Consider the following 57,671-nt stretch of genomic DNA (forward strand, 5'->3'; position numbering starts at 1 on the left):
GAGATTTCCCATCAGCAATGAATAAGAGCCCTGAGAGATGATCAGGTAGATAGGTTAGGAGTGGAAGTTGTGTGAGCAATGTAGCGGACTAATACTAATAGCTCGAAGACTTATCCGAAGTCAAACTAAGTAACGGAAACGTTAAGAATGACGAACTCAGATGCGAGTTGAGGAATATTTCGATTACTCTTTGAATAGCTATTCAATTTTGAGTGTTCTTAACACTCACTCTACACGAACTGTAGAGAAGAAAATTTTAATATTTTTTTGGAAGATGGCAAGGAGTCAAGATGAGATAAATCTAAGGATTATCGAATCGCAGACGACACAGCCAGGGCCAAAAAAATGAAAAATTTAGTTAAGTGACGATAGCCTAGGAGATACACCTGTTCCCATGCCGAACACAGCAGTTAAGCCCTAGAACGCCGGAAGTAGTTGGGGGTTGCCCCCTGTGAGATATGGTAGTCGCTTAGCAAAAGGGAGTTTAGCTCAGTTGAAAAGGAGAGGCAATCGACTTTTCAAGTTGCGGATAAGGAAAGTGAAACTTTCCACCGTTGGCTGAGCAGACTCCGCCTTATGGGAGTTTAGCTCAGCTGGGAGAGCATCTGCCTTACAAGCAGAGGGTCAGCGGTTCGATCCCGTTAACTCCCATTCAAGCGGGTGTAGTTTAGTGGTAAAACTACAGCCTTCCAAGCTGTTGTCGCGAGTTCGATTCTCGTCACCCGCTTTGAACAATAGTTCAATACCATACCAAGTTTTTAACTTGGGCGCGTAGCTCAGGTGGTTAGAGCGCACGCCTGATAAGCGTGAGGTCGGTGGTTCGAGTCCACTCGTGCCCATTTATAATATGGTCCGTTGGTCAAGGGGTTAAGACACCGCCTTTTCACGGCGGTAACACGGGTTCGAATCCCGTACGGACTATTTATAATTTTTGGAGGATTACCCAAGTCCGGCTGAAGGGAACGGTCTTGAAAACCGTCAGGCGTGTAAAAGCGTGCGTGGGTTCGAATCCCACATCCTCCTTGTTTAAGAATAGCGCGGGATGGAGCAGCTAGGTAGCTCGTCGGGCTCATAACCCGAAGGTCGTAGGTTCAAATCCTGCTCCCGCAATTTGGCTCGGTAGCTCAGTTGGTAGAGCAATGGATTGAAGCTCCATGTGTCGGCGGTTCGATTCCGTCTCGCGCCATTACAATTGAATATTGTATGGAAGGGTAGCGAAGAGGCTAAACGCGGCGGACTGTAAATCCGCTCCTTCGGGTTCGGGGGTTCGAATCCCTCCCCTTCCATCTTACGGGCATAGTTTAAAGGTAGAACTAAGGTCTCCAAAACCTTCAGTGTGGGTTCAATTCCTACTGCCCGTGTATTAATAGAATGGCGGGTGTGGTGAAGTGGTTAACACATCAGATTGTGGCTCTGACATTCGGGGGTTCGATTCCCCTCACTCGCCTATTTATTAATAATGGGGTATCGCCAAGCGGTAAGGCAAGGGACTTTGACTCCCTCATGCGTTGGTTCGAATCCAGCTACCCCAGTTACTAATTGAATAATTAGTGAAAGCCGGCGTGGCGGAATTGGCAGACGCGCTGGACTCAAAATCCAGTGTCCTCACGGACGTGCCGGTTCGACCCCGGCCGCCGGTATCTGAAAGTCTTCTCTAGAAGGCTTTTTATTTTTGTTCTTTTTCAACTAGAGCAGTTCTTCCCACTTTCCTCCTTTCGGATCTTTTGATAAAATGGCATGTATGAAAGAAATTGTTGAAAAGGCACCGGCTAAGATCAATTTAGGCCTGGATGTTCGTGGAAAGCGGGAGGATGGTTTTCACGAGTTAGGCATGGTTATGGCAAGTGTGGACTTAAATGATTATATTACAGTACGGGAGCGAGAGGATCAGCAGATTACGCTTGAGTCTTCTTCGAGTAAACTGCCGCTAAATTTTAAAAATCATGCGTATAAAGCGGCCTTTTATTTACGGCAAGCAGCTGGTTTGGAAGATAGAGGGGTTCATATTTCGATTGATAAACGAATTCCGATTACATCTGGTTTAGCGGGTGGTTCTAGTGATGCTGCTGCGACGTTACGGGCCTTGAATCGATTGTGGGACTTAGATTATAGTCTAGAACAGTTAGCTGAAATCGGAGCTAAGGTTGGTTCGGATGTGCCTTATTGTGTTTACGGGGGATGTGCTTATGTGACAGGTCGTGGGGAGCAAGTTCACCCCTTGGCACGTGCTCCCAAGGTTTGGGTTGTTTTGATAAAACCCCCCTTTAGTTTGTCAACGACTGCTATTTTTTCTCAAGTTGAGATGCATAGCATTAAGCCTGTGGATATTCCAACTCTTTGTCAGGCCATTAATGAAGAGAATTATGAGCAGCTCTTGGCTAATCTTGGGAACTCCTTGGAAGACATTAGTATTGCACGCAAGCCCATGATTCAAAAAATCAAAAATTGTGCGGCAGCTTCTGGGGCAGATGCAACTCTTATGAGTGGCAGTGGGCCAACTGTCTTTGCCCTTTGTTCTAGCGATAAGGCTGCCTGTCGTGTCGTGAATTCAGTCAAAGGATTTTGTAAGGAAGTTTATCGTGTCAGAATGTTATAGAGTCAGACTTGACTCTATCTTTTTTTTGCGATATACTTAACCAGTAAATAATTTACCAGTTAAGGAGATTCTATGTTAGGAAGTGAGATTAGTCGTGTTTTGGATTTGGTTTTGAAAAAAGCAGAGCACCAGCATGAGCTTTTGCTTGGGGATTGTCAGAGCCCCATTCACCTCACCAATACCCAGGAACATATTTTAATGGTCTTAGCACAAAAGCCCTTAACCAATTCCAGCTTGGCAAAAGAGCTAGGCCTTTCCCAGGCGGCCATGACCAAGGCGACCAAGCTTCTGTGCAAGGAAGGTTTGCTTGAAACCAAAAGGGATGAACAAGATGGACGCCTGGTTTATTTTCAATTAACCAAGGAAGGCAAGGCGGTTGCGGAGGAGCACGCGCAACACCATGAACGAACCAGCCAAGCCTTGCAGAAAATGGTCCAAGGTTTTTCCAAGGATGAGCAAAAAGTGATTGCCAAGTTTCTGAAAGAATTAGCGAAGGAGATGGAATAGAGATGCGCTATTTGACGGTCAAGGATTTGACCTTTTACTATGACAAGGAGCCCGTTTTAGAGGGAGTATCCTACCACATTGATGCTGGGGAATTTGTGACCCTGACAGGTGAAAATGGGGCGGCCAAGTCTACCCTACTCAAGGCTAGTTTAGGGCTGCTTAAACCCAGCCAAGGAAGGGTCGAACGGGCAGCCCTAAACCGAGAAGGTCAAGCCTTACGAATTGCCTATTTGCCCCAGACGGTGGCCAGCTTTAACTCAGGCTTTCCTTCGACTGTGGAGGAGTTTGTGGCTTCGGGTCGGTACCCTCGCAAATCCTGGTGGAAGAGGCTGACAGAGCATGATCAGGAACATGTTCAGGTCAGTTTGGAGGCCGTTGGTTTGTGGGACCAGCGGAAAAGCTTTATTGGAGCTCTTTCGGGTGGTCAGAAGCAGCGGGTGGCCTTGGCTCGGATGTTTGCCTCGGATCCGGATTTCTTTGTCTTGGATGAGCCCACAACTGGGATGGATGCGGTGTCTAAAGAGGACTTTTATGAACTCATGCACCATTCTGCTCATAAGCATGGGAAGGCGGTCTTGATGGTGACTCACGATCCCGAGGAAGTGGCAGAATATGCGGACCGAAATATTCATTTGTTGCGGAAGCAGGACTCGCCTTGGCGTTGCTTCCAGTTGCATCAAGGAGAGGAGGAAGGCGCATGAGTTTATTGGATTATGCCTTTTTCCAACGGGCACTCTTGGCCATTGTAGCCATGAGTCTGTTCTCGCCAGCGATTGGTGTGTTTCTGATTTTGCGCCGGCAGAGTTTGATGAGTGATACCTTGAGTCATATTTCCCTAGCAGGGGTAGCTCTGGGACTGCTCTTAGGTCTGTCGCCGACCTGGATGACCTTGGTGGTAGTGGTAATTGCCGCAGTCTTCTTGGAGTACTTGCGAACGGTTTACGCTTCGTATTTGGAAGTCGGGACTGTGATCCTGATGGCCGCAGGTCTGGCTATTGCCATGGTGGTGATGAGCAAGTCTGGGGGCGGTCAGACCATGAGCCTAGAGCAGTACCTCTATGGTTCTATCGTGACCATTTCTTGGGAGCAGGTGTTGGGACTTTTCGCTATCGCGGCGGTGGTCTTACTCTTTCTGATCTTGGCTTATCGGCCGCTCTATTTACTCACCTTCGATGAGGACACAGCGCAAGTGGATGGGATTCCTACCCGTGCCCTGTCGATTGCCTTTAACGTCATGAGTGGGGTTGCGATCGCCCTCATGATTCCAGCTGCTGGAGCTCTTTTGGTTTCTACCATTATGATTTTGCCAGCCAGCATCGCCTTGCGTCTGGGGCGCCATTTCCGATCGGTTCTTTGGCTGTCTTGCCTCATTGGCCTCATTGGTATGGTTGCGGGACTTTTCCTTTCCTATTATTGGGAAAGCCCAGCTAGCGCAAGTATTACATTAATTTTCATCGCCATTTTCATGGTGGTGGCTCTGCTTAAGAGAAAGTAGGTTCTTATGAAAAAACGTAAAAAGGGACTTGCCGTCCTCCTCTTAGGACTCTTCCTTTTCCTAACCGCATGCCAGTCCCAGGGGGCCAAAAAGGATATTCAACTGGTGGCCAGCTTCTATCCCATCTATGAATTTAGCAAAAAAATTGTTGGAGACGAGGCGGATGTGCAACTCTTGGTTCAAGCAGGAACGGAGGTGCACGGCTATGAACCATCAGCCAAAGATGTTAGTCGCATTCAAGAAGCTTCCTCCTTCCTTTATATGGATCCCAATATGGAAATGTGGGTGCCAGATTTGGAAAAGAGCGGAGTTCTATCTGCTGATCGGACGATTCAGGCGAGCAAGAATCTGATTCTTCTACCGGGGCAGGAGGAAGACCACGATCACGACCATGGGGCTGAGGAACATAGCCACGACTTGGATCCTCACCTCTGGCTCTCTCCTTACCGAGCTAAGCTCTTGGTGGCTTCTTTGCGGGATCAATTAAAGGAGCGCTATCCAGACCAGGCAGCGACTTTTGAAAAAAATGCGGCAGCTTATCTCGAGGAATTGGACCAACTGGATAAATCGTATCAAGAAAAATTGGCAGCCTACAAGGGTTACACTTTCTTGACTCAGCACACGGCTTTCAACTACCTAGCCTTTGACTATCAGCTTCAACAAGAGTCTATTGTGGGTCTTTCCACAGAAGAAGAACCTTCCTTGAAGCGAATCCAGGAGCTGGCAGACCAGGTCAAGGAAACAGGACTCAAACGCATTTACGTAGAATCCTCTTCTTCCAACAAACTTGCGCAAACCCTAGCCTCTGAGGCCGGTGTTGAACTAGGCCAGCTTCACACCTTGGAAGGTGTTCCGCAGAAGGATATGGACCAAGGAGCCACCTATATCAGCTTGATGGAGGAAAATCTGGAACAACTGCTAGCTGGATTTAAAGATGCAGCGAAGCCCAAGGCCTCTGAGACCGTAACTGAAAAAACAGTTGCCAATGGCTATTTTGAAGACAAGGACATCAAAGACCGAACCCTGAGTGATTGGGAAGGAGACTGGCAGTCTGTCTACCCATATCTGGAATCTGGACAGTTAGACCAAGTCTTTGACTACAAGGCCAAGAAAAAGGGAGACAAAACCGCTCAGGAGTACAAGGACTACTACAAAATTGGTTACCAAACCGATGTCAACCAGATTAAAATCAAGGGGAATAAGGTAACCTTTGTAACGGATAAGGGTGAGGAGACTTATACCTACAAGGCTGCAGGCTATAAAATCCTGACCTATGAAAAGGGCAACCGAGGTGTCCGCTTCCAATTTGAAGCTGAAGAAGCGAATGCAGGACGCTTCAAGTACCTACAATTTAGCGACCACCAAATTGCCCCAACTCAATCGGCTCATTTCCATCTGTATTTTGGTGGAGAAAGTCAAGAAGCCCTTTGGGAGGAGTTAACCAATTGGCCTACTTACTATCCGGCTAGTTTAACTGGGCAGGAAATAGCTCAGGAAATGGTGGCGCATTAAGCTCCATTATTTTCTATGCTATGAGCCAACTAAACAAGTTAAAGTCGAGTTTCACTATGTGGAAGCTCGACTTTTTTTGTTTCAGAATCCGGGCTAGTCAGTTGAGAAGTGTATTGTTTTAGAGGAGATAGAACCGGCTTCTATTTAAAAATGTTTTTTGAAGACCACATAATTATTTGATTTTATAAACCGGTTTACTTATAATGGTGATGTAAGCGCTTGTTGTGTCATGAATGGAGGTTCGTCATGAAAAATTTACTACTATCCTTGCCAAAATATGGTATTCGTAAATATCCGGTTGGAATTTGCTCTGTTGTCATTGGTCTGAGTTTCTTAGGGGCGCAGCCTGTTCTTGCGCAAGAAGGTGGTGAAACTGGGCTAATTGAAGTTTCTGTAAAAGCACCTGTTCCGAAGGCCGATGAAAGAAGTCAGGGCAGTCCTATCCTAGAAACGGTTGTCGATTCAAGTCTAACAGAGTTTGCTATCGATGGGACTTTGGTTGAGGAGCCAGCTCTAATCGAGTCTGCTAATTTTATAGAAGAAACAGTAACAGAAAGTCATTCTGGGACTCTAGTGGTCACTCCTTTAGAGGCTCGGGCTTTTCCACTAGCAGAAAATGAGCCAGTAGGGACGGCTGCTGCTCAAACACAACCAAATGGATCTGCTCAAGAAATTCCAGAAAATCTTATTAAAAATGGTGATTTTGAAGAAACAGGGCCAAGTAAAGGAAATTGGTACTATAGTTCTGCTACATCCTGGGACAATCCTTATATTCCCAAAGGTATTAAAAAAAGTAATGGAAGTGTCTATGCTTATGCTGGTAAATTAACCTTTGACGCTCCTAAAACTTACCGTGCTATTGTAGCCCAAACCTTGGCTGTTGATCCGAAACAAAGCTACCTTCTTACGGGTAACCTAGAGACCTTTGACGTGACCGGAGCAGGGGTTAAGATACGGGTTACTTATAAGGATCAGAACCAGAAGGATTTGCGGCCTCAAATGTATGTTGCAACTTCTCCGGTCACTGGGAATTCCAATGTAAAAATTGAAAAAGTCATTCCTCTAACCCCGGAAACTCATTTTCTAAAGGTTGAGTTAATGTTTGACAAGGGGACAGGAGTGGCCTCTTTTGATGACCTTTCCCTGACGGTTTATCATAAAGAAGAATCGACATTTAATAAAGAGCAAAAAGAAATCGAGCGTCAACCCATCACCATTCCCACCAATAAAATCTATATCACGAACCGCCCGGAATTGCGATATGTATTAGAGGATACGGAGATAGCAAGTGTTGAAAATCATCTAATCATTCCTAAACAAGCTGGACAGACGAAATTATTCATCTATAACCAGGATCAGTTGGTTTCAACAGTTGATTTTATCGTGAATCCTTTTGAGGAGACTGTTTTTGATTCTATTTTGAAAAAATGGGAGCAAATATCATTAGATAATGGACATTATAAAGAGTCAGACGCCTACATGAAACGGTTGAAGGAAAATCAAGAAAAATTGGTTGAAGAAGCTCTTGCAGACTGGCACGATCCAGTTCGGTTAGAGCCATCTCTATTTCACAAATATCCCTTAAATCGTTCTGCAGATATCACTAGTATTTATCGCGAACTGGAAACGATGGCTAAAGTTTTGACAAATCCCTCTTCGAAATACTATCAAAATCGTGATTTACTGGATCGTGTAAAGGAAGGATTTAAGTGGCTCCATCAACATGTGTACAATGAATCTCAAGAAATAAATGGGAATTGGTGGGATTATGAAATCGGAACACCTTTATCCATGCTTAATACCTTAGCTTACCTCAATGCCTACTTTTCACAGGATGAAATTAATACATATACAAAGGCAATCAGTAAGTTTGTACCAGATACAACAATGATTCGGATGACAACTCCAAGACCCGTTCCAGCTGTTGGGGGAAATCAGACTGATATTAGCAAAGTAGCAATTCTAGAGGGAGCTTTAACCAAGAATCCACTGCGTATTCAAGCGGGTGTATATGGTCTAACTACCATTATGGACCATGTATCTAGTGGGGAAGGTTTTTATCGAGATGGTTCTTTTATCGACCATACAAACGTTGCCTATACAGGGGCTTACGGAAATGTCTTGATTGATGGCTTCTCACGGATTCTACCTGTGATTCAAGCAACGGAATTTGCACTTCCTCGGGATAAGACGGCTATTATTCAAGATTGGATTGAAAAAGCCTTTATGCCTATTTTAGTGAAGGGCGAGTTGCTGGATATGACTCGAGGTCGGTCAGTGAGCCGTGCTCAAGTTCAGAGTCATGTCTATGCCGTTGATATTATTGTTGCTTTAGCACGAATTGCTCAATCATCATCTGATGAAGAGAAAGCAGCTATCAACTCATTTGTAAAGGAACAAGTCTTAAGTGACTCTTTTAGTGATATTTTCCATCATTTAAATTCTTATCAGGATCATGCCTTAATCCAGAATATTCTTAAGGACTCGACCATACAAGCACGCACTCCTAAAACAAGTATTGCTGCTTTTAACAATATGGATAAGTTTGTTTTCCATCAAGCTGAAAAAGATTTTAGTTTTGCCATCAGTATGCATTCTCATAAAACGCAAAACTATGAAGACATGAATAATGAGAATCGTCATGGTTGGTACACAGCAGATGGGATGGTGTATCTATATAACGGAGACCTGAGTCACTACAGCAATCATTATTGGCCAACAGTCAATCCCTATCGCTTACCAGGCGTTACAAATACGATCCAACAACGGGAAGATGGTAGTGGAGAAACAGTATTACCAAGTCAGTTTGTAGGGGCAAATCAGTTAGGGAACCATTATGCGACTGTAGCTATGGATTTTACGAATTGGGACAAAACGCTAACGGAGAAAAAAGCTTGGTTTGTTTTGAAAGATAAGGTTGTTTTTCTAGGAACCAATCTTCAAAATCAATCTGCCCATCCAGTGGTCACGACCATTGAAAATCGAAAATTGTTGGCTGATAAAGATTATCGGTATTTTCTTAATGGTCAAGAGGTCCATTTATCCAAGCAAGAATTGGAAATGGATTTTCCTAAGTCCTTCTATGTAAGTAATGGGGATGAAAATCAATCGATAGGATATGTTTTTCTCCAACCGATGCGCATAACTTCTAAACTAGTTGAAGGACAGGGAAGTTGGAGTGAAATTAACTATGATCAACCTAAAGAACTGCATACGAATAGCTTCTTAACTATCGAAGCAGCCAATAGGCAATCGGGTTCTAATTACGCTTATGTATTAGCTCCAAACTCTAGTCAAGAGGACTTGGCCTCTATCTTGCAGAACGTCGAGGTACTTGTGCAAACGGATGATTTACAGGTCGTCTATGATCATGGAGAAAAGGTGTGGGGTATCGTTAATTACCAAGATAATGCCTATAAAGTGGATAATCATTTGACAGTTACAAAAAAAGGATTATACACAGTTTCTAAAAAAGGGAATGGATACCTAGTTTCTTACTACAATCCTCTTTTTGACATACAAGAAGATTCTGAGGTTTTTGTTACAGACGGAGTATCAAGATTGGCGAAGGCTTCAAGTCCAGAACTTCCGTCTCGCATTTGGAATATCCGACTCCCTCAGCTTAATCAACGTCAGCACGGCCTTGGCACCCATTTTGATAAGCTACCGGATTTTGATTTAGATCCACTTAAGCAAAGTCAACATGGTTCAGGTACCCAGACGGAAAAAGCGCCGAAGTTTGATTTGAATGACCTCAAGCAAAATCAGTATGGAGAAGGAATCCAAGCTGAAAAATTGCCTAGTTTACGATTAGTTTCACGTGAGAACGAGAAACGTAGAGTTATGAGGTCTAAACTTGAAATGCGAGAAGACTCTAACAAACAAGGGATTTTGCCAGATACTTCTGGCCAAGATTCAATTGTATTAACAAGCACAGGGATTATCTTATTGGCAACTCTTGGAAGTGTTAAATCTAAACGTCGCAAAGGCTAACTCCATTTTCATTTGTCTATAAAACCACTGATTGCTCGTACGGTATTGGATAGGAGTAGTCGGTGGTTCTTTATATTGTTTAAATTTCAAAATCTGACGTTGTCAATCCTCTTTGCTGAACTTTATTTTTTTGAAATTCTGCAAGTATTCTGATTTTGAAAGTAGTTAAGTATTATTTCAGTATTGTCGGAGGAAAGTTACGTTAACAAAAATGTTCGTTTTTGGAAAAAAAAGATTTTGTGATTTTTTTATCAAACCTCTTGCGTCCCTCCTTCCCTTTCGTTATAATGGTAGGTGCTTGTAAAAAACCTCACAAAGGAGATATTCATGGAAAATATGTTCCAAATTATTACGTCCAACGCCTTTCTCAGTGCGATTTTCTCAACGATTTCGATTATTTTGTTGGGATACCTTGCACGGAAACGCAATATCGTTGGGCCTGAAGCAGGAAAGGTTTTGTCGGATGTGGTTTTAGCTTTTGCGTTGCCAGCCTTGGCATTCTCAGCCTTTATGCAAAACATTAATCCAGAGACCTTTACCACTGGTTTAACGGTGTTTGTCTTTGGTTTTGTGGCCTATGTTATTTTGATTGTCTTGGGGGAAAGTCTTTATTTCCGTTTTAAAGGAGATCAAAAGACAACTCTTTCTGTTTTGACCACGTTTGGTTCTACAACCTTCTTCGGAATTCCGATCATTAATGGTTTCTTGGGTCCTCTCGGAGCTCTTTATGCCAATATCTTTAATATTGCTTACCGGGTATTCCTTTATTCCTATGGTTTGGTTCGGATGAGTGGGGTTCAGTTTGAGAAGAAGAACTTCAAACAAATTTTCTTGAACCCAATCGTTGTGGCGACTTTCCTGGGTCTCTTGATTTGGATTTTCCAAAATGATATGCCGCAAATGACCGTAACGGTTCCTCTTTACGAAGGCAGCAAGGAAATGCAAGATATTACGGTTGGAATCTTGCGGATTGACAAGACTCTTCCTTGGGTCTATAAACCAGTTGATTACTTATCTAAACTAGCTTCTCCACTGGCTTGGTTGGCGATCGGGATGACTCTTGGAAATATCAGTATTGGTGAAGCCCTCAAGGACCGTGTGGTTTGGCTTTATAGCGGTGTCAAACTCATTGTCGTTCCTGCTATCTTTATGGTCTTGATGTTGGTCATGAAATCTGTCTTTAGCTTGGATTACGAAGCTTTCATGTCGATCATCATTCTGTTGGCAACTCCACCAGCTACCGTTGCAGTAGCTTATGCCATCAAGTATGATAAGGAAGCACAACTAGCCAGTAACGCTTCCCTTTTGGCAACCGTTCTATCCATTGTAGCGATTGTTTTCTGGATTATTGTTGGAGCAGGTCTTCAGGCCTTCTTCTAAGAGGTAGTATCTATGAAAGTATTGTGTTATGGTGTTAGGGATGTTGAAATTCCTATTTTTGAACAGGTCAATCAAAGCTTTGGCTTTGAGTTGACCTTGGTAGCGGACTATCTCAATTCTCCGGAGACAGCCGCCTTGGCAAAAGGACATGATGCAGTCATCCTGCGGGGGAATTGTTTTGCGACAGCGGAAGTTTTAGACCGCTACAAGGAGTGGGGGATTGGGTATGTTTTGACACGGACTGTGGGGGTCAACCACATAGATGTGGACTACGCGAAAGAGCTTGGACTCAAAACAGCCTACGTTCCCTTTTACTCTCCCAATGCGATTGCTGAATTGGCGGTGACCTTAGCCATGATGTTGCTTCGCCACACGGCCTATACGGTGCAAAAAACAGCGCAGAAGGATTTCCGTGTGGATGCAGCGATGTTCTCCAAGGAAATTCGCAATTGCAGGGTCGGACTTGTGGGGATTGGTCGTATCGGTTTGACTACAGCCAAGCTCTTTAAAGGACTGGGTGCAGAGGTCTTGGCTTACGATGCCTTCCCTAAAGAGGGAGTGGAGGACATTGTCCGCCAAGTGTCTCTGGAAGAGCTCTTGCGTGAAAGTGACATTGTTAGCGTCCATGCTCCCTACATTCCGGCCAACGGCCGTTTGATCACGCGCGACTTTATCGCAAACATGAAGGATGGCGCTATCTTGATTAATACGGCACGGGGAGAGTTGCAGGATGCTCAGGCCTTGCTGGAAGCGGTGCAGTCCGGTAAATTGGCCGGTCTTGGCTTGGATACCCTGGAAGGGGAAGGGAATTTCTTCTTCAAGGATCTACGCGGGCAGACCTTGCCAGATCCAGTTGTGGAAGAATTGGTTCAGCTCTATCCACGTGTCTTGATCACTCCCCATGTCGGTTCCTACACAGACGAAGCAGCTCTTAATATGATTGAAACCAGTTTCAAGAACCTACAAGAATTTCTTGAGACAGGTCTTAGTCAAAATGAAATTGAATAGAGAAAAGAGAGTGAGACAGAACGATTTCATTTGTAAAAATCGTTCGTTACAAGTCTTTATTTCAAGTTGTAAGCTGAAACGGTTTCTCCCCAAACCGTTTCACTCTCACCTCCGCACAGTTGATTAGGTTGTTTTCGGAGGTCAAAGAGTCAGGAATTGACTCTTTGAGTTTCTGGATAGGAGAACATGAAATGTTCTCTCAATAAATCGAACGAAAATACCAATCAACCACTGCGTCAAAGTGATTTCACTAACAAAAATAGGAAGGTTGAGACTTTTGTCTCAGCTTTTTTTGCTGCTATTTCGAATAAAGAAGTGAGGAGGCCAGAGAAGGATGATTGAAAGCAAAGCTCAGGCTATTTTAAGTGAGGCTCGTAAGCGTCGGGGCCAGGATATCTATGTGATGCCCCGCGTTGAGGGCTATGCTATTTACTTGCGACTGGGAGAGGAGCGGGTTTTCTTGGATGAATTAGACTCTGTTCAAGGGCAGGCCTTGCTGAGTCACTTTAAGTTTGCGGCAAGGATGAACGTTGGCGAACGGAGGCGAAGTCAGTTAGGTTCCTGTGATTATAATTTGGAGCAAGGATCTCTTTCTTTACGGCTATCCACGGTTGGGGACTACCGTGGTTTGGAGAGTCTGGTGATTCGTCTCCTTTATGATGGCCAGCAAGATTTGGCCTTTTGGGATTGGGAACCTCAAAAATTGGGACAGTTGATCCAGGGGCGAGGTCTCTACCTCTTTTCGGGGCCGGTAGGCAGTGGTAAAACCAGCCTCATGTATCAACTGGCCAAGGAGCGATTTGGAGGCCGGCAGATTTTGACCATCGAGGATCCTGTTGAGATTAAGGACTCAACTTTTTTGCAGTTGCAGCTGAACAAAGAGATTGGTATGACATATGACCATCTCATCAAGCTCTCTCTTCGGCATAGGCCGGATCTCTTGATTATTGGAGAAATTCGGGATTCCGAAACCGCTCGAGCGGTTGTCCGAGCAGCCTTAACGGGAATTAGTGTCTTCTCGACGGTCCATGCCCGGTCTATTTCCGGAGTTTACCGCCGTCTACTGGAATTGGGTGTGGAACCCGGAGAGTTGGAAGAGTGCTTGCAGTTGGTCTGTTACCAGCGCCTGATAGAGGGAAAGGGGTTAGTAGATGTTGCCCAGAAAGACTTTGAGAACCACAGGGCTACTTCATGGAATGCCAAGGTGGCAAACCTACTTAAATCCGGACATATCAGCCAAGATCAGGCTCGGGAAGAATACCTTGGGACTGCGGCAGGAGTTGAAGATTATTCAACTCTTTCATAACCTTTTTGCGACAGGTTTTCACCTGGCTGAGGCATTGGATTTCTTAGACCACAGTGGTCTCTTAGCCAAGGAACTGGTGGACCGTATGCGAAAGGGGATGCGGTCGGGTCAGCCTTTTTCGAATATCTTGGGGCAACTGGGTTTTTCTGGAACGGTCGTAAGCCAACTGGCTTTAGCCGAGTTACATGGCAATATGCTGGACAGTCTGGATCAGTTGGAGGGGCACTTGCAAAGTCTCATTCAGGTTCGGAGGAAGCTTGTGGCGGTTGGAACCTACCCTCTTTTATTGCTAGGTTTTCTGATGCTGATGATTCTTGGGTTGCGCTCCTATGTTTTACCGGAAATAGACCAGAGCAATCAGTGGACCCGCCTGGTAGAGGTTCTTCCTCTTGGTTTTGTGGTCTTGATGGCCTGTCTAGGTTTGGGGTTAGGTGGTCTCGTGCTGCTGTATCGACAGCTGAAGCGGTTGGAATTTTTCCGCATGCTGGTGACTTGCCCCGGCCTTCGTGGATTTGTTCAGGCTTATTTATCAGCCAGTCTGGCGCGTGAGTGGGCTTGCCTTTTTGGACAGGGCTTGACCTTGGCGGAGATTGTTGAGCTGATGCGGCGACAAGAGTCGATTTTCTTGGCTGAGTTGGGAGCGGATCTGGACCAAGCCTTGAGTGGTGGGATGTCCCTGGCCCAGCAGATTCGGACCTACCCTTTTTTGAGGAAGGAGTTGGCCTTGATGATTGAATATGGTGAGTTTAAGTCACGCTTGGGGCAGGAATTAGCCCTTTATTCGAGAAAAACCTGGGAGGACTTTTTTCACCGGCTTTTCCGACTAATGGATTTGATACAGCCGTGTGTCTTTATTCTCGTAGCTTTATTGATTCTCTTACTCTATGCAGCTATGTTACTGCCGATCTATCAAAATTTGGAGGTGTCCCTATGAGGGAAAAGATAAAAAATACAAAACTAAAAGCTTTCACTCTAATAGAAATGCTAATTGTGATTCTAATCATCTCTGTTCTGCTTTTATTGTTTGTTCCCAATTTGGTCAAACAAAAGGAGGTTGTAAGGGAAAAGGGGAATGCAGCCATTGTCAAAGTTGTGGAGAGTCAGGCAGAGATTTACCAGCTTAACCATAGTGGCGATCCTAACCTAGGACAGCTGGTAGCGGAGAAGCACATTACCAAGGAGCAGGCAGATGCTTATCGGGACTACTATAAGAAACACAGTGGTGAAAGTCGGGTTGTCCCCGATTAGGGCTTTTACCTTGCTGGAAAGTTTGTTAACACTAGGAATCACTCTTTTTCTTCTAACTCTCTTGTCGGTGGGAATCGGAGAGGTCTATCGTACCTTTGAGAAGAATCTCTTCTATATCCGCTTTGAGCATTTTTATACCGAGTCTCAGACTCTGGCTTGGGCTCGCCAGGAGTCAGCGCAGTTGTATGTTCAAGAGGGGCGGATTATAGGACCAGAAGGGGAGTTAGAGCTTCCGGAGGGATTGGAATTAGTATCGAATTTCCAGCTAGACTTGGATTCCAAAGGCAATCATACGGGCCTGTCTCGGATTGTCTTTCGGGATCAAGCGAGTGGGAAGACCATTCATTATCAAGCGAGGATTGGCAATGGGATTTTACAGAGGACAGAAGAGTAAGTTGGCAGCCTATCTCCTGCTGGAGTCATTAGTGGCGTTATGGATCTTTAGTTTGGTGACAGCCTTGCTTTTAGGGGCTGTAAACCAGTCGCGAAAAAGGGAAGCAGCTATCCTACACCAGGAGCAAGTCCTACAGAAAGGTCACATGGCTCTGCAAGCGGGTTTGGGCGAATATGATGGAATCCAAGTGGAGCGAGAGAATCGTGTCTGGACTGTCAGAGAGGGGGAGGAGATTCTTGTTCAAGTACATGTTCTGTCGCCCTAGGTTAAGGGCATTTACCCTTCTGGAGGCCTTGGTAGCTCTTTTGGTTATCAGTGGGTCTTGTCTACTTTTTCAGGCTTTAACGCTTCTTTTATTTCAAGAAATTCGTTACCAAGAGCGGGCTTCAACACAAGATTGGTTGCTGTTTACAGCCCATATGGAGCAGGAGCTGTTGGAAGCCCGTTTTGATACAGTCAGCGACCATGAGATTTATTTGGATCAAAAGGGCAAGGGGCAGAAGATTGCCTATTGGCCTAAGAAAAAGGAAATTCGAAAGACGGGTGGACGAAACCAGAATCAGGGAAGTCAAACCTTGCTGTTTGGGGTTGAGTCTATGGAGGTGGAGGAGCAGGAGGGGCTGATTCAGCTCAAGGTAGTTTTAGCGGATGGGAAGGAAAGGGAGTGGGTCTATCGTGTGGACTAAGCGCGTGCGGGCAGGTGTTTTGCTTTATGCCTTGCTTCTGCTGGCAGTCTTTAGCCTGGTTTTAAATTTGTACTTGGAACGGCATCTTTTTCAAGAGCGTCTATTCCAAGCCTATCGAGACAGAGAACAGGCTTACGCCCTGGCCGTCTATTGTCGAGATAAAGGGAAGGGAAAGGAGGGAGAATTGCATTTCCAAGAGGGGCAAGCAAGGTATACTCTTGAGGGAAAACGGTGGGAAGTTGAGGTCACTTTATCGAGTGGGAAGGATTACCATTTTTCCTTGGGGGCCTCTCCTTTGAACTAGCTCCTAGGTCTGTTTTTGTGTTATCATAGAGGCATGATGGTCTGCCGCCGTCATGTGAAGTTGCTGATAGTATGTTGAAACCGTGTAAGGCCGATTGAGTTCGGAGCCCTATAAGTTATGCGTGCATAACTAAGGGAATTCAGAAAACAGGGGCAGCTAGTTTTTAGCTGGCTCTATTTTTTCCTACAAAAAGCCTTGTGCTTTAAAAAGGGAAAAGACTTAGAAAGAACAGATATATGAATTTTGAAAAAATTGAACAGGCCTTTGGCCTCTTGTTGGAAAATGTCCAAACCATCCAGAACCAGTTAAAGACGGGCTTTTACGAGGCAGTGATTGAGCAGAATGCCAATTATCTGCAGCCGCATGGTGAGTTGAAGTCACTTGCGGAAAATAACCAAAAGGTGGCGCAGTTGGGCTTGACACCTGAAGAGTGGCGACGCACCTTTCAGTATTTGATGATGAAGGGGCAGCAGACAGAGCCTTTGCAGCCCAACCACCAGGCGACACCGGATAGTCTTGGATTTTTAATGACCTTGGTGATTGACCATTTGTTCCCTCAGGATTCCCTCCGTGTTTTGGAATTGGGAAGCGGTATGGGAAATTTGGCAGAGACGATTCTACTAAATAGTCAAAAGGAAATGGACTATTTGGGAGTAGAGTTGGATGATATCTTGGTAGAATTGTCAGCTAGTATTGCAGAAGTTCTGGGGACGGAGGGTTTGACCTTTTCACAAGGGGATGCCGTTCGGAGTCAGGTTCTTCAGAAGAATTTGGTTGTGAGTGATTTACCGATTGGTTATTATCCAGATGATGCCATTGCCAGTCGCTTTCAGGTGGCCAGTTCGGAGGGGCATACCTATGCGCATCATTTATTGATGGAGCAGGGGGTTAAGTATCTGGATTCGGATGGGTATGCGATATTCTTGGCTCCGACTCAGTTGTTGACGAGTCCTCAAAGTGGTCTTTTGAAGGGCTGGATCCAGTCCTCAACGGAGTTGGTGGCTTTGGTGAATCTGCCAGAGAAGATGTTTGCTAATCCTCACTATGCGAAAAGTCTTTTTATTTTTAGGAAACCATCTGGTAAGGTGGTAGCTCCTTTTATTTATGCCTTTAGCGACTTAAGTAATCCAGAGGAAATTCGGGATTTTCAAGAAAAAATGGAAATGGAGTTAAAATAAGGGCTTTTTGCTTCTCTTTTTGATATACTGATAGTGAAAACGCTTTAAAAGGGGTAGCTTATGTCTAAAACAATTGCGATTAATGCAGGTAGTTCAAGTTTGAAATGGCAGCTCTATGCAATGCCAGAGGAAGAAGTACTTGCGAAGGGAATTATTGAGCGGATTGGACTCAAGGATTCTATTTCTACTGTTAAATTTGATGGTCGGGCGGAAAGCCAAACGTTGGATATCGTAGACCATGTGCAAGCGGTGAAACTGCTGTTGGCAGATTTGTTGAAGTTCGGGATTATCGGGGATTACTCAGAAATTACTGGTGTGGGCCACCGTGTTGTTGCGGGGGGTGAGTTCTTTACGGATTCTGTTCTGATTGATGATGCTGTTCTTGCTAAGATTGAGGATTTGGCTAGTTTGGCCCCTCTCCACAATCCAGCCAATGCAGCTGGTATTCGGGCCTTCAAGGAAATCTTACCGGACATTACGAGTGTGGCGGTCTTCGATACGGCCTTCCATACAACCTTGCCGGAAGTGGCTTATCGCTACCCAATTGCCGAGAAATACTATACGGATTATCAGGTTCGGAAATATGGGGCACACGGAACGTCTCATTATTATGTGTCTCACCAAGCCGCTGAGATGTTGGGACGTCCTTTAGAAGAGTTGAAACTAGTGACCGCTCATATTGGTAACGGAATTTCTATTTCAGCCATTGATGGTGGCAAATCAGTGGATACATCTATGGGATTCACCCCTCTTGCCGGACCGATGATGGGGACTCGTTCTGGAGATATTGATCCAGCTATCATTCCCTACCTTATTGAGCAAGTGCCAGGCCTTGAGAATGCGGCAGATGTCATCGATGTCCTCAATAAGGAATCTGGTGTGCTAGGTGTAGCGGAAACTTCTAGTGATATGCGGGATGTTGAAGCAGGTCGGGAAGCTGGCGATGCGAAGATGACCTTGGCCTTTGATATGTTGGTAGACCGTCTCCGTAAATTTATTGGACAGTACTTCGCAGTTTTGAATGGAGCAGATGCTCTTGTCTTTACAGCTGGTATTGGAGAAAATTCCAATCAAGTCCGTCAAGCAGTTGTCGATGGCCTGTCTTGGTTTGGTATGGAACTAGAGCCTGGTAAAAATGTTTTTGGTGCAGTTGGTGATATCTCAACAGCTGATTCCAAGGTTAAAGTTCTAGTGGTTCCAACCGATGAAGAGTTGGTTATCGCACGTGATGTTGAGCGTTTGAAAGCTTAAGAAGAAATAAGAAAAATCCAGTTGGTTTTGCCAACTGGATTTTTCAATACTTAGGAGAAAGAGTTTTCAAGTCTACCAACTGGTTTTTACTCTTCTTTTTGTGGTATACTGAGAAAGCCGAAAGGCACAGAGTAAGTGGTCTGCGTTAAGTGTGTGTGGATGGGATGTTGCCACACAACGAAACCTTTGGTGCGGTAGACCATTGCATCCGCTGTCGCTAGACAGCTCCAGAAAGAAAAGGAGCTTTCCAATGAAATTTTCATTTCCCAAATTGAGTCCGCAATTGATGGCGACTCTTGCTATGTTGATGGCCTTGACTTACGTCTTGGATTTATTTACCATCTCCGTTATTCCCAACCAACTGCAGGTTGGCGTTACCTTCATTGCCAAGGTTTTAATTGGATCTATTGCGGGTCCCTGGTTGTCTGCCTTGGTAGCCATTGTTTATGATATCTTGGCTTTTTTCTTAAATAATACAGGTTATTCCTTTATTTGGGGTTTTACCTTGGTTGAAGCTCTACAGGGCTTTCTCTATGGGCTATTCTTCTTTGGCAAAAAGTTGTCCTTTAATAATTGGAAGGACTGGCTCTATGTTATTTTTGCCACAGTGATTACTATGGGGATTGGAACCTTTATCTTGACTCCAATTTTGCTCCATGTTTACTACCAGACTCCTTTTGCCGTGATTTATGCAACACGGGTTTACAAAGTGTTGGAGATACCAATTCGGGTATTGTTGATTATGCTTGTTCTCCCCTTCCTACAACGGATTCCGGAGTTTGCGAAATTGAATAAGATAAAAAATTAAGAGAGGTCTAGCCTCTCTTAATTTTTTTATCTATCTAAAGGAGTGCATGCACGCAATCAGGTTGGACAAGGTCAGATTTGAAATGGAATGAGTCTTAGTAGTTGGTGATTGTGGCAATGGTAGTCTGATCTAGATTTTTCAAAAGAGCTTGTAAGAAAGCTTGGGCTTCTAGGAAGTCATCAAGACTGTAGAGGGTCTGGTGAGAATGGATATAGCGGGCACAGACACCGATGGTGGTGGATGGGACCCCACCGTTTTTGAGGTGGGCAGCTCCGGCATCGGTGCCGCCGGCTCCGGCATAATATTGGTACTTGATGCCAGCGCTTTCGGCGGTGTCAAGGAGGAAGTCTTTCATGGCTGGCAAGAGGAGGTGGCCTGGGTCATAGAAGCGGATGAGGGTTCCATCCCCAATTTTACCTTGACCACCAAAGACATCGGCAGCCGGGGAGCAGTCAATGGCAAAGAAGAGGGATGGGTCGAAGAGGGTGGTGGAGGTGTGGGCACCCCGTAAGCCGACTTCTTCTTGGACATTGGCTCCGAGGTAGAGGTCGTAGTCAAACTTTTCTTGGGCTAGGGCCTGGGCTGCTTCTTTGACCATGAGAACCCCGTAACGGTTGTCCCAGGCTTTGGAGATGACATTTTTGCCGTTGGCTGTGAGGATGGTCTGGCTATCGGGAACAATCGTGTCGCCAGGGCGGATGCCGAAGGACTCCGCCTCGGCTTTGTCGGTGAAGCCACCGTCAAAGATGATGTCGCTGATAGCTGGGAGGTTAGGTTGATTGCCTTGGCCCCGCATGAGGTGGGGCGGAGTGGCAGCGGTGATGACGGGGATTTCCCGGCCGTCTCGTGTGAACAGTGTGAAGCGTTGGCCACTGACTACAAGTGGATTCCAGCCACCGATTTCGACGGCTCGGAAGGTGCCGTCGTCTTTGATGGAGCTGACCATAAAGCCGACTTCATCCATATGGGCTGCAACGAGAACCCGTGGTGCGACTGGGGCTTGGCTTTTCTTAAGTCCGAAAATCCCCCCTAATCCGTCTGTCAGGATTTGATCGACGGAATCTTGCAGTTCCCGGCCTAGGTAGGCGCGGATAGCGCCTTCGTGACCAGAAATCCCCTTGAGTTGGGTGACTTCTTGGATAGCTTGGAATAATGGATTCATGCTGTTATTCTCCTTTTTCAGTTTTCTCTAAAATTGTAACACAAGTAGACTTGTGATAAAATAAGGTTTATGAGTATGAAAAGAAAAAGTCGGCCAGTCTTAGGGTTGTTAAGCCTTCTTGGTCTAGCAGGTCTGGCCTATGCGGGCTATAAGTTGCAGGAAGACCGGGCGCGTGTTCGGAGTCAAGAGGAGATGACGGCTTCGGTTCGGGCCTTCTTCTCTGAGATGGATCGAGTGGAGACCCTCTATGTAGAGCTCTACCATTCGGATCGGGATTGCCTGGAAGGTGGTGTCTTTTTGGCGGATGGCCGTCATTATCGCTTCTGGTTGGTTGGAGACCAGCTGGATATTGAGGAGGTAGCACTATGATTGTCCCATCATCGTTTGAGGAAGTGGCTTCTTATCTGGAGCGAGAGGGTCGGTATGTCTTTTATTTTACCGCCGATTGGTGTGGGGACTGCCGTTTTATCCAGCCTCAGATGCCGACTATTGAAGCTTCCAACCCTTCTTTTACCTTTATTCAAATTGACCGCGACGCCTATATGGAGCTGGCAAAATTATGGGATATTTATGGAATTCCGAGTTTTGTTGCGGTTGAAAATGGGAAGGAGCTTGGGCGCTTCGTCAGCCGGGATCGGAAGACAAAAGCGGAAATTGATGCTTTCCTGGCAGGGTTAGTGTGAGTTAGAAAGGGAGTTTATGTTATTTACCTATAATCCACAGGGTGTGGGAGATGTGCTGATGGTCGTTGTGGCCGATGATCAAGGCCAGGCTGTTGAAGTTGAGAAAAAAGGAGCCATTGCGCGTGTTCTCCGGGCTGATAATGAAGAGACGGTTGCTTGGAACTTCTTCCAAGTCAGTGATCGTTTGATCTTGGAGGGAAGTGGCCAGCAGAACTTGTCTGATGCAGACCTTGTGATCTTGAATGATTGGTTGGCTGCAGAAGGCTTTGAGGAGCGCGTGGCTAATTTTGATAGTCCTCGCTTTGTGGTTGGTCAAATCGTGGAGATGGAAGCCCATCCAGATAGTGACCACCTCAATATCTGTCAGGTTGCAGTTGGCCAAGATAAGACGGTTCAAATCGTGGCCGGTGCACCCAATGCGCGCGTGGGCTTGAAGACCATTGTGGCCCTTCCAGGTGCCATGATGCCAAAAGGGAATTTGATTTTCCCAGGACAATTACGCGGCGTGGCCAGTTTTGGGATGATGTGTAGCCCACGAGAATTGGCCCTTCCCAATGCCCCACAAAAACGCGGCATTATCGAACTAGCGGAAGAAACGCCCGTCGGCCAAGCCTTTGACCCAGCTAAACACTGGAGTGCATAACAAGTTAGGGATTGACTCCTTATGTTCTTGAATACTAGAACGTAAGACATTCTTAGAAAATACGAACCACCGTTGTTGACTCGCAAACTCTGGTTCATACACTCGAGAGTGGGACAGAACTCATCTTATTCGAAATTAGTTCGTTACAAGTCTTTAGTTCATGTTGTAAGCTGAAACGGTTTATACCTAAACCGACCTCGCTCTTTTATTGTTAGGCTCGGGTTCAAACAGTCTCTTCCCAGACTGTTAGTACCCACCCCCGGTCTAAAGGCATGTTGAATGCCTTTAGGGCACCTCTAAAAACTAAACTCTTAAAAATTCGAACATTGATTTATCAAAATTTCTACGACATGATTTGATGCAAAACCGGAGTTTTTCGAGGTGCCCTTTAGAGTGTATAGATGAAATGAACACAGTTCATATCAATGTTGATTAGGTAGTTTTCGGAGGTCAAAGAGTCAGGAATTGACTCTTTGAGTTTCTAGATAAGAGAACATGAAATGTTCTCTCAATATAGTCTTTTAGTTTACTTTTAGTACAAGGCAGCGAGTCGTAGACAGTACTGAAGTACGGCAAGACGAGCTAACACAGTAATAAAAGATAAACTAAAAGAGTATAAAATAGGAAGGTTGAGGCTTTTGTCCAACCTTTTTTCATCTTCTTTCCCGAATAAACAGGTAGGAGGGTAAAAAAGATGAATCGTATTTTTCTAATTGGTCGTTTAACAGGGACTCCTGAACTTCAGAAGACCCCCTCAAATAAAAGTGTCACCCGTTCAAAACTAGCTGTTAAAAGACGTTTCCGGGACCAAACCGGGGAACGGGAATCGGACTTTATCTCCATTGTCGCCTGGGGACGTCTAGCCGAATATATCACCAGTTATGCTTGCAAAGGTAGCTTGATTGGCGTGGAAGGAGAACTCCGCACCCGTCGTTATGAAAAGGATGGTCAAATGCACTATCTATCTGAAGTCCTTTGCAGCGATTTCCAACTCCTTGAAACCAAGGAACAACGCCTCTTACGGGAACAACGCCGTAAGCTAGAACAGTTTGAGATGGTCAGCGAGGAAGGCGAAGAATTGCCGTTTTAAAGGAAAGGGTGCTTTGTCCGTCTTTCTTGTAAAAACTTTGTCCTCTGGATGAAGTTTTTTTCTTGACTATTGTTGACTAAATGATAAAATAGAAACAGAAATTAGCAGTCGATACAGTAGAGTGCTAACGCTCGCTAAGGTTTCGTCAGCCCTCCTGTGAGAGAAAGTTGTGAGACCGCTATAGGGAGCAGAAATCAAATGGAGGATTTTCTATGTTACAACCCTTAGCAGATAAAGTAATTGTCAAAGTGATCGAGAAGGAGCAGTCTGTGTCTGGTTTTGTCTTGGCGTCTAATGCCCAGTCAGCCACTAAGACAGCCGAGGTCGTAGCTGTTGGAGAAGGACTTCGTTCTTTGAACGGTGATGTGATTGCACCTGCAGTTGAAGCAGGTCAAACAATTCTTTTTGAAGCGCATACCGGTATTTCTGTTAAAGATGGGGATGAGGATTTCCTTCTCATTCGTGAATCTGATATTCTAGCAATTGTTCAGTAAGGAGTAAAAAATGGCAAAAGATATTCAATTTTCATCTGACGCACGTAGCGCAATGGTGCGTGGTGTGGATATGTTGGCGGATACGGTCAAAGTAACCTTGGGACCTAAAGGGCGTAATGTGGTTTTGGAAAAAGCTTTTGGCTCACCACTGATCACCAATGATGGGGTGACCATTGCGAAAGAAATCGAATTGGAAGATCCTTTTGAGAATATGGGTGCCAAGTTGGTATCCGAGGTGGCTTCAAAAACCAATGATATCGCTGGTGACGGAACAACGACCGCAACCCTTTTGACACAAGCCATTGTCCGTGAAGGGATCAAGAACGTGACTGCCGGTGCCAACCCAATTGGTATTCGTCGCGGAATCGAAGCTGCTACAGCGGCAGCGGTTGCCGCTTTGAAGGAAAACTCTGTGCCTGTTTCTAATAAAGAAGCGATTGCGCAGGTAGCGGCTGTTTCTTCTCGTAGCGAAAAGGTTGGGGAGTATATCTCTGAAGCGATGGAGCGTGTTGGAAAAGACGGTGTTATTACCATTGAAGAGTCCCGTGGAATGGAAACGGAATTGGAAGTGGTGGAAGGAATGCAATTCGACCGTGGTTATCTGTCCCAATATATGGTGACCGACAATGAGAAGATGGTTGCGGAATTAGACAATCCATTTATCTTGGTAACAGATAAAAAGATTTCGAATATCCAAGAAATCTTACCACTTTTGGAAAGCATTCTGCAAACCAACCGTCCTCTTCTAATCATTGCCGATGATGTAGATGGGGAAGCACTACCAACCCTTGTTTTAAACAAGATCCGTGGAACTTTCAATGTTGTAGCGGTTAAGGCACCTGGATTTGGGGATCGCAGAAAAGCTATGTTGGAGGACATTGCTATTTTGACAGGTGCTACGGTCATTACGGATGATTTGGGTCTGGAGTTGAAAGATGCAACGGTTGAAGCGCTTGGTCAAGCAGCTAAAGTTGTTGTAGATAAAGACTCTACAACCATCGTTGAAGGAGCAGGGGATCCTGCTGCTATCAGTAACCGTGTTGGTATCATCAAGTCTCAAATTGAAACCACGAACTCAGACTTCGACCGGGAAAAATTACAAGAACGCTTGGCTAAGTTGGCAGGTGGTGTTGCGGTCATCAAGGTTGGTGCTGCGACAGAGACTGAGTTGAAAGAAATGAAACTTCGCATTGAAGATGCCTTGAATGCGACTCGTGCTGCGGTTGAAGAGGGAATCGTTGCCGGTGGTGGAACGGCCTTGGTGAACGTGATTCCGGCAGTTGCAGCCTTGGATCTATCCGCAGATGAAGAGACTGGTCGTAACATCGTCCTTCGTGCTCTTGAAGAGCCTGTTCGTCAAATTGCTTTGAATGCTGGCTACGAAGGTTCCATCATTATTGACCGCCTCAAAAATGCAGATGCTGGTCAAGGCTTCAACGCAGCTAGTGGTGAATGGGTGGATATGATTGAAACAGGAATCATTGACCCAGTTAAGGTAACCCGTTCAGCCCTTCAAAATGCAGCTAGTGTTGCCAGCCTCATCTTGACAACCGAAGCAGTTGTCGCTAACAAACCAGAACCTCAAGCCTCAGCTGGTCCAGCTATGGATCCAGGTATGATGGGTGGAATGATGTAAGACCGAGAATTACTGACTTACAGGAATTTTCGTAAGAAAACAAGGAAGAAGGTTGAGAATGATTCTCAACCTTCTTTTGTAACCTCTGGTTTCAAGATTGAACTTTTGCCTGTGGGAAAATATGCTATAATATTCCTTGATAGGGGGCTTTTGCTCTTTTTTAAAAAATAGTGAGGGGTGAAGAGTCAGCTCTTCCAACTTCCTCAAAGGAGAAAATCGCATGAAAAAGAAACACCTTTTAGGGACAACTCTGCTACTCGGGTCGTTTGTGACGCCAGCTGTGTTGCAAACGGCTGCAGTCGTTCGGGCAGACGAGTTCTACCAATACCAATCAACCGCTCAAGCAGCAGATATTACCAACTGGATTGCCAGCACACCTGAGCAAATCAAGCAAAACATGCAGAATCAAAATATTAGGGTTGATGAGTCTGGATCTGTGGTCGATGCTGGTCAGGATGGTCAGATTTATGTGATTCAGTGGGGGGACACCCTCTGGGGGATTTCCCAGGCAACAGGTATTTCTATTGCCAAACTGGCTTATGACAACAACATTCAAAATGTGGACTTGATCTATGCTGGGGACACGCTGATTCTTAAACGGGATGGACAAGTGCCAGTCGACTACAAATACAATGGGTACGGTCAGCACTGTGCCATGACCAAGGTTGTGATTAATAACTATATTCACAATGGAAATAACTATATTTACAACGATAATTCCACAAATGTGAATGTGGATGTTACGTTGTTACAACAGAGTGTCATTAATATTTTCCCAGAAGTTGACCAGTCCCAAATTGTAAAAGTTGAGTATAAACCAGACATTAAGGTAGAAGACGCTCCAGAGTGGAAGCAGTCTCCTATTCAAGAACCTAGTGAGGAAGAAAAACCGGATATCGTTAGTCCATTTGATGAACCGACAAATTCTGATTCTGGTTCTACTAGTTCACCTTCAGGAGATGGTACACCTGGTACAAGCGGGACAGTTCCAACTGAGAGTAGTTCAGCAGAGCCATCTGAGTCGAGCACAAGTCCATCTAGCACGAGCTCAAGTAAACTTCCAGGCAGTGATGAGTCGACTCCATCATCTACCAAACCATCTAGTTCTGAAAAGGTTCTAGAAATGGATGAGTATTTAGATAAGATTCAAGCGGAAATCAGCAATCTTAAGTCTAAAGACTTGAACAGCTCAAGTAACCTAACCTTGAATTTCTTGGATAACAAGGATGAGTTCAACCAAAATGCAAATCGTATCGCAGGTTTGGACATGGAACAACTATATACTCCACGTGCCGAAGTTCTGGCTACAGATGTCAGCCAGAAAACTGAAACTTCAGCCAAGAAGGTTGCAGAAGAAATTTATGCAAAACTAAAGGCAAGATCTTCAGATTTAGAAGATGCTCAATACTTGCAAATTACCTTGACCAAAGAAGGCGGTCGCGATGCCTTTAATGTTAAAGTTTACAAAGAATTGGAAGAATCTAGCTCAAGTTCAAGCTCAAGTAGCAGTTCAACTCCAGTGACACGCTCTTCATCCTCTTCTGATGACTATGAAGACTTTGACACTAGCTCTTCTGAGTCTACCTTCAGCCGCACTGAAACTAGCACCAGCTCAGATTCATACGAGGAGTAAGACCAATGCTGAAAGAATTATTCAACCATAAATATGTTCGGATCGGATTGGCCGCACTAGTTGTACTTGGACTCGGTGTTGGCGGCTTCTTCTACTGGGCTAGTCACCGTTTGGACAAGGTTGTCCAAGGAAAGACCTACCAGTATTCCAGTGTTTTAGACGGGACTCAAAATGACAAAATGATGTATGTAACCTTCCAAAATGGAGGAAATCAAGTTGTCGTAACCCAAAGCCGTGAAGTGGCTCTGAAAGCAGCCAGCTCTCCAGATGAGTTCAAAAAAGGCTATGAAGAGCAAGCGGCAGAGTGGCGCTACGCAGTAACTCCAACTAGTCTTACTCTAGCGAAAAAAGAAAATGATGAACTGTCCCAATGGCAATACAATTCTGTTTTTGCCCTTGGGGACCAGTTCACATCCGATAGTTTCACCTATCAAATTGCCAAAGGTGGCCAAGGGGAAGTGAAGCAAAAAATGATCTTCAAAGAAGTCCAGTAGGATAAATGACGAGCCACCCGTAAGGGTGGTTTTTGCTTGCAAAGGAGGAATTGATGATGGCGAATTTCTTATTTCTAAGCCCTTTGGGCTGGACTCATCATGTTTGGGATTTAGTGGTTGACCTTCCAAGTATCAAAGATATAGTCTTTTAGTTTACTTTTAGTACAAGGCAGCGAGTCGTAGACAGTACTGAAGTACGGCAAGACGAGCTAACACAGTAATAAAAGATAAACTAAAAGACTATAATTGGACAAGTTTAGAGTTTTTGGAGACTAGTTTTCCGACGATTTCTAAAGACGCTATCCGACAAAAAAAGCAACCCAACTAGATACTCTAGAATCTCCCAAAATTGTGATTGCTGTTTCTTTTGGAGTTCCAGTTTTGTTAGACTATCTCCAAAAACATCCCACTCAGCTGAATGCTCTCATTTTGATTGATGGGTTTGATGAAATTCCTGATTTACAACAATTGCCCGTATTGTTTGAAAATCAAAAAGAGACTTTTTCAACCCAAGAAGCTTATCTGGATGAAATGGTTAGCTCAGATTCTCCAGTAGGGGAGGAAGTTGCCTCGATTTTATTCAAAAATCTACAAAAGGAAGAATCTGCTTATCGTGTTCGTTTGGGGAACCGAGCTGCCATCAATTACTTGGGTCTGTACTCCGGCTTTGATAGTCAAGAAGCCCTGTTACCAGCTGTCAATCAAACTGAAAAGGTGATTCTTTTTTCCCATATTCCGTTAGCTTTACCTCATCATCTGATTCATCCTCAAGACCATTTGTTGATGCTAACTCAACCTGAACAGTTAAAAAATACTTTGGTAAAGCTACCTGAATAGTCGTGTGAAAAATTTCATGCTCTTTTTTTCAATCCTCATTTTTGTTACAATATTTTGTAAAAAATAAGAAGGGATGTCCTGTATGATCCGTATAGTAGGATTGAAAAAGAGTTTTGGTCAGAAAGTGGCTTTGGATAAGGTTGACTTGGAACTGGCCAGTGGAGAAATTTTGGGATTTTTAGGGCCATCTGGTTCGGGGAAGTCAACAACCATTGGGATCTTGACGGGACAGGTGGATCCGGATGCGGGTCTGGTTCAGGTTTTCGACAAGGATGTGAAAGACCTAGGGGCGGAGGATTTTGCCCAAATGGGTTTGATGAGTGATGCTCTTGGTTTTTATGAAACCTTAACGGTTTATCAAAATCTGACTTTTTTTGCTCGCTTTTTTCAAATTCCAATGAAAGAGGTGGATGCCTTGTTGAAGCGCTTAGAGTTATGGGAGGAACGGGATGTTCGGGCGTCTAAGCTATCGATGGGGATGAAGCAGCGAATGATGCTGATTCGGGCGGTGCTTTATCGTCCTCAATTGTTATTCTTGGACGAACCAACATCCGGTTTGGATCCAAGTTTGACTAGAAAGATTCAAGACTTGCTGCTGGAATTGAAAGAAGCAGGTGTTGGTATTTTTCTGACGACCCATAATATGGAAGAGGCGACTCGCCTTTGTGACCGCTTGGTTTTGCTTCATAAGGGGCGAATTGTGGAGTCTGGAACACTGGAGGAGATCCGGGAACGTCAGGTACCCAATGAGGATTTGGTGACTATTCGCTATCGGGATGGCCAATCAAGGGTCGTTCCACGAGCTGAGGTCAGCCAATATTTTTCGGATCAAGTGATTGGAATGGATTCAACGGAAATGGATTTAGAAGCGATTTTTATCAAACTGACAGGAGCATCCCTACATGAATCATAGAGTAAAGAGCCTACTTTGGTTACGTTGGCAATTATTACAAAGTAATAAATTTTTGCTATTTGTCTATCTAATATCTCCCTATGTGGATGCGTATTTGTTTCGGATTTTCGTTGAAATGGCAGGTGGGAGAGGAGAAGAAGCCGGTCTTGCTATTCTCGTATCTGGACTCTTATTAGGAGGTCTTACCTATGGTAACGCAGCAGTCTTTGCTTGTGCTATAGCTGCCGAGGAGAAACAGAAGCGGAATCTTCGGACCCTGTCACTTGCGGGAGTGACAGTAGGGGAGTATCTGCTATCGACTGTACTTATTCCTTTTGGAGCGGCGATTATTCTAGGGGGAGTGACTCCATTCCTATTTGGGTTACCTGTTACGAACTGGTTGCTGTACTTTGCCTTGTTGTTTTTAACTGTGGTCACCTACTTGCTAGTTGGCTTGGTCATTGGTTTAGTCCTTAAGAATATTGCCCAAGCAACCATTGTTTCCTTAGTTTTGCTGTTGCTTTCTTGTCTCTCACCTATGTTCTATGTAGACTGGACTTGGATCCAAGGATTCATCGATCTTAGTTTAATGGGAGCTAGCCACACATTCTTGGTGACGGGGAGTGTGAAACCCGTGTCCCTTTTGGCTTTGTTGATTTGGTTTGGCCTGGCGGCTGTTCTAGCGGTTTGGGCCTATCAGAGGAACCGGAAGGAGGAGCGCTAGTTTTTAGGAGGAATTGTGAAAAATTCAGATTTTAGGCGCTTGTTTATGGGCCGATTGTTTTTGAATTTAGGGGATAGCTTGGTCTACATGATTTGTATGTGGTACCTGTATCAAGTAACCCAAGATTCATTTTATACGGGAGTTGCCAGTTTCCTGTTTTCTCTGCCAGTTTTGCTTGGAATGTTCTGGGGCCCTATCGTGGATCGTCGGGATCAGAGGCGATTATTGGGGGCTCTATCGGGTCTCCTTGTTCTGGCGCTCCTAATCCTCAGCCTTGTAACTCATTGGCTAGGTTTTAAGCTCTGGTTTCTATTGCTAGCCATTCCGGTATTGGCAACGGCTTCGGAGTTTCTTTATCCGGTAGGTGAGGCTCTCCTGCCTCGAATGGTAGCTCAAGAAGAGTTGACCAGAGCGAATTCCTGGCTGATGATGTCCAGCACAGGTGCAGATTTATTTTTTAATGCCATTTCTGCTCTTATCCTGTCCCTGCTTAGTCTCAATCAGCTCTTTGGTCTGACGAGCCTTATTTTCTTTCTAGCTTTCTTTTGTTTTAAACGAATAAAGACTTCTAACTTTCCAAATAAAATAGAGCAGGAAAAAAGGGACTTCTGGGGAAGCTATGTGAGGGAACTCAAGGAAGGATTGGCTTTCGTGCGGCAACCACTGGTGTTAAGGCTTCTTTTCCCGCTTTTGCTGATGAATTGTATCTATACAATCTTTTATGAGAGCTTGCCGGAGTTTACCAGCCTAAACTTTCAGACACCAACAGTTTATGGCCTCTTGTTGATGTTGCTGGGAATAGGTGCTATGCTGGGGTCTGGCTTGAGTGAATTTGTGTCAACCCGCATTCGGACCGGTTATTTGGTCGCTTTTTCTTACGCAATTACTGGGCTTGCATGGGTGCTAGCGGTAGTCAGTCTCCGGATTCATGTACTCCCGCTCACGATGCTCCTTACCCTCCTTTCAGGTCTTTCCAATGGCGTGGTAAATGTAGCTTACTCTGTACTCTTCCAAAAATTGCCTCCACAAGAAATGATCGGACGGGTACATACGATAAATATGACAATGCTGCAAAGCAGTGTGCCCCTAGCTTCTTTACTAGGAGGCCTATTGGTGAGAAACCTCGGTGCCTCCACTATGATGGTGATTTGTGGAGCTAGCTTACTCTTGCTTTCCCTATCGCTCTTGCTGAGTTCCTCCTTCCGAAGTCTACCTAAGATTGAGGAGATTGGGGAGATGGGAGATAGTTCAAGTGAAGGATAAGTTAAGATAGAAGTATGCATACTGAATGAAAAGAATATAAAAAAAGCCTATAAAATAGGCTTTTTCGTCTGTATTCATCTGCCCCCTGCAGGCTGAATTTTTTGTAATTATTTCGAGATAATGATTAAAAATGTTGATTTAAAGCGATTTTGAGAAGTGTGAAAGTTGAGTTAAATGAGTATTTTTAAGAAATTTAGATGGGCAAAAAAACGGACAAGTAATTTTATAGTCATTTAGTTTTTAAATAGTATGTTATTGCATCAGTTATAGAGTCCATTTTGCGAAGTAATTCTGTAACTGATTTTTTTAGAATAGCCCAACTTTGCTCAATTGGATTTAATTCTGGAGAATACGGTGGTAGAGGTAAAAAGAAGTGACCAGCATAGATAGAAAGTTCATCTAGTATTTTCTTAGGGTGAAAACTTGCATTGTCCATAACAATAACATGAGTCTTTAAAGATGGTAGAAGCTCTTGTTTAAACCACTCTACAAAGAAATCACTCGTCATACTCTCTTTGTAAATCATTGGCGCTACAAAAGTCTGACCAATTTGTCCAGATACAATGGAAGTTCTTTCAAATCGACGACCAGAAACTTTGGAATAAATCTTTTCACCTCTAGGTGCACGGGCATTTTTACGATATAGATAAGTATCAATACCTGTTTCATCAATATAGACAATTGGAAAGCCTTTCAAAGCTGCTAGTGATTCAAGATATTGTCGAACCTTCTTTGCATCTTGTTCTTTGTAGCTCGTTATCTTTTTTTTAAAGTGATGTTTATTTGTTTTAAGGCAGACCAAACAGAAGGAATACTGCAAGAAAAATGTTCTGCAATTTCCCTTAAAAAAGCGTCTGGATGTTCTTCTACAAATTCTTGTAATTTATCTAAAGGTATTTTTCTGGATTTAGCAACACGCTTTTTACGTTCTAAGTGACCGAGTTCTCGCTCTTGCTTTTCCCAACTGTATAAAGTGTTGGTGCTAATATTAAATAAAGCTGCTGTTTCTTTACGTGTATGTCCCTCTTTAACATATTCAAGGACACGTTTTCTAAAATCAATTCCGTATGCCATAGGAATAGTATACCACATACAGTTTATAATCTAAAAGACTATATCAACAAATTGTTTGGGCTAATTGGACCAAGGTGTCGCTCGCTCCTCCACTCAGGAATTGAGTGGAGGAGTGTTTATAGATAAAGCGAAGGTACTTCGCGTCAATATCCTGTCTTCCCGACTAGAGCAGATGACAGTAATGTCATCTTTTTTTGTATGTCAAACCCAGTCCCATAGCGAAGTCTATCAACAAATTGTTTGAGACCAATTGGACCAAGGTGTCGCTCGCTCTCTCACTCAGGAATTGAGTGAGAGAGTATTTTGGATAAAGCGAAGGAACTTCGCGTCAATATCCTGTCTTCTCGACTAGAGCAGATGACATTGTGTCATCTTTTTTTTGTACGCCAAAACCAGTGCCATAGCGAAGATTATCAACAAATTGTTTGGGCTAATTGGACCAAGGTGTCGCTCGCTCCTCCACTCAGGAATTGAGTGGAGGAGTGTTTATAGATAAAGCGAAGGTACTTCGCGTCAATATCCTGTCTTCCCGACTAGAGCAGATGACATTGTGTCATCTTTTTTTGTACGCCAAAACCAGTGCCATAGCGAAGATTATCAACAAATTGTTTGGGCTAATTGGACCAAGGTGTCGCTCGCTCCTCCACTCAGGAATTGAGTGGAGGAGTGTTTATAGATAAAGCGAAGGTACTTCGCGTCAAAGCACTCAGGAATTGAGTGAGAGTGTATTTTGGAATAAGGGGGAATAGTGTCTTGTTTATATCTTGTTTTCTTGAAAGGAGTTAGTGAAAAACAGCTTAGAATGTGTGTTTTGTCCACGTTTCTAAGCTGTTTTTATTCTTACTACAATAATCGTGTGATGATCATGAAGGAGAGTGTGCCTGCTGCGAGTGAGATGAGCATGCTTTTTCTCCAGAGGTGAAAGAGGAGTGTGATGGCAAGGCTGATGAGTTCTGGCAGGCCGTAGGGGTTACTGGTAATGGATACTGTGCGGAGGCTGTAGATGACCATCATACCAAAGATGGCTCCTGGTAGGACTTGTCCTAAATATTGGATGTAGGCTGGTGTAGGTCGGTTTGGCTTGAAAATCCAGAAGGGAAGAAATCGTGTTAGGACTGTAGCCAGTATACAGATGACGATAGTTAAGAGTTGTTGTGTAAAAGTCATAGGGATTTCTCCTGTGTTTGATTGTCTAATTTATGGCGTAAGAGTGTTAGAAGTAGGACTATCAAGGTCATTGATGGTAACAGGAAGTAGTCTGGTCCAAAGATAAGGAGGCAGAGGAAGGATACCGTTAGCCCAACATAGGATGGGGTGTGGTGTTTTTCCTTTTTCCAATTTTCTAAAAAAATGACAAAAAAGAGGGCGGTTAGCACAAATTCTAAACCATCTGTTTTAAAGGGAATGATTGTACCTAATAAGCCACCAAGGGTAGCACCGAAAACCCAATAAATGTGGTTGAGGATGGTGACGCAAAAAAGAAACCAGCCCTGATCGACGTCATCCGGAATTGATGCGGAATAATTGATGGAAAAGGTTTCGTCACACATGCCAAAGATAATGTAGTATTTCTTCCAATCTAGATCTTTGAAACGTTCTAGCATGGAAATACCATAAAAGAGGTGGCGTATTTGGATGAGGAAGGCCAGAATAAAAGTAGCAAGTGGAGAAAATGGAGCTAGCAAGAGTGTAACAATGACGAATTCTAAGGATCCACCGTAGACAAGTAAGCCAATTAGCATCGGGTACTAAAAGGAAAAGCCAGCAGTATTCATATAGATTCCATAGGCTATCCCTAAAAATAAAAATCCTGCAAAGATGGGGATTGTATAGGGGAAGGCGGCTTTCAGAGCTTTTTTCTTCATGCGAAACTCCTTGTGAACTTCTTTTAGTTACTTTCAGCCTAACATAGGAATCCTAAGTTGACAAGTCTTCTTCTGGTGAAGAGGGGAACGTTTTTTTGGTAAGATGTTGAAAGGTATGAATTGTTTTTCTGCATGGCTTAGAGGTTTGGAGCGAGGGAGTTTTTTCTTGGGAGTAAAATCTTGATTTGAATTTGACTTTGTTTGCTTGTGGCTTTTGGAGCGTGGTATAATAAGGGGAGTAATTTTGAGGAGTGAATAATGTCTGATAAAACGTTTTATATTAGTACGCCGATTTACTATCCAAGTGGGCGTTTGCATATTGGTTCAGCTTATACAACCATTGCCAGTGATGTTCTGGCACGATACAAGCGGTTGATGGGCTATGATGTCTTCTATTTGACTGGTCTGGATGAACATGGTCAGAAGATTCAAGATAAGGCTGCAGAAGCAGGTCTTGATCCTCAAGCCTATGTAGATGGAATGGCGAAGGGCGTTAAGGAATTATGGTCGCTCTTGGATATTTCTTATGATCGCTTTATCCGTACAACAGATGCTGATCATGAAGCGGTTGTTTCTCAAATTTTTGAGAAACTTTTGGCACAAGATGATATTTATTTGGGAGAATATTCAGGGTGGTACTCTGTTTCCGATGAAGAGTTCTTTACAGAAACGCAATTGACTGAGGTTTTCCGGGATGAGGAAGGGAATGTTACCGGAGGAATTGCCCCTTCAGGTCACGAGGTAGAATGGGTTTCCGAGGAATCTTACTTCCTTCGTTTGAGCAAGTATTCACAGTGGTTAGCAGACTATTTCAAAGAGCATCCAGAATTTATTAGTCCGGATGGTCGAATGAATGAGATGCTGAAGAACTTTATTGAACCTGGCTTGGAAGATTTAGCCGTATCTCGGACGAGCTTTACTTGGGGAGTTCCGGTACCATCCAATCCTAAACATGTCATCTATGTTTGGATTGATGCCTTGGCTAACTACATTACAGCCTTGGGTTATGGTCAGGATGAAGATGGAAATTTTGTGAAGTTTTGGCCTGCGGATATTCATATGCTTGGAAAGGATATTCTTCGTTTCCATTCTATTTATTGGCCAATCATTTTGAAAATGCTGGATTTGCCATTGCCAAAACGTCTGATTGCTCATGGCTGGTTTGTCATGCAGGATGGAAAAATGTCCAAATCCAAGGGGAATGTGGTCTATCCTGAGATGTTGGTTGAGCGTTATGGTTTGGATGCTCTACGTTATTATTTGATGCGGTCGCTGCCTGTGGGTTCGGATGGCACCTTTACACCGGAAGATTATGTTGGTCGTATCAACTATGAGCTAGCCAATGACCTCGGTAATTTGTTGAACCGCTCAGTGGCTATGGTTAATAAGTATTTTGGTGGCCAGGTTCCTGAGTTTAAGTCTGGTGTCACAGCTTTCGATGGGGATTTGGAAGCGAAAGCAGAAGAAACAATCCAAGAGTTTCATAAGCAGATGGAAGCGGTGAATCTTCCACGTGCTTTGGAGGTTGTTTGGAAATTCATCATGCGGACCAACAAGTACATTGATGAAACCCAGCCTTGGGTCTTGGCTAAAGAAGAGGGAGACCGTGAGCAGTTGGCAAGCGTTATGAGCCATCTAGTAGCTAGTCTACAAGTGGTTGCCTCCCTTCTCCAACCCTTCATGATGGGAACTAGCCGTTCTATTTTGAGACAGTTGGGCTTGCCTGAGGTTGGCTCTTTAGAAGACCTATCCTTTGGTCAAATTCCAGCTGGTAGCCAGGTTGTTGCCAAGGGTGAACCCATCTTCCCTCGTTTGGACATGGAAGAAGAAATTGCCTACATCAAAACTCAAATGTCTGGTGGTAAAAAAGAAGAGGAGTGGGATCCTACTAAGGTTGATCTCTTGCTGAACAAAAAGCCTATTAAGTTTGAGGATTTTGACAAGGTGGAAATTCGGGTCGCTGAGGTGAAGGAAGTTAAGCGGGTCGAGGGTAGTGATAAATTGTTAGCCTTCCGCTTGGATGCCGGCGATGGTCAGGATCGTCAAATTCTCTCCGGCATTGCCGCTTACTATCCAGATCCTCAAGTTCTGCTTGGTAAAAAATTGCAGATTGTAGCGAATTTGAAACCTCGTAAAATGATGGGCTTGGTTAGTCAGGGAATGATTCTTTCAGCGGAGTTTGAGGATCGTCTAGCAGTGATTACGGTAGATGATGTGATTCCAAATGGAAGCATTTTAGGTTAATACTCATTACATTTCAAAATCTGAATGTGTTAATCCTCTTCGCCGAACCATTAGTTCTGTCTTCATCGGATTGCCTTTTCAGATTTCAAACTCTTTCGAGTATAAAAAAGAAACAGGTGAGTGATGCTCACCTGTTTTCTTATAGTTTGAATTGGAGAAGTTCCTTAGGGGTGTGGGTGAAGGTTTCGAAACCTGTCTTTGTAACAACCCCGCAGTCTTCGATGCGGACACCAACCTTATTGGGAAGGTAAATTCCCGGTTCAATAGAGAAGGTCATTCCCTCTTCTAAGATCAGTTTGTTCCCCTTACTGATAGAAGGGAATTCGTGAAGGCTCCGGCCTATTCCATGTCCAAGCCGATGTGTGAAGTAGTCTCCGTAACCAGCCTTCGTGATAATGTCTCTAGCTACGGCATCAATTTCACCGGCCGTTACGCCTGGTTTGATTGCATCTATGGCAGCTAGTTGGGCCTCAAGGACGATATCATAAATGGTAGCCTGAAGGGTTGTAGGTTGTCCAATGGCAACGGTACGGCTGACGTCACTCGCATAACCTTGATGCCAAGTACCAAGGTCAAAGAGGAGCAGCGATTTGTTTTTTAGGGGGCGATTGGTTGGAACCCCGTGAGGATCGGCGGCATGCTTATCGGCTAGAACCATCGTTTCAAAGCTCATGGTAACGTCCTGACTTCGTAGGGGACCTTCAATGGCAGCGATGATGTCCAATTCCGTTTTCCCTTTAGCGATGGCTTCAAATCCCAGGGTAAGTGCATAATCTGCCATATGTCCAGCAGCTCGAAGTAAGTCGAGTTCTTCAGCTGTTTTAAAGAGGCGGAGTCGTTCCATAGTAGGGCTGATATCAACTACTTGTCCGGTCAGGATTTGCATGAGTTCATAGTATTGGCGTAGGCGTAAATGTTGAAACTCTAAACCAATCCGGTAGCGTTCACGAGATAGGAAGGTTTGAATCTTTTGCCAAGGATTCTCTGAATCGTGGTAACCGACAACTGTGTAAGAAACATGGGCCTTTGCACGGTCGCGATCTAATTCAGGTGTAAACAAGGTTGGACTACCTTCAATTGGAAGAAAGAAGAAGAATTGTCTTTCATGAGGATCCGATTGAAAGCTCGTTAAGTATGCGATCGAGGTTGGATCTGAGATGATAGCTAGATCAATGCCCTGTTCACGCATGCGAGAACGAAGTAAGTCAACTGTGCTCTTCATATTTAACCTCCTATATCAATTATCTTATATCTCTATTTTGTCAAAAAACTTGAAAAAGTGCAATGGGAAATCGACATTTGTATTTTTTAGAAAAAATATCCAAAACGTTTGAAAGTGTTTCCAAAAAATGATAAACTATAGTTATGTGAAGGTGAAAGCGTTATTTTCAAAAAATAAATGGGAGGATGATTATGAATACCGACGATACCGTAACTATTTACGACGTCGCCCGTGAAGCAGGTGTTTCAATGGCGACCGTTAGCCGGGTAGTAAATGGAAACAAAAATGTAAAAGAGAATACACGTAAGAAAGTCTTGGATGTTATTGACCGCTTGGATTATCGTCCTAATGCGGTAGCTCGTGGGCTAGCTAGTAAAAAAACTACTACAGTCGGAGTTGTAATTCCCAACATTACTTCTTCCTATTTTGCCAGCTTGGCTAAGGGAATCGAAGATATTGCAGAAATGTACAAGTATAACATTGTCCTTGCCAGCAGTGATGAGGATGATGACCGTGAGGTGGCAGTGGTGAATACCCTCTTCTCTAAACAGGTAGATGGTATTATTTTCATGGGCTACCATCTGACTGAGAAAATTCGTTCAGAATTTTCTCGTTCTCGGACTCCAGTCGTGCTGGCTGGAACGGTGGACGTGGAGCAGCAATTGCCAAGTGTCAACATTGATTATCGAAAGGCAACCGCTGATGCGGTGGCATATTTGGCTGAGCGAAACGACAAGATTGCCTTTGTTACAGGTCCACTGGTAGATGATATCAATGGTAAGATGCGCTTGCCAGGTTACCGAGATGGTTTGAAGGAGACCAAACAAAAGTATAGCGAAGGACTTATTTTTGAAGCTAAGCATAATTATGAAGAAGGTTATGCCTTGGCAGAACGGGTCATGGCTTCTGGGGCAACAGCTGCCATTGTCTCTGGTGATGAATTGGCGGTTGGCCTCCTTAATGGTTTGAGTGACAAGGGAATCCGTCTTCCTGAAGATTTCGAGTTGATTACCAGTGATAACTCCCAAATTACTCTGTTTAGCCGTCCAAATATGACCTCTATTCGTCAACCACTCTATGATATTGGTGCGATTTCTATGCGCATGTTGACCAAAATTATGAATAAGGAAGAAGTAGAAGAGCGGGAAGTTCAGTTGGCCCATGGCTTGACAGAACGTCAATCGACTCGGACAGGTAAATAATACAAGAATCTAAGGGAACCATTGGTGGCAGGCGCCAAGTTCCCTTTTTCTGTCTCCGACTTTTATTTTGGGTTGCTTTTGTTTATAATATGAGTATGAAAGTTCTACTGTATTTGGAGGGAAAGACTGTTCTTGAGAAGTCTGGAATTGGTCGCGCCCTTCAGCATCAAATGCGGGCCCTTGATTTAGCAGGGATTCCCTATACCACAGATCCGTCAACTGGATACGATTTGGTTCACATTAACACTTATGGCCCTAAGAGTCTTAGCCTTTTACATCAAGCTAAGCGGCAAGGGAAAAAGGTCATTGTCCATGGCCACTCGACTCGGGAAGATTTTGCCAACTCATTTATTGGTTCCAATCTCCTGGCTCCTGCTGTGGGGGCTTATTTGAGGCATATGTATCAGTTAGCAGATTTTGTGATTACGCCAACGGAGTACTCCAAGGAACTGATCCGGGGTTACGGAGTGGACACACCAATCGTTGCTATTTCAAATGGGATCGATTTGCGGAAGTATCAACCAGATCCTCAAAAAGAACAGGTTTTCTATAACCATTTTGGATTGGAGAAGGGGCAGCCGGTTGTGGTCTGTGCGGGTCTCTTTTTTAAACGAAAAGGAATTCTAGACTTTATCGAAGTGGCCAAGCAGCTGCCAGACGTTCAATTCATCTGGTTTGGAGGGATTAACAAGTGGATGATCCCTCGTGAAATCCGTCGAGTTGTTTCTGGTGACCACCCAGCCAATGTTCAATTCCCAGGTTATTTTAAGGGAGCTATTTTCCAAGGTGCCATGAGTGGAAGTAGTCTCTTCTTCTTCCCAAGTTATGAGGAGACGGAGGGGATTGTCGTTTTAGAAGCCTTGGCTAGTCACCAGCATGTTGTCTTACGTGACATACCTGTTTACAAGGGCTGGATTGATGGGCAGTCTGCAACCTTGGGTCAAACCAATGAGGATTTTGTAGCTGGGATTCAAGCGATTTTAGCTGGTCAGGTGGACAAGCGTGACAAAGGCTACCAAGTAGCTGAAAGTCGTTCCATGGATCAGGTGGCCCAGCAGTTGGTAGAGGTATATCGGCAAGTATTGGAGATGTGAGATGAGAATTGGATTGTTCACGGATACCTATTTTCCACAGGTATCTGGTGTGGCAACGAGTATCCGCACCCTCAGGGAGGAACTTGAGGAGCAGGGGCACGATGTCTTTATTTTTACGACCACTGATCGGGATGTGGACCCTGCAGAGGAGCACCGGATTATCCGAATTCCTAGTGTCCCCTTCTTTGCCTTTAAGGACCGTCGCGTTGCCTATCGTGGATTCAGTAAGGCTTTGGCCCTTGCCAAGGAGCACCGATTAGAATTGATTCATACCCAAACTGAATTTGCTTTGGGATTCCTTGGACTTTGGATCGCACGGGAATTGGAAATTCCTGTGATTCACACCTATCATACTCAGTATGAGGATTATGTGCATTACATTGCCAAGGGGATGCTGATTCGGCCTGGCATGATTAAGTATATGGTACGCTCTTTTCTGGATGAGGTGGATGGAGTGGTCTGTCCGAGTGAGATTGTCTATAATCTTTTGGTGGGGTATCGAGTTGAGCCAGAGAAGCGCGTGATCCCAACGGGGATCGAGTTGGATCGTTTTATTCAAGTGCAAGACCAAGAAGAAGCAATTCAGGATCTTCGAAAGTCCCTAGCTCTTTCTCCGGATACCAAGATTCTCTTGAGTTTGTCTCGAGTTTCGTTTGAGAAAAATATTCAAGCAATTATCCGTGCTCTCCCAGAAGTTCTGAATGAAAATGACGCAGTGCGTCTAATCGTGGCGGGAGATGGTCCGTATTTGGAGAATCTTAAGTCTCTAGCCAAAGAAATGGCGGTCGAGCACCGCGTGCTCTTTGTCGGGATGGTCCCTCCAGAGCAAACGGTGCTCTACTACCGGATGGCTGACTTTTTTGTGTCAGCTTCGACTAGTGAAACACAAGGTTTGACCTTTTTGGAAAGTTTGGCCAGTGGGACTCCCGTTATTGCCCAGTCCAATCCCTATTTAGACAATCTGGTTTCAGACAAAATGTTTGGAACGCTCTATCAAGAGCCAGAGGATTTAAGTGGGGCCATTCTAGAAGCCCTACTAGCAACACCTTATCCGCAGGAAAAGAAGTGGCAAGAGAAGCTGTTTGAGATTTCGGCCGAGAACTTTGGCCTCCAGGTTTATCAGTATTATTTGGATATTTCGATTCGAAAAGGCTATTTGAAAGGGCAAGGAATGGGGGATCCGAAACCACGAGTTCGCTTTGCGAAATCCCTTGCAAGTTTTCCCTTGAAAGTGGTAGCCCTACCAGTTCAGGGCTCCAGACGCGTGATTCGAATTTCTCGCCAACAGGTTAAACGCTTGCCTTATCCAGGGCGGAGAAAAAGCTAGATTTTCCTTGTTTTTTTCGAGGGGTTTGGTATAATGCTTATAGAGACACGTCTTTTAACGGAACTTCTTTAAGAGAGTGCACGGTTGCTGGAAGTGCATAGAGGGGTTAAAAGATACTACTCGGTACTATTTTATGCAAACATAAAACGGTGGTTACGTTAGAACCAAGAATGAGGTACTCAGGATTTTTGGGTATAAACAAAGGTGGAACCACGTTGCGACGTCCTTTTTGAGAGGAGGTCGCTTTTTTTGTTTGGCTCGAGTAGGTCTAATAAATTTAAAAGGAGTAGAAATATGGTAAAAATTACATTCCCTGATGGTGCTGTCCGTGAGTATCAGGATGGTATTACTACTGTTGAGATTGCAGAAGGCATCAGCAAGTCCTTGGCTAAAAAAGCGTTGGCCGGTAAATTGAATGGTAAGTTGATTGATACCACTCGTGCTATTCACGAGGATGGAGATTTGGAAATTGTGACTCCTGACCACGAAGATGCTCTTCCCATTTTACGTCACTCTGCAGCCCACTTGTTTGCCCAAGCAGCTAAGCGTCATTTCCCTGACATTCGCCTAGGGGTCGGTCCGGCGATCCAAGACGGTTTCTACTATGATACCGATAACGAAGCGGGGCAAATTTCCAATGAAGATTTGGCCAAAATTGAAGAAGAAATGCACAAAATCGTCAAGGAAAATTTCCCAAGTGTGCGTTCTGAAGTTTCCAAGGAAGAAGCGAAAGAAATCTTCCACAATGATCCTTATAAATTGGAATTGATTGAAGAGCACAAGGATGATGAGGGTGGTTTGACCATCTACCAACAAGGTGAGTATGTGGATCTCTGTCGTGGTCCTCACGTGCCAACTACTGGCCATATCCAAGTTTTCCACTTGTTGAATGTAGCCGGTGCTTACTGGCGTGGTAAGAGCGAAAATCCAATGATGCAACGGATTTATGGTACTGCTTGGTTTAATAAAAAAGAGCAGGATGCTTACCTCAAGATGCGTGAAGAGGCTAAAGAGCGGGATCACCGTAAGCTTGGTAAGGAATTGGATCTCTTCATGATTAGTCAAGAAGTGGGACAAGGTCTGCCATTCTGGTTGCCAAATGGGGCAACTATCCGTCGCGTAGTGGAGCGTTATATTATTGATCGTGAAGTGGCGGCTGGTTACGATCATGTTTACACACCACCAGTCGCAAGTTCTGAGCTCTATAAGATTTCTGGACACTGGGATCACTATAAAGATGATATGTTCCCAGTGATGGATATGGGCGATGGGGAGTCCTTTGTTCTACGTCCTATGAACTGTCCGCACCACATTCAAATTTATCGCAACCATGTACATTCTTACCGTGAGTTGCCAATTCGTATTGCTGAGTTGGGAATGATGCACCGTTTTGAGAAATCAGGTGCGCTATCAGGTCTACAACGTGTACGTGAAATGACCTTGAATGACGCTCACCTCTTTGTAACTCCAGAACAGATTCAAGAAGAATTCAAGAAAGTATTGGAGTTGATGATCAGTGTATACGAAGATTTCAATATTACTGATTATCGTTTCCGCCTTTCTTATCGTGATCCTGAAGATAAGGAAAAATACTACGATAATGATGAAATGTGGGAAAATGCTCAACGCATGTTGAAAGCAGCCATGGATGACTTGGAACTTGACTACTTTGAGGCAGAAGGTGAAGCGGCATTCTATGGTCCAAAACTGGATGTACAAGTTAAAACTGCGTTGGGAAATGAGGAAACCCTGTCAACTATCCAACTAGACTTCCTCTTGCCAGAACGCTTTGAATTGACTTACATCGGAGCAGATGGTGAAGAACACCGTCCAGTCATGATTCACCGTGGAATTGTTTCCACCATGGAACGTTTTGTGGCTTACTTGATTGAAACTTACAAAGGAGCCTTCCCAACTTGGTTGGCACCCACTCAAGTAACCCTTATCCCGATTTCAAATGAAGCCCATGCAGATTATGCCTGGGAAGTAGCCAAAGAATTGAAAGATCTTGGCTTCCGTGTTCATGTGGATGAGCGTAACGAGAAAATGCAATACAAGATTCGTCAAAGCCAAACTCAAAAAGTTCCTTACCAATTGATTGTTGGGGATAAAGAAATGGAAGACAAATCGGTTAACGTTCGTCGTTACGGCAGCAAGCAAACTGAAACCAAGTCTATCGCAGACTTTATTGCAGATTTGAAAGCTGATGTGGAGCGCCTTTCTCGTCCTGAATAAGTTGTAGTCCCTGAGTTCAATTGAACTCAGGGATTTTTGCGTCAAAGAAATTTCACAAAGTAACAGAGGAGTTTGATAATACTCGAAACAGTTCGAAATCTGAAAAGGCAATCTGATGAAGGCTGAACTATAGTTCGGCGAAGAAGATTAACACATTCAGACTTTGAAATGTAATGAGTATCATTTTGTTCCAGTCACTTTTTGGAGTAGGTCGATGGTGTTTGGATTGCCATAGACAGGGACTTTCTTTTTTCTTATACTAGAAGTAAGTTTATGGATTCTATTTCAAAATCTGCTCTCGGAGGTTGGTCAACGATTTTATAGTCTTTTAGTTTGCTTTTAGTACAAGGCAGCGAGTCGTAGACAGTACTGAAGTACAGCAAGACGAGCTAACACAGTAATAAAAGATAAACTAAAAGAGTATATACTCGAAACAGTTCGAATTCTGAAATGAATATTAATCCAGAAATTGGATTGATATTTTTATAGGTAATAAAGCAAGCATCGCTTGCCTTCAATCTGATGAAGATAGTTCAACAGGTCTGGATACCTGTTGAATCTTATCAATAAGTTCGGTGAAGAGGATTACCGCATGCAGATTTGAAATGCAATGAGTGTTACAGGTTGGTTTTTTGGGATAGCGGATTATATGAGTATGGAAAAGTAGGGATTGTATGATTGAAGAACAGTTTGGAAAAGAGCAGGAGTATAGCTGGATTGTAGTTCGGTCTGATAAAGGGCCTCTCAATCGAAAAGAGTTGGAAGACTATCAGCTGGATACAGAATTGATGGAGTATGCGCTGGATAAGAATGAGCGAGCCCATATGGAATACGATGGGGAGGCGGATCGCTTGTTGTTAATCTTTAATGCCTTGGATCCAATCAAGGAAGATAATCACTATGAGACAACTCCTCTGACTCTCATCGTCCAAGGCAATCAAGTGATCACGATTGTCAATGAGCAGAATCATTATTTGATTGATCGGATTCAGCGTCACCTTCCCTATACAACGATTAGCAGTAGTTATCAGTTTTTATTTTTCATTCTGACCTTAGTCACTCAAGAGTACTTCCCAATTTTAGATGAAATTGACCGAGAGAAGGATCGAGTGAATGGTCTGTTACGAAAACAAACCACCAAACGACTCTTGCTGGAACTTTCAGATTTGGAGACGGGTTTAGTCTATCTCCTGACTGCCAGCAATCAAAATGTCTTAGTGTTGGAACAGTTACGGAAACACCCGCGCACCAACCGTTTGACTAACGAGGAGTTGGAGGAGCTAGAGGATGCCCTCATTGAAGCGCAACAGCTTCTTGCCATGACCCAGTTGGAATCTCAGGTTTTACAGCAATTATCGGGGGCTTATGATACCATCCTGAACAATACGCTGAATGAGAATTTGACGAGCCTCAATATTATTTCGATTCTTATAGCGGTCCTCTCCCTTATTACGGGCTTTTTTGGGATGAATGTCCCGCTTCCTCTGTCTGAAGAGCCTCTGGCTTGGATTTGGATTAGTCTAGCCTTCATTGGTCTTTGGCTGATTTTAGCTCGGATTTTACGGTCCATCATGTATCGAAGATAGGGGAGACATTTCAGATTTATTGTGAATGAAAATAGGAAGGTTGGAATACGTGTCCAGCCTTTTTGCAATGGAAGATTTTTCGAAATCAGGAGCAGCTATTGGTTTTGTGATAGAATAGAGGAAGAAATACGGATGAAAGAGGGCACCTAAAATGGCCTATATTGAAGCAAAGGATTGTTGGAAAATCTATGGTCAGGGAGACTTGGAAGTTGTGGCCAATCGGGCTCTTTCCTTTGAAATGGAGGAAGGCGAGCTTGTCGTTATCTTAGGGGCGTCAGGAGCCGGTAAATCAACGCTACTCAATATTCTTGGAGGGATGGACCAGGCTAGTCGTGGTCAGTTGTTGATTGATGGTCAGGACATTGTTCAGTATTCCGAGCGGGAACGGATTCATTACCGCCGGGAAGCGATTGGTTTTGTTTTTCAGTTTTATAATTTAGTGGGAAATTTGACCGCCTTGGAAAATGTGGAGCTGGCGACGGAATTGGTCTCCAATCCCTTGGATGCTCAAAGAACGTTAATGAGTGTGGGACTAGAAGGGCGGCAACATCATTTTCCAGCCCAGTTATCTGGTGGGGAACAGCAGCGAGTGGCGATCGCACGTGCCCTGGCCAAAAACCCTAAACTTCTCCTCTGTGATGAACCTACAGGGGCTTTGGACTACAAGACTGGAAAGCAAATTTTAACCCTCTTGAGTGATTTGGCCCGCAAAGAAGGTCGGACGGTTATCATTGTGACCCACAATGCGGCTTTGGCCAGCATTGCGGATCGGGTGATCCACATGCAGGATGCTCAGATTAAAAGTATTCAGATTCAGGAAAGTCCACTGCCTGTAAGAGAATTGGAGTATTAGTATGCTGAAAAAGACTTATTGGCTCAGTTTACTCCGAACGCTTCAGTCGAGTTGGAGCCGCTTTTTAGCCTTGGCCAGTCTACTGACCTTGTCAGCCTTTGTTTTGGTCGGCCTGCAGTTGGCCGGTCCTAGCCTCGACAGTTGGTTGACAGCCTTTAAAGCAGAACAGGCCGTTCCTCACGTCACAGTCTTAGCCAAACTTGGTTTTAGCCAAGAAGAGAAAAAGGAGCTGGAGCAAGAGCTCAAAGAGCAGAATGTGACAATGAATTTCGGTTATATGCAAGATGTTCTCTTGCAAGATGGTCGGGTACTTCGGCTTTTCTCCCTGCCGGATGAGCTAGCTCAGTTATGGAATCTAGAAGGCCAGCTTCCGAGTTTAGATTCTGAAATAGTCTTGGGGAAAGTGGCTAAGTCTGATTTTAAACAGGGTCAAGATGTCGAACTGGACTGGCTTGGAGGTGTCAAAAGGCTGACCATAACAGGTTTCGCCCAGTCTAGTCAGCTCATTTCCCAAGAGGATTTCGGTCCTAGTCTTTTAGGTCAGGGGCAAGTTGATGTATATGGTTTTGTTCCCTCTACTTTTTTTAAAAATCAAAAAGCTAACCTAGCACAGATAGGTGGTGGTGAGGCGACTCAAAATCAGCTAGAGATGTGGTTGGCTGACCAGGAGAGCAGGAGTTGGGAGGCGGCGCAGGCGGATCTGCGTCAACAGAAGAAGGACTTGCAGCAGGCGCAGCAAAACTTCATACAAGCTCAGGAATATCTATCTAAGATGGAGTTGGAACGCAACCAGCGAAGTTTGCAGGAGGGCCAGCAGCAACTTACGGTTTATGAAGAAGCTGTTCAACGACTGGAAGGGCAGGAGCTCTTTGAAGTCTTAGACATGGGAGAGTTCCCAGGATCCTCAAGCTATACCTACTTAGATACCAGTATTACAAGCCTGAAAAAAGTTGCCAACTGGATACCACCGATTTTCTATGGTGTGACCATTTTGGTGGCTTTGACCAGTATGGTGCGGCTTGTTCAAGATGAACGGCAGAATATGGGCTTGTTGTCAGCTTTAGGCTATGGTCCTCTGGCTTTGATGTTTAAGTTTGTCAGTTATGGCCTCCTTTTGGCAGCTTTGGGAGCAGGGGTCGGTGGTCTATTGGGTGTGGGGATTCTAGCCCCTATGATTCAGGCCATTCTCCTACAAGGCACCGTTTTTACAGGAATTGAGCAAAGCCTCAGTTGGCCCCCCTTCCTTTGGTCATTGGGGCTGGGCGGTTTGTCGATACTCTTGCCCTTGTTATGGCTCTTAGTGCCAGACTTAAGGCAGTCCACCAGCCAACTCATGCGACCCAAGCCCCCTAGCAAGGGGAAACGAATTTTCTTGGAAAGGCTACCTGGCATGTGGTCTCGGTTGAATTTCAGCCAGAAACTCTTAGCCCGCAACCTGTTTCGGTATAAGCAACGCATGCTGATGACCGTCTTAGGAGTCTTGGGCTCCATCGCTTTGCTGGTTGCGGCCCTTGGTCTGCAGGTGTCGATCGCCGGTGTGGCGGACAAGCAGTTTCACCATGTTTGGAACTACGATGCCTTGCTGATCCATCGTGAAGGCCAACCTTTCCACTATGATCAAGGTCGCTCGCTTAGTCTCTATTATCAAGAAGAGGAGCTGGACTTGCCTCGAGAGACAGGGCGTCTGCAGGTTCTGACCCAATTACCGAACCAGACCTGGAGCGACATGATCCGCCTTGAAGATTGGCAGACTGGTCAGGATTTAGATTTGGAGCAAGCCGGTGTGGTTCTCAGCCAACCCTTGGCCGAGGAACTGGGGGTTAGCGTAGGAGATCACGTGTCCCTTGTTGGTAAAACTTGGACAGTGGGCGGAATTGTGCGACAGTATGTGGGCTATACCCTCTATTTGTCGCCGGCTCACATGTCTGGGGACGTGGAAGCCAATGCCCAGTTGTGGCAGTTGTCTGAAGAGGAGGAAGCGGCTTTTAGGGAGTCCGCCTTGAAATCGACTGGGACCTTGAGTTTGGAGGATACAGCTTTGATGGAGTCTTTCTTCCGTGATACCTCCCAGTCTTTGAATCAGACCATGTATCTGGTATCTTTCCTTTCGCTGGGTTTGGTTGTGATTATTTTAATTACATTGACCTTGCTCAACCTACATGAGCGAACAAGGGAGTTAGCGACCATGAAGGTCTTGGGCTTTTACCCCCGTGAGATGCAGCGCTTGTTGTATAAGGAACTCTTGTATTTGACAAGTTTGGGTGCTCTTTTGGGCTTGGTTGCTGGCTATTACCTACATGGGTTTCTCTTAGGTCAGATTGCGCCAGCAGGTGTGATCTTTAGCCGAGACATGGGGTACACACCCTATCTTTTGCCCCTGGTGCTATTAATGTTGGTCTTGATGGGCCTCTATTTCTTTATACAAGAAAAAATCAATCGCATTCCGATGTTGGATGCCTTAAAATCTTTGGAGTAAGGATGAAACGAGAATTAGTCTTAAATCTTGCAGTGAGTTTGGATGGTTATGTGGCGCGTGAAGATGGCTCTTATGATTGGATCCAAGCGCCGGACGATTCCATGGCCAATACTGCTTTACAATTTGATAATGCGGCTTTTTTTGAAAGCTGTGATACGGTCGTCCTAGGCCACAGGTCTTTTCTAGAATTAGGGTTGGATGAGATTCCAGGTGCAAAGGAGAAGCAATTCCTGGTAGCTCGGCGGGGGCCTGAGGAAAAAAGGGACAATGTTCACTTTACGCCCGACGTAGTAAGTTCTGTAAAAGAGTTACTAGCTGAAGAAGGTGGGCCGATTTGGCTTTTTGGTGGTGCTCAGATTGCCGATAGTTTGATTGCGGAAGACTTGGTGAGCGAGTACATTTTAGGGGTGGTACCGGTTATTCTAGGAAAAGGACGTCGTCTGTTTGATCAGACCCTGCCAGAAATTTCTTTGAAATTGGTTGAATCCACCGTGACTGATGGCATCGCTCTGTTGCGATACCGAAAGGCTGACACTTGATGAAAGGGGGAGGAGAGGTGCAAGAATTAAACCTATTATTTGTCATTGATGATGGCTATGTAGATCAGCTCAAGGTAACACTTTATTCCATCCAACAGGAACTGGGGGAGAAGAAGGTTGCGATTTACTTGATGCAGAAAGAGAGTTTGGCTAGGGAAGAGGAATTAGCGACTTACTGCCAAGGATTAGGGTATTCTTACCATCCGGTTGTAGTGGGCAATCAGATTTTCAAAGATGCTCCGACGACCGATCGGTATCCTGATACGATCTACTATCGACTTTTAGCTCAAGAGTTTTTGCCTCAAGATTTGGAGCGAATTCTCTACTTGGATGCAGATATTCTCTGTCTCAATGACTTCACTTCTCTATACCAGATGGAGATGGGAACAGCGCTTTATGCTGCAGCTAGTCACAATGCAGACGGAGACATTTTAGATTTTGTCAACAAATTACGCCTGCAAAATTTCGAGATGGAATCCTCCTATTTCAATACGGGGGTTCTTTTGATGAATCTGACGGCCATTCGAGAAGCGGTTGAGCGTCAGGCGATTCTAGATTATATCGCTAAAAATAAAAACTTTCTGATTCTACCGGACCAGGACGTCCTCAATGGTCTGTATGCGGATCGGGTGCTAGCGTTGCCAGATGAAATCTACAATTACGACGCTCGCTACAGTATGCTCTACCAAGCCCGAAGTAATAACCAGTGGGATTTGGACTGGGTTATTGCAAACACCGTTTTTCTTCACTTTGCTGGACGAGATAAACCTTGGAAAGCTGGATACCGCTCCCGCTATGCCGGTCTTTATAAATATATGGCCAAGAAGGCCAGGGAACGGGTTGATAGGGTGTGATACTCATTATGTTCATCAAAGAGGTCTGATAAAGTCAGATTTTGAAATGTAATGAGTCTCAGATTTATAGTCTTTTAGTTTGCTTTTAGTACAAGGCAGCGAGTCGCAGACAGTACTGAAGTACGGCAAGACGAGCTAACACAGTAATAAAAGATAGACTAAAAGAGTATAAAATGCAATGAGGATGAAGTCACAAAGACCTCCTGATCTTGATGTTCAGGAGGTCTTTCTTTTGTCTTATTTCATAGTTGGGAATAGGAGGACGTCGCGGATACTTGTTACGTTTGTAAGAAGCATGACGAGGCGGTCAATTCCGATTCCAAGTCCACCGGTTGGTGGCATTCCGTATTCGAGGGCTTCCACGAAGTCGTAGTCGATTCCGGTTGCCTCATCATCGCCCAATTCTTTGGCTTTAGCTTGAGCTTCAAAGCGGGATAGTTGGTCGATAGGGTCGTTCAACTCTGTGAAGGCATTGGCAAATTCTTTACCAACGATAAAGAGTTCAAAGCGGTCTGTGAAGCGAGGGTCCTCCGTATTTTTCTTGGCTAATGGAGAAACCTCAACTGGGTGACCATAGATGAAAGTTGGCTGCACCAAGGTGTCTTCTACGAATTCTTCAAAGAAGGCGTTGATGATATGGCCAACAGATGTGAAGTGTTTTTCCACAGGAACCTTGTACTCTTTTGCTAGTTCTTGGGCTTGTTCCAGTGTCATTGCTTGCCAGAAATCCACTCCAGTAATCTCTTTGATGGCGTCAATCATGTGCACACGCGCAAAGTCATGACCGATATTGATTTCTTGGTCTTGGTAGGTAATAACCGCTTGGTCTGTCACGGCTTTAGCGGCAGCTTGAATAATTCCTTGAACCAAGTCCATGATGTCTTGGAAATCTGCATAGGCTTGGTAGGCTTCAATTGTCGTGAACTCAGGGTTGTGGGTAGCATCCATTCCTTCATTACGGAAGATCCGTCCCATCTCGTAGACCCGTTCCATACCACCAACGATTAAGCGTTTCAGATGGAGTTCCGTCGCAATGCGGAGGACCATATCCATGTTTTGTGCATTGTGATGGGTTTCGAATGGTCGAGCAGCAGCCCCACCAGCTTCATTATGAAGGACTGGAGTTTCTACTTCAAGGAAACCTTGGTTATCTAGATAACGTCGGATCTCAGAAACAATTTTGGAGCGAGCAATGAAGCGCTCAAAGCTTTCACGATTGGATATGAGATCCAAATAGCGCTTGCGGTAGATGGTTTCAACATCTGATAGACCATGGAATTTTTCTGGAAGTGGTCGAAGGGCTTTGGATAAGTGGGTTAGGCGGCTAGCCTTGATGGACAATTCTCCCATATCAGTCCGCATGACTTGACCCTCAACTCCGATAAAGTCACCTAAATCCGCTTTTTTAAAGATTTCATAGTTTTCTTCGCCAACTTCATCTTTACGTACATAAATTTGAATTTGGCCATCACGGTCTTGGACGTGGGCAAAGCCGACCTTCCCTTTGCCACGCTTGGTCATTAAGCGACCGGCGATTGTAGCGGACTCATTCAAGTCATTAAGGGCTTCCTTATCCAAATCCGCATATTTTTCTTTCAAATCCGCAGAATTAGCGCTTCGTTCGAAGCGGTGACCGAAGGGATCAATGCCAGCTTCCGCCAAGGCCTGCATTTTTTCCCGACGAATGATTTGCTGGTCATTGAGTTCCTCTGTTAGATGGTGTGACATATTTTCCTCCTCTGTCATCCGTTTACTTATGTTTTATTTTATCACAATTGAAAGGGTTATGAGTGGATAGGTTTGACTTTCACAGACTCTAAAAAGCTGGTGTCGTTCCAACTAAGGACTTGGAAATCTCTGAAATCATCAGTTTCTAAGATGGTCAAGCTTCCATTCGACAAACCACCCCAATCCCGCAACAAGGCAGGTTTAACCCCTAAAAGGGTTCGAAGTGAGGCCACCAAATTGGCTCCATGGCCAATGAACAACACCTGGTCGTAAGGTTCATCCTTAAGAGAGTGAACCAGCTGGGTCACCCGACGGGTAGTCCGGTAAACGGACTCAGCCCCAAACATATCATAATTGAACTTGGCAAGGTTGTGACGGAAAGCTTGAATTTGTTGGGGATAGATGGCTTCCATGGTGGTAATCTTCTGCCCTTCTAACCGGCCAAGCTGCCATTCTCGTAAGGCAGCTTGGGGTTCGATATCCACTGGTGTTCGATTCTGAGACTGAATGATTTGAGCGGTATGGAGGGCGCGTGGTAGATCACTGGAGAAGATGCGGTCGAAACTCACGTCTTGAAGGTGTTTTCCAAGCCTCTCAATATCCAAGATGGCTTGGTGTAGGAGTGGAGAATCTCCGCTGGCCCCTTGAAAACGGCCTTCTTCATTCCATTCCGTTCGACCATGGCGAACAAAGTATAACTTCATTTCTATTCTTCTCCTTTTTCACGAAAATTTGCAAAGCTGGCTCCGACGAAGTCGGCTAAGTCTTGAGCAGATAATTGGACACTTCGTCCAATTTCACCGGCTGAGACTAGGATACTGGTGAAGTCTAGGGCACGATCATCAATGTAGATAGGGAAATGATGACGCTGACGGATTCCAACGGGGTTGTTGGCCCCGTGAATATAGCCAGTGGTTTTCTCCAAATCTTTTTGAGGAATCATTTGGACCTTTTTATTTCCGGATATGGTGGCGAGTTTTTTCTCAGAAAGGTGATCTTCGATAGAAAGCACTCCAATGATCGGTCCAGTCTTGTCTCCCTTAAGGGCCAAGGTTTTAAAAATGCGAGCCCGGTCAAGTTCGTCAGGGGTTTGTCCTTCTAAACCGTTGAAGTGATGGGCTTGATGGGTGATGCCTGCCTTGGTGAGAATTTGTTCCACCAAGGTTTTCTTTAATGTTTTCTTAGCCATAAAACTCCTTTATCAGTTTTAACCAAAAGAGAGGCTGGGACGATAAAAGTCCCAGCCACAATTTCTATTCGGTCTGGGATTCAGTTTGATATTGGTAATCAGCAGCGTCCCTTTGGAATAATTTTTTATAGGTTTTGGCGGTATTTTTTAAAGGGGAAATTTGATTAAGGTCAACCTCCTTATCAAATCCGGGTAGCCAACCTCGGGAAGTGTATTGGTGAAGGTCATAATCAATATCCGTAGAAGGGGCAGCATTGTAATAACCAGAATCGACTCCATAAGTTGGGAACCAAACGGCATCAAACTTATCAGTGGAGATGCTGTGCTCTTCCATAAAGTAGGTTCCAATGTAGATTCCAATATTCTTAGCGCCTAAATCCTGCAGTTTAGCACGAAAGGCCTCGACGCCCTTGTCCATATTGGACATGGTTTTTTCTTCCACATCGAGCCAGTAGTAGCTTGGTTTGTATTTGGCAGAGGCTTCGTAGAATTCGGTAGCCTCCTTCTCCATCTCCTTAACGGATCCAGCTGCTACATAAGCGTAGACAGCAACAGGAATATCCCGTTTTTGGAATTCTTCAATGTGTTTCTGGTAGGATTTGTCAATGCCATTCAGGTAGGTAGCCGCATTTTCCTTTTTGGCTTGAGCGCCACTGTGGACACGAATGATGGCACCTGAAATGGACTCGGCCATAACGTCATAGTCTATTTCTTCTGGTAGTTGCCAACCAGAGAGGTCGACGATGGGACGGAGGTTGACTTCCTCGTTGGTCGTTTCTTTCTTTTTGGTCGTATCTTGCTTACTCTTTCGCGACTCCTCGGCAGCCTTTGCTGCTCGTGCGGCTTCTTGTTCGGCTCGTAACCCTTGTACTTGGATATGGCCGACAATTAAACTGAGAAAGAAGAAACCAAAAAAGATTGCGATAAAAATCGGTTTTATCCTTTGTCTCATAAGGTTCATTCTATCTTAAAATGGTGGAAAAAACAAGAAATCTCGCCTGATTTGGCGGAAAAAAGCCCATTTTTGGGAAACTGGGGTCACTCAGGTGAATAGGGGATGGGGTTTCCCTTTTTTTTCGATTGGGAAAATGGTATAATCAAGGCTGAATTTTTAGAAAAATCGGGTATGCAATGAAGATTGAAAAACGCTACTTGTTAAACTATTCAATCCTGATTCCTTACCTCATCTTGTCTATTTTGGGCTTGATTGTGGTGTATTCAACGACCAGTGCCAATTCCATCCAAAGTGGTGGAAATCCCTTTAGTTCGGTACTGACACAGGGGGTCTTCTGGATTGCGAGTTTAATTGGGGTCGCTTTAATATATAAGTTTAAATTAGACTTTTTGAAAAACCAACGGTTGGTGACCATCGTCATGTGGTTGGTTATTCTCTTGTTGATCATCTCCAGAATTTTTGGGGCCCAGATTAATGGTGCCCGCGGTTGGATCCTTTTGGGGCCCTTAAGTTTACAGCCAGCTGAGTACCTCAAAATTGTGATGATTTGGTACCTAGCTTCTGTGTTTAGTCGGCAACAAGAACTGATAGCTAAAAGTGACTATTATGCCTTGACTCAAAATCAGTTTTTTCCACGCTCATTTTCTGATTGGCGGATTGCGGTTCTTGTGTCCTTAGCTGTCATCGCCTCCCTTCCGGATTTGGGGAACGCCACTATCCTGTCCCTTTTGGTTGTGATTATGATTTCCCTAAGTGGAATTTCCTATCGTTGGTTTGCGACCTTTATGGGAGGGATTGCCGTTTTATCCGCAGCCGTCTTGGGAGCCATTCGTTTGATTGGGGTGGATGTCGTGGCCAACGTGCCACTTTTTGGATATATTGCTAAGCGTTTTAGTGCCTTTTATAATCCTTTCGAGGACTTATCTGATTCCGGTCACCAGTTGGCTAATTCCTATTATGCCATGAGTAATGGTGGCTGGTTTGGTATGGGCCTGGGGAACTCAATCGAGAAAAATGGCTACTTACCGGAGGCCCATACGGACTTTGTGTTTGCTATTGTCATTGAGGAGTTAGGATTTGTAGGAGCCAGTCTGATTTTAGGTCTCCTCTTCTTCCTTATTTTACGGGTGCTACTGGTTGGGATTCGAGCCCGAGATCCGTTTAATGCCCTTTTAGCCACAGGAGTTGGTGGGCTTTTGCTAACGCAGACCTTTGTTAATATTGGTGGAATCTCAGGCTTGATTCCCTCAACCGGGGTGACATTTCCCTTCCTTTCGCAAGGGGGGAATAGCCTCCTTGTCTTGTCCATTGCCATTGCTTTTGTTTTAAATGTTGACGCTGCGGAAAAGAAAAGGGACTTGGAAATCCAAGTAGGTGATTCGCCTGGCGAAAGAGCTTGAATGTGAGGCAGGGACGGGGCCAACCGTCTACGCCTCTTTTTGTGTAGAGGAGTAAACATGGAAAAATTAGAATACCAGGTATCAGCGGATGCCATCGCTCAGGACGCTTATGAATTGAAAAGTATGGTTAACCAAATTGTTGAAGCGGCTTATGGGTCAGAGATGCTGGTTGAGATGGACCAGATTAAAGATTGGGTCGTCCAAGGTCAGGATGAAAAGATTGCGAGTTATCTTCGAAATTTAGAGACAGACCGAATTTCTCTCTTGGTTCGTTATTTTGCAGTCGTGCCCTTGCTTATTAATATTGCGGAAGATGTGGACTTGGAAGTGACCATCCAACGCCGGAATAATCTGGCTGAGGACTACTTGGGAAAACTCAGTCAGGCTGTGGCACGGACTGCTCAGATGGACAATGCGCAGGAACTTTTGGAGCAATTACAAGTGGTACCTGTTTTGACGGCTCATCCGACTCAGGTTCAACGCAAATCCCTATTGGATTTAACTTCTCAGATTCATGACTTGCTCAAACGCAAGCGAATGGCCTTGCCCGGTGATCTCAATCAGAATGAGTGGGAGGAGGAACTCTACCGTTATTTGGAGACTATCCTACAAACCGACCTTATCCGGGAACAAAAGCTGACGGTTAAAAACGAGATTGTTAACGCGATGGCCTATTATCGCAGCTCGCTACTGGAGGCTGTCCCACGCTTGACTCAAACTTACCGGGACTTGGCCAAAGAAGAAGGTCTGTCCGTTCCTCACAGTCGCCCGATAGCTATGGGGATGTGGATTGGTGGAGACCGAGATGGGAATCCCTTTGTGACAGCGGAAACTCTACGAGTATCCGCTCGTGTTCAGCAGGAAGTTCTTTTTGATTATTATCTTCAGTCTTTGAATAAGCTCTACCGGGATTACTCTGTTTCCCTTAATTTGACGGATGTGAGTTCCCAGGTAGCTCGTTTGGCTGACCTTTCACAAGATAATTCTGTTTTTAGAGAAAAAGAACCTTATCGTCGCGCCCTTTCTTGGATTCGGGATCGCCTTCTGAAAACTCAAAAGGAAATGCAGGTTTTCTTGGGACAGCCAGAGGAGTTGGCCTTGGCTGGGAAAGAATTGATCAAAATGCAGCAGGAGCGCAATTGGGATAAAATTCCCGCCTATGCGACTGCTGAAGAATTCAAGGCAGAGTTGGAACAGGTACAGTCTTCCTTTATGGCTTTTGGGCAGCGTCACTTAGCGTCAGGGAAACTGAGTCAGTTAATTACGGCAGTAGAAGTTTTTGGTTTCTACTTAGCTAGCATTGATATGCGTCAGGATTCGAGTGTGCACGAGGCCTGTGTAGCTGAGCTACTAACGACAGCAGGGATTGAGGAGCATTATTCAGAGCTTGAAGAGGAAGATAAGGTGGCTCTTTTGCTCAGATTATTGGAGGAAGACCCACGACCACTTTCGGCTCCCACTCTTGCCAAAAGTGAGCTATTAGCTAAGGAGTTGGCTATTTTCGAAATGGCAGCCAAACTGAAAGATGTATTGGGCGAAGACGTCATTCGGCAATCAATCATTTCTCATGCAACCAGTGTTTCTGATCTGTTGGAATTGGCAACGCTTTTGAAAGAAGTTGGGCTGGTCAACCGTGATGCGACCCGTCTTCAATTGGTGCCTCTCTTTGAAACAATTGAGGATTTAGAGGCTTCTCGACAGACCATGCGTTCCTATCTATCCTTGGATTTGGTTCAAAAATGGATTGCTTCACGCAATGGCTATCAAGAGATTATGTTGGGCTATTCGGATAGTAATAAGGATGGAGGCTATCTTTCCTCAGTTTGGTCTCTCTATCAAGCCCAAGAGGATCTGCAAAAGTTAGGTCAAGAATTTGGCGTTAAAGTGACCTTCTTCCATGGACGCGGGGGGACAGTTGGTCGTGGTGGCGGTCCGACTTATGAAGCCATTATTGCTCAACCCTTGGAAAGTATTCGAGATCGTTTGCGTTTGACCGAGCAAGGGGAAGTGATTGCTAATAAATATGGAAATAAGGAAGCTGCTTATTACAATTTAGAAATGCTTCTATCTGCTTCGTTAGACCGTATGTTGAATCTGGAAGCGGAATTGAGTCCGGAGCAGCGTGAGACCTATGGTCGGGTTATGAACCACCTTGTCGAAACGAGCTACCAGGCTTATAGAGACTTAGTTTTTGAAAATCCAGCTTTCTATGAGTTCTTCTTTGAAGCTAGTCCGATTACCGAAATTTCTAGTCTCAACATTGGTTCCCGGCCAGCGGCTCGGAAAACGATTACTGAAATTTCAGGATTACGGGCTATTCCTTGGGTTTTCTCTTGGTCTCAGAATCGCATCATGTTACCAGGTTGGTACGGGGTTGGTCAGGCCTTTCAGACTTTGATGGCGGAGGATCCTGAGTGGCTCTCGATTCTCCGTCACATGTATCAGAACTGGCCGTTTTTCCGAGGGTTACTCTCCAATGTGGATATGGTGTTGGCCAAATCCAATATGACCATTGCGGCCCACTATCGAGACTTGGTACAGGATTCTCAGGTAGCGGAAGTGTTTGACCTGATTTTTGCGGAATGGGAAAAAACCAAAGAAAGTCTCTTGC

The 57,671-nt window shown here is 44.6% G+C and carries 52 protein-coding genes, 12 tRNA genes, 2 rRNA genes and 1 riboswitch (1 of these 67 running past the window's edge); of the genes, 56 read left to right on the forward strand and 10 right to left on the reverse strand.

What is annotated here, in order from left to right; genetic code table 11:
* The 32 genes from I1A59_RS01955 to I1A59_RS02110 form a co-directional block, all read left to right on the forward strand.
* Window positions 1–118, forward strand: a 23S ribosomal RNA gene (locus I1A59_RS01955); the annotation flags it as partial.
* Window positions 119–358: 240 nt separating this feature from the next.
* Window positions 359–474 (forward strand): 5S ribosomal RNA (gene rrf / locus I1A59_RS01960).
* Between the two features lie 104 nt (window positions 475–578).
* A tRNA-Val gene (locus tag I1A59_RS01965) sits at window positions 579–651 on the forward strand.
* A gap of 5 nt (window positions 652–656) precedes the next feature.
* A tRNA-Gly gene (locus I1A59_RS01970) sits at window positions 657–727 on the forward strand.
* 38 nt (window positions 728–765) lie between these two features.
* Window positions 766–839, forward strand: a tRNA-Ile gene (locus I1A59_RS01975).
* A 10-nt stretch (window positions 840–849) separates the two neighbouring features.
* Window positions 850–921: transfer RNA gene (locus I1A59_RS01980), tRNA-Glu, on the forward strand.
* A 12-nt stretch (window positions 922–933) separates the two neighbouring features.
* A tRNA-Ser gene (locus I1A59_RS01985) sits at window positions 934–1,023 on the forward strand.
* Window positions 1,024–1,036: 13 nt separating this feature from the next.
* A tRNA-Met gene (locus tag I1A59_RS01990) sits at window positions 1,037–1,110 on the forward strand.
* 3 nt (window positions 1,111–1,113) lie between these two features.
* Window positions 1,114–1,186: transfer RNA gene (locus I1A59_RS01995), tRNA-Phe, on the forward strand.
* A 19-nt stretch (window positions 1,187–1,205) separates the two neighbouring features.
* Window positions 1,206–1,286: transfer RNA gene (locus I1A59_RS02000), tRNA-Tyr, on the forward strand.
* 4 nt (window positions 1,287–1,290) lie between these two features.
* Window positions 1,291–1,361, forward strand: a tRNA-Trp gene (locus I1A59_RS02005).
* Window positions 1,362–1,374: 13 nt separating this feature from the next.
* Window positions 1,375–1,447, forward strand: a tRNA-His gene (locus I1A59_RS02010).
* Between the two features lie 13 nt (window positions 1,448–1,460).
* A tRNA-Gln gene (locus tag I1A59_RS02015) sits at window positions 1,461–1,532 on the forward strand.
* A gap of 24 nt (window positions 1,533–1,556) precedes the next feature.
* Window positions 1,557–1,640 (forward strand) — tRNA-Leu (locus tag I1A59_RS02020).
* A 101-nt stretch (window positions 1,641–1,741) separates the two neighbouring features.
* A complete protein-coding gene (gene ispE, locus I1A59_RS02025) occupies window positions 1,742–2,596 on the forward strand; it encodes a 4-(cytidine 5'-diphospho)-2-C-methyl-D-erythritol kinase (RefSeq protein WP_196091150.1) in 855 nt (284 codons plus the stop codon).
* Window positions 2,597–2,668: 72 nt separating this feature from the next.
* Window positions 2,669–3,103, forward strand: coding sequence for a zinc-dependent MarR family transcriptional regulator (locus I1A59_RS02030; protein ID WP_196091151.1), 435 nt, complete (start codon window positions 2,669–2,671; stop codon window positions 3,101–3,103).
* 2 nt (window positions 3,104–3,105) lie between these two features.
* Window positions 3,106–3,804, forward strand: a complete 699-nt coding sequence (locus tag I1A59_RS02035; protein WP_196091152.1) for a metal ABC transporter ATP-binding protein — start codon at window positions 3,106–3,108, stop codon at window positions 3,802–3,804.
* Window positions 3,801–4,598, forward strand: a complete 798-nt coding sequence (locus I1A59_RS02040; protein ID WP_196091153.1) for an iron chelate uptake ABC transporter family permease subunit — start codon at window positions 3,801–3,803, stop codon at window positions 4,596–4,598. Before I1A59_RS02035 ends, I1A59_RS02040 begins: the two co-directional genes overlap by 4 nt.
* 6 nt (window positions 4,599–4,604) lie before the next feature.
* Window positions 4,605–6,110, forward strand: a complete 1,506-nt coding sequence (locus I1A59_RS02045; protein WP_196091154.1) for a ZinT/AdcA family metal-binding protein — start codon at window positions 4,605–4,607, stop codon at window positions 6,108–6,110.
* Between the two features lie 246 nt (window positions 6,111–6,356).
* Complete coding sequence (locus I1A59_RS02050) at window positions 6,357–10,103, forward strand: polysaccharide lyase family 8 super-sandwich domain-containing protein (protein WP_196091155.1); 3,747 nt, start codon at window positions 6,357–6,359, stop codon at window positions 10,101–10,103.
* Between the two features lie 327 nt (window positions 10,104–10,430).
* Window positions 10,431–11,483 carry an AEC family transporter gene (locus tag I1A59_RS02055; RefSeq protein WP_196091156.1) on the forward strand — a complete coding sequence of 351 codons (1,053 nt, stop codon included), beginning with the start codon at window positions 10,431–10,433 and terminating at the stop codon, window positions 11,481–11,483.
* Between the two features lie 12 nt (window positions 11,484–11,495).
* Window positions 11,496–12,491: a 2-hydroxyacid dehydrogenase gene (locus I1A59_RS02060; protein WP_196091157.1), complete on the forward strand. Its 996-nt coding sequence runs from the start codon at window positions 11,496–11,498 to the stop codon at window positions 12,489–12,491.
* Between the two features lie 334 nt (window positions 12,492–12,825).
* Entirely contained in the window at window positions 12,826–13,797 is a 972-nt protein-coding gene (comGA, locus tag I1A59_RS02065; RefSeq protein ID WP_196091158.1) for a competence type IV pilus ATPase ComGA, read from the forward strand.
* Window positions 13,754–14,731, forward strand: a complete 978-nt coding sequence (gene comGB, locus I1A59_RS02070; protein WP_247644749.1) for a competence type IV pilus assembly protein ComGB — start codon at window positions 13,754–13,756, stop codon at window positions 14,729–14,731. Before comGA ends, comGB begins: the two co-directional genes overlap by 44 nt.
* Window positions 14,728–15,045, forward strand: a complete 318-nt coding sequence (gene comGC, locus I1A59_RS02075; RefSeq protein ID WP_196091160.1) for a competence type IV pilus major pilin ComGC — start codon at window positions 14,728–14,730, stop codon at window positions 15,043–15,045. Before comGB ends, comGC begins: the two co-directional genes overlap by 4 nt.
* On the forward strand, window positions 15,020–15,439 hold the full coding sequence (gene comGD / locus I1A59_RS02080; RefSeq protein ID WP_196091161.1) for a competence type IV pilus minor pilin ComGD: 420 nt from the start codon (window positions 15,020–15,022) through the stop codon (window positions 15,437–15,439). Before comGC ends, comGD begins: the two co-directional genes overlap by 26 nt.
* Window positions 15,411–15,704 carry a competence type IV pilus minor pilin ComGE gene (gene comGE, locus I1A59_RS02085; protein WP_196091162.1) on the forward strand — a complete coding sequence of 98 codons (294 nt, stop codon included), beginning with the start codon at window positions 15,411–15,413 and terminating at the stop codon, window positions 15,702–15,704. Before comGD ends, comGE begins: the two co-directional genes overlap by 29 nt.
* The gene (comGF, locus tag I1A59_RS02090) at window positions 15,676–16,125 is read left to right on the forward strand and encodes a competence type IV pilus minor pilin ComGF (RefSeq protein ID WP_196091163.1); all 450 of its coding nucleotides are present in this window, start codon (window positions 15,676–15,678) and stop codon (window positions 16,123–16,125) included. The genes comGE and comGF overlap by 29 nt, the downstream gene beginning before the upstream one ends.
* Window positions 16,088–16,429, forward strand: coding sequence for a competence type IV pilus minor pilin ComGG (gene comGG, locus I1A59_RS02095; protein WP_196091164.1), 342 nt, complete (start codon window positions 16,088–16,090; stop codon window positions 16,427–16,429). The genes comGF and comGG overlap by 38 nt, the downstream gene beginning before the upstream one ends.
* Before the next feature lie 236 nt (window positions 16,430–16,665).
* Complete coding sequence (locus I1A59_RS02100; RefSeq protein ID WP_196091165.1) at window positions 16,666–17,607, forward strand: class I SAM-dependent methyltransferase; 942 nt, start codon at window positions 16,666–16,668, stop codon at window positions 17,605–17,607.
* Between the two features lie 60 nt (window positions 17,608–17,667).
* The gene (locus I1A59_RS02105; protein WP_196091166.1) at window positions 17,668–18,858 is read left to right on the forward strand and encodes an acetate kinase; all 1,191 of its coding nucleotides are present in this window, start codon (window positions 17,668–17,670) and stop codon (window positions 18,856–18,858) included.
* Between the two features lie 125 nt (window positions 18,859–18,983).
* Window positions 18,984–19,074, forward strand: a riboswitch (THF riboswitch).
* A gap of 34 nt (window positions 19,075–19,108) precedes the next feature.
* Window positions 19,109–19,666 carry a folate family ECF transporter S component gene (locus I1A59_RS02110; protein ID WP_196091167.1) on the forward strand — a complete coding sequence of 186 codons (558 nt, stop codon included), beginning with the start codon at window positions 19,109–19,111 and terminating at the stop codon, window positions 19,664–19,666.
* Between the two features lie 94 nt (window positions 19,667–19,760).
* Here the strand turns inward: I1A59_RS02110 and pepA are convergent, their stop codons facing one another.
* The gene (gene pepA / locus I1A59_RS02115; protein WP_196091168.1) at window positions 19,761–20,828 is read right to left on the reverse strand and encodes a glutamyl aminopeptidase; all 1,068 of its coding nucleotides are present in this window, start codon (window positions 20,826–20,828) and stop codon (window positions 19,761–19,763) included.
* Window positions 20,829–20,903: 75 nt separating this feature from the next.
* On the opposite strand from pepA, the gene I1A59_RS02120 reads away from it, so the two are divergent.
* The 12 genes from I1A59_RS02120 (at window position 20,904) to I1A59_RS02175 (ending at window position 31,217) form a co-directional block, all read left to right on the forward strand.
* Window positions 20,904–21,197, forward strand: coding sequence for a DUF4651 domain-containing protein (locus I1A59_RS02120; RefSeq protein WP_196091169.1), 294 nt, complete (start codon window positions 20,904–20,906; stop codon window positions 21,195–21,197).
* On the forward strand, window positions 21,194–21,511 hold the full coding sequence (locus tag I1A59_RS02125; protein ID WP_196091170.1) for a thioredoxin family protein: 318 nt from the start codon (window positions 21,194–21,196) through the stop codon (window positions 21,509–21,511). Before I1A59_RS02120 ends, I1A59_RS02125 begins: the two co-directional genes overlap by 4 nt.
* 16 nt (window positions 21,512–21,527) lie before the next feature.
* Window positions 21,528–22,154, forward strand: coding sequence for a YtpR family tRNA-binding protein (gene ytpR, locus I1A59_RS02130; protein ID WP_196091171.1), 627 nt, complete (start codon window positions 21,528–21,530; stop codon window positions 22,152–22,154).
* Window positions 22,155–22,848: 694 nt separating this feature from the next.
* Window positions 22,849–23,244, forward strand: coding sequence for a single-stranded DNA-binding protein (locus I1A59_RS02135; protein ID WP_196091172.1), 396 nt, complete (start codon window positions 22,849–22,851; stop codon window positions 23,242–23,244).
* A gap of 212 nt (window positions 23,245–23,456) precedes the next feature.
* Window positions 23,457–23,738 carry a co-chaperone GroES gene (gene groES / locus I1A59_RS02140; protein ID WP_196091173.1) on the forward strand — a complete coding sequence of 94 codons (282 nt, stop codon included), beginning with the start codon at window positions 23,457–23,459 and terminating at the stop codon, window positions 23,736–23,738.
* 10 nt (window positions 23,739–23,748) lie between these two features.
* Window positions 23,749–25,374 (forward strand): chaperonin GroEL, encoded by a 1,626-nt coding sequence (gene groL, locus I1A59_RS02145; protein ID WP_196091174.1) that lies wholly within the window; start codon window positions 23,749–23,751, stop codon window positions 25,372–25,374.
* Between the two features lie 220 nt (window positions 25,375–25,594).
* On the forward strand, window positions 25,595–27,007 hold the full coding sequence (locus tag I1A59_RS02150; RefSeq protein ID WP_196091175.1) for a LysM domain-containing protein: 1,413 nt from the start codon (window positions 25,595–25,597) through the stop codon (window positions 27,005–27,007).
* Window positions 27,008–27,012: 5 nt separating this feature from the next.
* Window positions 27,013–27,501 carry a hypothetical protein gene (locus tag I1A59_RS02155; protein WP_196091176.1) on the forward strand — a complete coding sequence of 163 codons (489 nt, stop codon included), beginning with the start codon at window positions 27,013–27,015 and terminating at the stop codon, window positions 27,499–27,501.
* A 381-nt stretch (window positions 27,502–27,882) separates the two neighbouring features.
* Window positions 27,883–28,338, forward strand: a complete 456-nt coding sequence (locus I1A59_RS02160) for a hypothetical protein (protein ID WP_196091177.1) — start codon at window positions 27,883–27,885, stop codon at window positions 28,336–28,338.
* Window positions 28,339–28,420: 82 nt separating this feature from the next.
* Window positions 28,421–29,251 (forward strand): ABC transporter ATP-binding protein, encoded by an 831-nt coding sequence (locus tag I1A59_RS02165; RefSeq protein WP_196091178.1) that lies wholly within the window; start codon window positions 28,421–28,423, stop codon window positions 29,249–29,251.
* Window positions 29,241–29,954 carry an ABC transporter permease gene (locus I1A59_RS02170; RefSeq protein WP_196091179.1) on the forward strand — a complete coding sequence of 238 codons (714 nt, stop codon included), beginning with the start codon at window positions 29,241–29,243 and terminating at the stop codon, window positions 29,952–29,954. Before I1A59_RS02165 ends, I1A59_RS02170 begins: the two co-directional genes overlap by 11 nt.
* Before the next feature lie 15 nt (window positions 29,955–29,969).
* The gene (locus I1A59_RS02175; RefSeq protein WP_196091180.1) at window positions 29,970–31,217 is read left to right on the forward strand and encodes an MFS transporter; all 1,248 of its coding nucleotides are present in this window, start codon (window positions 29,970–29,972) and stop codon (window positions 31,215–31,217) included.
* 229 nt (window positions 31,218–31,446) lie between these two features.
* On the opposite strand, the gene I1A59_RS02180 is transcribed toward I1A59_RS02175, so the two are convergent.
* The 4 genes from I1A59_RS02180 to I1A59_RS02195 form a co-directional block, all read right to left on the reverse strand.
* Window positions 31,447–32,019 carry an IS630 family transposase gene (locus I1A59_RS02180; protein ID WP_196091181.1) on the reverse strand — a complete coding sequence of 191 codons (573 nt, stop codon included), beginning with the start codon at window positions 32,017–32,019 and terminating at the stop codon, window positions 31,447–31,449.
* Window positions 31,974–32,291 carry an IS630 transposase-related protein gene (locus I1A59_RS09760; protein ID WP_196091182.1) on the reverse strand — a complete coding sequence of 106 codons (318 nt, stop codon included), beginning with the start codon at window positions 32,289–32,291 and terminating at the stop codon, window positions 31,974–31,976. Before I1A59_RS09760 ends, I1A59_RS02180 begins: the two co-directional genes overlap by 46 nt.
* An 843-nt stretch (window positions 32,292–33,134) precedes the next feature.
* Window positions 33,135–33,458, reverse strand: coding sequence for a branched-chain amino acid transporter permease (locus I1A59_RS02190; protein WP_196091183.1), 324 nt, complete (start codon window positions 33,456–33,458; stop codon window positions 33,135–33,137).
* On the reverse strand, window positions 33,455–34,033 hold the full coding sequence (locus I1A59_RS02195) for an AzlC family ABC transporter permease (protein ID WP_210766423.1): 579 nt from the start codon (window positions 34,031–34,033) through the stop codon (window positions 33,455–33,457). Before I1A59_RS02195 ends, I1A59_RS02190 begins: the two co-directional genes overlap by 4 nt.
* A gap of 381 nt (window positions 34,034–34,414) precedes the next feature.
* On the opposite strand from I1A59_RS02195, the gene metG reads away from it, so the two are divergent.
* Window positions 34,415–36,400, forward strand: coding sequence for a methionine--tRNA ligase (gene metG, locus I1A59_RS02200; RefSeq protein ID WP_196091184.1), 1,986 nt, complete (start codon window positions 34,415–34,417; stop codon window positions 36,398–36,400).
* Window positions 36,401–36,539: 139 nt separating this feature from the next.
* Here metG and I1A59_RS02205 read toward each other — a convergent pair whose 3' ends face one another.
* Window positions 36,540–37,622, reverse strand: a complete 1,083-nt coding sequence (locus tag I1A59_RS02205; protein WP_196091185.1) for a Xaa-Pro peptidase family protein — start codon at window positions 37,620–37,622, stop codon at window positions 36,540–36,542.
* 191 nt (window positions 37,623–37,813) lie between these two features.
* Here I1A59_RS02205 and ccpA point away from each other — a divergent pair, with 191 nt between their 5' ends.
* The 9 genes from ccpA (at window position 37,814) to I1A59_RS02250 (ending at window position 49,788) form a co-directional block, all read left to right on the forward strand.
* Complete coding sequence (gene ccpA / locus I1A59_RS02210) at window positions 37,814–38,824, forward strand: catabolite control protein A (RefSeq protein ID WP_196091186.1); 1,011 nt, start codon at window positions 37,814–37,816, stop codon at window positions 38,822–38,824.
* 95 nt (window positions 38,825–38,919) lie between these two features.
* Window positions 38,920–39,918, forward strand: coding sequence for a glycosyltransferase (locus I1A59_RS02215; protein ID WP_196091187.1), 999 nt, complete (start codon window positions 38,920–38,922; stop codon window positions 39,916–39,918).
* Between the two features lies 1 nt (window position 39,919).
* Window positions 39,920–41,245: a glycosyltransferase family 4 protein gene (locus tag I1A59_RS02220; RefSeq protein ID WP_196091188.1), complete on the forward strand. Its 1,326-nt coding sequence runs from the start codon at window positions 39,920–39,922 to the stop codon at window positions 41,243–41,245.
* Window positions 41,246–41,539: 294 nt separating this feature from the next.
* Window positions 41,540–43,480 (forward strand): threonine--tRNA ligase, encoded by a 1,941-nt coding sequence (gene thrS / locus I1A59_RS02225; RefSeq protein WP_196091189.1) that lies wholly within the window; start codon window positions 41,540–41,542, stop codon window positions 43,478–43,480.
* A 674-nt stretch (window positions 43,481–44,154) separates the two neighbouring features.
* Window positions 44,155–45,066, forward strand: a complete 912-nt coding sequence (locus I1A59_RS02230; RefSeq protein ID WP_196091190.1) for a magnesium transporter CorA family protein — start codon at window positions 44,155–44,157, stop codon at window positions 45,064–45,066.
* Between the two features lie 151 nt (window positions 45,067–45,217).
* Window positions 45,218–45,919, forward strand: coding sequence for an ABC transporter ATP-binding protein (locus I1A59_RS02235; RefSeq protein ID WP_196091191.1), 702 nt, complete (start codon window positions 45,218–45,220; stop codon window positions 45,917–45,919).
* 1 nt (window position 45,920) lies between these two features.
* Complete coding sequence (locus tag I1A59_RS02240; RefSeq protein ID WP_196091192.1) at window positions 45,921–48,395, forward strand: ABC transporter permease; 2,475 nt, start codon at window positions 45,921–45,923, stop codon at window positions 48,393–48,395.
* A gap of 2 nt (window positions 48,396–48,397) precedes the next feature.
* Window positions 48,398–48,934: a dihydrofolate reductase family protein gene (locus tag I1A59_RS02245; RefSeq protein ID WP_196091193.1), complete on the forward strand. Its 537-nt coding sequence runs from the start codon at window positions 48,398–48,400 to the stop codon at window positions 48,932–48,934.
* Complete coding sequence (locus tag I1A59_RS02250; RefSeq protein WP_196091194.1) at window positions 48,934–49,788, forward strand: glycosyltransferase family 8 protein; 855 nt, start codon at window positions 48,934–48,936, stop codon at window positions 49,786–49,788. The genes I1A59_RS02245 and I1A59_RS02250 overlap by 1 nt, the downstream gene beginning before the upstream one ends.
* Before the next feature lie 237 nt (window positions 49,789–50,025).
* Here I1A59_RS02250 and lysS read toward each other — a convergent pair whose 3' ends face one another.
* From lysS to I1A59_RS02270, 4 genes are all read right to left on the reverse strand, one after another.
* Window positions 50,026–51,516, reverse strand: a complete 1,491-nt coding sequence (gene lysS, locus I1A59_RS02255) for a lysine--tRNA ligase (protein ID WP_196091195.1) — start codon at window positions 51,514–51,516, stop codon at window positions 50,026–50,028.
* Between the two features lie 56 nt (window positions 51,517–51,572).
* Window positions 51,573–52,220 carry a histidine phosphatase family protein gene (locus tag I1A59_RS02260; RefSeq protein ID WP_196091196.1) on the reverse strand — a complete coding sequence of 216 codons (648 nt, stop codon included), beginning with the start codon at window positions 52,218–52,220 and terminating at the stop codon, window positions 51,573–51,575.
* Between the two features lie 2 nt (window positions 52,221–52,222).
* Window positions 52,223–52,705 carry an aminoacyl-tRNA deacylase gene (locus I1A59_RS02265; protein ID WP_196091197.1) on the reverse strand — a complete coding sequence of 161 codons (483 nt, stop codon included), beginning with the start codon at window positions 52,703–52,705 and terminating at the stop codon, window positions 52,223–52,225.
* Window positions 52,706–52,769: 64 nt separating this feature from the next.
* Window positions 52,770–53,657 (reverse strand): GH25 family lysozyme, encoded by an 888-nt coding sequence (locus tag I1A59_RS02270; RefSeq protein WP_196091198.1) that lies wholly within the window; start codon window positions 53,655–53,657, stop codon window positions 52,770–52,772.
* A gap of 179 nt (window positions 53,658–53,836) precedes the next feature.
* On the opposite strand from I1A59_RS02270, the gene I1A59_RS02275 reads away from it, so the two are divergent.
* Both I1A59_RS02275 and ppc read left to right on the forward strand, forming a co-directional pair.
* Window positions 53,837–55,060 carry an FtsW/RodA/SpoVE family cell cycle protein gene (locus I1A59_RS02275; protein WP_196091199.1) on the forward strand — a complete coding sequence of 408 codons (1,224 nt, stop codon included), beginning with the start codon at window positions 53,837–53,839 and terminating at the stop codon, window positions 55,058–55,060.
* A 57-nt stretch (window positions 55,061–55,117) separates the two neighbouring features.
* Window positions 55,118–57,671: the 5' portion of a phosphoenolpyruvate carboxylase gene (gene ppc / locus I1A59_RS02280; protein ID WP_196091200.1), read on the forward strand. It continues 206 nt past the right edge of the window; 2,554 of the gene's 2,760 nt are visible here — the first part of the coding sequence; the start codon lies at window positions 55,118–55,120; its stop codon lies off the right edge, out of view.

It is taken from the genome of Streptococcus sp. NLN76, assembly GCF_015686645.1.
Taxonomy (GTDB): Bacteria; Bacillota; Bacilli; order Lactobacillales; family Streptococcaceae; genus Streptococcus.

Coding starts and splice junctions, on each gene's coding strand:
- ispE (WP_196091150.1), top strand. CDS start 1,742: ATGAAAGAAATTGTTGAAAAGGCACCGGCTAAGATCAATTTAGGCCTG.
- I1A59_RS02030 (WP_196091151.1), top strand. CDS start 2,669: ATGTTAGGAAGTGAGATTAGTCGTGTTTTGGATTTGGTTTTGAAAAAA.
- I1A59_RS02035 (WP_196091152.1), top strand. CDS start 3,106: ATGCGCTATTTGACGGTCAAGGATTTGACCTTTTACTATGACAAGGAG.
- I1A59_RS02040 (WP_196091153.1), top strand. CDS start 3,801: ATGAGTTTATTGGATTATGCCTTTTTCCAACGGGCACTCTTGGCCATT.
- I1A59_RS02045 (WP_196091154.1), top strand. CDS start 4,605: ATGAAAAAACGTAAAAAGGGACTTGCCGTCCTCCTCTTAGGACTCTTC.
- I1A59_RS02050 (WP_196091155.1), top strand. CDS start 6,357: ATGAAAAATTTACTACTATCCTTGCCAAAATATGGTATTCGTAAATAT.
- I1A59_RS02055 (WP_196091156.1), top strand. CDS start 10,431: ATGGAAAATATGTTCCAAATTATTACGTCCAACGCCTTTCTCAGTGCG.
- I1A59_RS02060 (WP_196091157.1), top strand. CDS start 11,496: ATGAAAGTATTGTGTTATGGTGTTAGGGATGTTGAAATTCCTATTTTT.
- comGA (WP_196091158.1), top strand. CDS start 12,826: ATGATTGAAAGCAAAGCTCAGGCTATTTTAAGTGAGGCTCGTAAGCGT.
- comGC (WP_196091160.1), top strand. CDS start 14,728: ATGAGGGAAAAGATAAAAAATACAAAACTAAAAGCTTTCACTCTAATA.
- comGE (WP_196091162.1), top strand. CDS start 15,411: ATGGGATTTTACAGAGGACAGAAGAGTAAGTTGGCAGCCTATCTCCTG.
- comGG (WP_196091164.1), top strand. CDS start 16,088: ATGGGAAGGAAAGGGAGTGGGTCTATCGTGTGGACTAAGCGCGTGCGG.
- I1A59_RS02100 (WP_196091165.1), top strand. CDS start 16,666: ATGAATTTTGAAAAAATTGAACAGGCCTTTGGCCTCTTGTTGGAAAAT.
- I1A59_RS02105 (WP_196091166.1), top strand. CDS start 17,668: ATGTCTAAAACAATTGCGATTAATGCAGGTAGTTCAAGTTTGAAATGG.
- I1A59_RS02110 (WP_196091167.1), top strand. CDS start 19,109: ATGAAATTTTCATTTCCCAAATTGAGTCCGCAATTGATGGCGACTCTT.
- pepA (WP_196091168.1), bottom strand. CDS start 20,828: ATGAATCCATTATTCCAAGCTATCCAAGAAGTCACCCAACTCAAGGGG.
- I1A59_RS02120 (WP_196091169.1), top strand. CDS start 20,904: ATGAAAAGAAAAAGTCGGCCAGTCTTAGGGTTGTTAAGCCTTCTTGGT.
- I1A59_RS02125 (WP_196091170.1), top strand. CDS start 21,194: ATGATTGTCCCATCATCGTTTGAGGAAGTGGCTTCTTATCTGGAGCGA.
- ytpR (WP_196091171.1), top strand. CDS start 21,528: ATGTTATTTACCTATAATCCACAGGGTGTGGGAGATGTGCTGATGGTC.
- I1A59_RS02135 (WP_196091172.1), top strand. CDS start 22,849: ATGAATCGTATTTTTCTAATTGGTCGTTTAACAGGGACTCCTGAACTT.
- groES (WP_196091173.1), top strand. CDS start 23,457: ATGTTACAACCCTTAGCAGATAAAGTAATTGTCAAAGTGATCGAGAAG.
- groL (WP_196091174.1), top strand. CDS start 23,749: ATGGCAAAAGATATTCAATTTTCATCTGACGCACGTAGCGCAATGGTG.
- I1A59_RS02150 (WP_196091175.1), top strand. CDS start 25,595: ATGAAAAAGAAACACCTTTTAGGGACAACTCTGCTACTCGGGTCGTTT.
- I1A59_RS02155 (WP_196091176.1), top strand. CDS start 27,013: ATGCTGAAAGAATTATTCAACCATAAATATGTTCGGATCGGATTGGCC.
- I1A59_RS02165 (WP_196091178.1), top strand. CDS start 28,421: ATGATCCGTATAGTAGGATTGAAAAAGAGTTTTGGTCAGAAAGTGGCT.
- I1A59_RS02170 (WP_196091179.1), top strand. CDS start 29,241: ATGAATCATAGAGTAAAGAGCCTACTTTGGTTACGTTGGCAATTATTA.
- I1A59_RS09760 (WP_196091182.1), bottom strand. CDS start 32,291: ATGGCATACGGAATTGATTTTAGAAAACGTGTCCTTGAATATGTTAAA.
- I1A59_RS02190 (WP_196091183.1), bottom strand. CDS start 33,458: ATGACTTTTACACAACAACTCTTAACTATCGTCATCTGTATACTGGCT.
- I1A59_RS02195 (WP_210766423.1), bottom strand. CDS start 34,033: ATGCTAATTGGCTTACTTGTCTACGGTGGATCCTTAGAATTCGTCATT.
- metG (WP_196091184.1), top strand. CDS start 34,415: ATGTCTGATAAAACGTTTTATATTAGTACGCCGATTTACTATCCAAGT.
- I1A59_RS02205 (WP_196091185.1), bottom strand. CDS start 37,622: ATGAAGAGCACAGTTGACTTACTTCGTTCTCGCATGCGTGAACAGGGC.
- ccpA (WP_196091186.1), top strand. CDS start 37,814: ATGAATACCGACGATACCGTAACTATTTACGACGTCGCCCGTGAAGCA.
- I1A59_RS02215 (WP_196091187.1), top strand. CDS start 38,920: ATGAAAGTTCTACTGTATTTGGAGGGAAAGACTGTTCTTGAGAAGTCT.
- I1A59_RS02220 (WP_196091188.1), top strand. CDS start 39,920: ATGAGAATTGGATTGTTCACGGATACCTATTTTCCACAGGTATCTGGT.
- thrS (WP_196091189.1), top strand. CDS start 41,540: ATGGTAAAAATTACATTCCCTGATGGTGCTGTCCGTGAGTATCAGGAT.
- I1A59_RS02230 (WP_196091190.1), top strand. CDS start 44,155: ATGATTGAAGAACAGTTTGGAAAAGAGCAGGAGTATAGCTGGATTGTA.
- I1A59_RS02235 (WP_196091191.1), top strand. CDS start 45,218: ATGGCCTATATTGAAGCAAAGGATTGTTGGAAAATCTATGGTCAGGGA.
- I1A59_RS02240 (WP_196091192.1), top strand. CDS start 45,921: ATGCTGAAAAAGACTTATTGGCTCAGTTTACTCCGAACGCTTCAGTCG.
- I1A59_RS02245 (WP_196091193.1), top strand. CDS start 48,398: ATGAAACGAGAATTAGTCTTAAATCTTGCAGTGAGTTTGGATGGTTAT.
- I1A59_RS02250 (WP_196091194.1), top strand. CDS start 48,934: ATGAAAGGGGGAGGAGAGGTGCAAGAATTAAACCTATTATTTGTCATT.
- lysS (WP_196091195.1), bottom strand. CDS start 51,516: ATGTCACACCATCTAACAGAGGAACTCAATGACCAGCAAATCATTCGT.
- I1A59_RS02260 (WP_196091196.1), bottom strand. CDS start 52,220: ATGAAGTTATACTTTGTTCGCCATGGTCGAACGGAATGGAATGAAGAA.
- I1A59_RS02265 (WP_196091197.1), bottom strand. CDS start 52,705: ATGGCTAAGAAAACATTAAAGAAAACCTTGGTGGAACAAATTCTCACC.
- I1A59_RS02270 (WP_196091198.1), bottom strand. CDS start 53,657: ATGAGACAAAGGATAAAACCGATTTTTATCGCAATCTTTTTTGGTTTC.
- I1A59_RS02275 (WP_196091199.1), top strand. CDS start 53,837: ATGAAGATTGAAAAACGCTACTTGTTAAACTATTCAATCCTGATTCCT.